This is a genomic window from Nocardia amamiensis (assembly GCF_015477605.1).
In the GTDB taxonomy this organism is placed as follows: Bacteria; Actinomycetota; Actinomycetes; order Mycobacteriales; family Mycobacteriaceae; genus Nocardia; species Nocardia amamiensis_A.
Genome location: NZ_JADLQX010000003.1, coordinates 1 through 56160, shown reverse-complemented (window position 1 = coordinate 56160; position 56160 = coordinate 1). Strand labels below are relative to the sequence as shown.

The 56160-nt window shown below is 69.2% G+C and carries 54 protein-coding genes; 34 read left to right on the top strand and 20 right to left on the bottom strand.

All coding sequences use genetic code 11. The annotated features are described in order from the left end of the window. Positions 1–127: 127 nt before the first annotated feature. From serB to IU459_RS04835, 8 genes are all read left to right on the top strand, one after another. Positions 128–1345 (top strand): phosphoserine phosphatase SerB, encoded by a 1218-nt coding sequence (gene serB, locus IU459_RS04870; RefSeq protein WP_436838031.1) that lies wholly within the window; start codon positions 128–130, stop codon positions 1343–1345. 373 nt (positions 1346–1718) lie between these two features. Then, positions 1719–2144, top strand: coding sequence for a protease inhibitor I42 family protein (locus IU459_RS04865; protein ID WP_195128252.1), 426 nt, complete (start codon positions 1719–1721; stop codon positions 2142–2144). 59 nt (positions 2145–2203) lie between these two features. Continuing rightward, positions 2204–2947: an aminoacyl-tRNA hydrolase gene (locus IU459_RS04860; protein WP_228837438.1), complete on the top strand. Its 744-nt coding sequence runs from the start codon at positions 2204–2206 to the stop codon at positions 2945–2947. A 498-nt stretch (positions 2948–3445) separates the two neighbouring features. Then, complete coding sequence (locus IU459_RS04855; RefSeq protein WP_195128250.1) at positions 3446–4279, top strand: ABC transporter ATP-binding protein; 834 nt, start codon at positions 3446–3448, stop codon at positions 4277–4279. 181 nt (positions 4280–4460) lie between these two features. Next, the gene (locus IU459_RS04850) at positions 4461–5231 is read left to right on the top strand and encodes an NUDIX hydrolase (protein WP_195128544.1); all 771 of its coding nucleotides are present in this window, start codon (positions 4461–4463) and stop codon (positions 5229–5231) included. 34 nt (positions 5232–5265) lie between these two features. Next, positions 5266–6042: an enoyl-CoA hydratase-related protein gene (locus IU459_RS04845; protein WP_195128249.1), complete on the top strand. Its 777-nt coding sequence runs from the start codon at positions 5266–5268 to the stop codon at positions 6040–6042. A 37-nt stretch (positions 6043–6079) separates the two neighbouring features. Beyond that, complete coding sequence (locus IU459_RS04840; RefSeq protein ID WP_195128248.1) at positions 6080–7057, top strand: class I SAM-dependent methyltransferase; 978 nt, start codon at positions 6080–6082, stop codon at positions 7055–7057. A gap of 220 nt (positions 7058–7277) precedes the next feature. Further along, positions 7278–8477 carry a THUMP-like domain-containing protein gene (locus tag IU459_RS04835; protein WP_195128247.1) on the top strand — a complete coding sequence of 400 codons (1200 nt, stop codon included), beginning with the start codon at positions 7278–7280 and terminating at the stop codon, positions 8475–8477. Between the two features lie 43 nt (positions 8478–8520). Here the strand turns inward: IU459_RS04835 and IU459_RS04830 are convergent, their stop codons facing one another. Then, complete coding sequence (locus IU459_RS04830) at positions 8521–9819, bottom strand: outer membrane protein assembly factor BamB family protein (protein ID WP_195128246.1); 1299 nt, start codon at positions 9817–9819, stop codon at positions 8521–8523. Positions 9820–10106: 287 nt separating this feature from the next. On the opposite strand from IU459_RS04830, the gene IU459_RS04825 reads away from it, so the two are divergent. Together IU459_RS04825 and IU459_RS04820 are read left to right on the top strand one after the other, a co-directional pair. Beyond that, the gene (locus IU459_RS04825) at positions 10107–10856 is read left to right on the top strand and encodes an acyltransferase (RefSeq protein ID WP_195128245.1); all 750 of its coding nucleotides are present in this window, start codon (positions 10107–10109) and stop codon (positions 10854–10856) included. Positions 10857–11097: 241 nt separating this feature from the next. After that, on the top strand, positions 11098–11643 hold the full coding sequence (locus IU459_RS04820) for a DUF1697 domain-containing protein (RefSeq protein WP_195128244.1): 546 nt from the start codon (positions 11098–11100) through the stop codon (positions 11641–11643). Between the two features lie 5 nt (positions 11644–11648). Here the strand turns inward: IU459_RS04820 and IU459_RS04815 are convergent, their stop codons facing one another. From IU459_RS04815 to IU459_RS04805, 3 genes are read right to left on the bottom strand one after another with little or no spacing between them, the layout of a single operon-like run. After that, positions 11649–12902: a glycosyltransferase family 4 protein gene (locus tag IU459_RS04815; RefSeq protein WP_195128243.1), complete on the bottom strand. Its 1254-nt coding sequence runs from the start codon at positions 12900–12902 to the stop codon at positions 11649–11651. Next, positions 12899–14566: a 1,4-alpha-glucan branching protein domain-containing protein gene (locus IU459_RS04810; RefSeq protein ID WP_228837406.1), complete on the bottom strand. Its 1668-nt coding sequence runs from the start codon at positions 14564–14566 to the stop codon at positions 12899–12901. The genes IU459_RS04815 and IU459_RS04810 overlap by 4 nt, the downstream gene beginning before the upstream one ends. Then, a complete protein-coding gene (locus tag IU459_RS04805; RefSeq protein WP_228837405.1) occupies positions 14563–15381 on the bottom strand; it encodes a class I SAM-dependent methyltransferase in 819 nt (272 codons plus the stop codon). Before IU459_RS04805 ends, IU459_RS04810 begins: the two co-directional genes overlap by 4 nt. A 260-nt stretch (positions 15382–15641) precedes the next feature. Between IU459_RS04805 and IU459_RS04800 the strand changes: the two genes are divergently transcribed. Beyond that, positions 15642–16427, top strand: coding sequence for an electron transfer flavoprotein subunit beta/FixA family protein (locus IU459_RS04800; RefSeq protein ID WP_195128242.1), 786 nt, complete (start codon positions 15642–15644; stop codon positions 16425–16427). A 110-nt stretch (positions 16428–16537) separates the two neighbouring features. After that, a complete protein-coding gene (locus tag IU459_RS04795) occupies positions 16538–17494 on the top strand; it encodes an electron transfer flavoprotein subunit alpha/FixB family protein (RefSeq protein ID WP_195128241.1) in 957 nt (318 codons plus the stop codon). A gap of 147 nt (positions 17495–17641) precedes the next feature. On the opposite strand, the gene IU459_RS04790 is transcribed toward IU459_RS04795, so the two are convergent. After that, entirely contained in the window at positions 17642–18010 is a 369-nt protein-coding gene (locus tag IU459_RS04790; protein WP_195128240.1) for a hypothetical protein, read from the bottom strand. Between the two features lie 140 nt (positions 18011–18150). Here IU459_RS04790 and IU459_RS04785 point away from each other — a divergent pair, with 140 nt between their 5' ends. Together IU459_RS04785 and IU459_RS04780 are read left to right on the top strand one after the other, a co-directional pair. Continuing rightward, on the top strand, positions 18151–19206 hold the full coding sequence (locus IU459_RS04785) for a 5-methyltetrahydropteroyltriglutamate--homocysteine methyltransferase (protein WP_195128239.1): 1056 nt from the start codon (positions 18151–18153) through the stop codon (positions 19204–19206). A gap of 333 nt (positions 19207–19539) precedes the next feature. Next, a complete protein-coding gene (locus tag IU459_RS04780) occupies positions 19540–20469 on the top strand; it encodes an IPT/TIG domain-containing protein (protein WP_228837404.1) in 930 nt (309 codons plus the stop codon). 57 nt (positions 20470–20526) lie between these two features. Here IU459_RS04780 and IU459_RS04775 read toward each other — a convergent pair whose 3' ends face one another. Beyond that, positions 20527–20985 (bottom strand): MarR family winged helix-turn-helix transcriptional regulator, encoded by a 459-nt coding sequence (locus tag IU459_RS04775; RefSeq protein ID WP_195128237.1) that lies wholly within the window; start codon positions 20983–20985, stop codon positions 20527–20529. Between the two features lie 81 nt (positions 20986–21066). Here IU459_RS04775 and IU459_RS04770 point away from each other — a divergent pair, with 81 nt between their 5' ends. After that, on the top strand, positions 21067–21441 hold the full coding sequence (locus IU459_RS04770) for a cupin domain-containing protein (protein WP_195128236.1): 375 nt from the start codon (positions 21067–21069) through the stop codon (positions 21439–21441). A 154-nt stretch (positions 21442–21595) separates the two neighbouring features. Here the strand turns inward: IU459_RS04770 and IU459_RS04765 are convergent, their stop codons facing one another. Then, positions 21596–22453: a LysR family transcriptional regulator gene (locus IU459_RS04765; protein WP_195128235.1), complete on the bottom strand. Its 858-nt coding sequence runs from the start codon at positions 22451–22453 to the stop codon at positions 21596–21598. 111 nt (positions 22454–22564) lie between these two features. Here IU459_RS04765 and IU459_RS04760 point away from each other — a divergent pair, with 111 nt between their 5' ends. The 3 genes from IU459_RS04760 to IU459_RS04750 all read left to right on the top strand — a co-directional run bounded on the left by IU459_RS04760 (position 22565) and on the right by IU459_RS04750 (position 25996). Continuing rightward, complete coding sequence (locus IU459_RS04760) at positions 22565–23860, top strand: NAD(P)/FAD-dependent oxidoreductase (protein ID WP_195128234.1); 1296 nt, start codon at positions 22565–22567, stop codon at positions 23858–23860. Positions 23861–24136: 276 nt separating this feature from the next. Beyond that, complete coding sequence (locus IU459_RS04755; protein ID WP_195128233.1) at positions 24137–24964, top strand: GNAT family N-acetyltransferase; 828 nt, start codon at positions 24137–24139, stop codon at positions 24962–24964. Between the two features lie 51 nt (positions 24965–25015). After that, positions 25016–25996, top strand: coding sequence for a lysophospholipid acyltransferase family protein (locus IU459_RS04750; protein ID WP_195128542.1), 981 nt, complete (start codon positions 25016–25018; stop codon positions 25994–25996). Between the two features lie 61 nt (positions 25997–26057). Here IU459_RS04750 and IU459_RS04745 read toward each other — a convergent pair whose 3' ends face one another. Beyond that, on the bottom strand, positions 26058–26414 hold the full coding sequence (locus IU459_RS04745; RefSeq protein ID WP_195128232.1) for a hypothetical protein: 357 nt from the start codon (positions 26412–26414) through the stop codon (positions 26058–26060). Between the two features lie 312 nt (positions 26415–26726). On the opposite strand from IU459_RS04745, the gene IU459_RS04740 reads away from it, so the two are divergent. The 3 genes from IU459_RS04740 to IU459_RS04730 all read left to right on the top strand — a co-directional run bounded on the left by IU459_RS04740 (position 26727) and on the right by IU459_RS04730 (position 30289). After that, positions 26727–27953 (top strand): cysteine desulfurase family protein, encoded by a 1227-nt coding sequence (locus tag IU459_RS04740; RefSeq protein ID WP_195128231.1) that lies wholly within the window; start codon positions 26727–26729, stop codon positions 27951–27953. Continuing rightward, entirely contained in the window at positions 27953–29068 is a 1116-nt protein-coding gene (gene mnmA, locus IU459_RS04735) for a tRNA 2-thiouridine(34) synthase MnmA (RefSeq protein WP_195128230.1), read from the top strand. The genes IU459_RS04740 and mnmA overlap by 1 nt, the downstream gene beginning before the upstream one ends. Positions 29069–29170: 102 nt before the next feature. Further along, the gene (locus IU459_RS04730; protein WP_195128229.1) at positions 29171–30289 is read left to right on the top strand and encodes a methionine synthase; all 1119 of its coding nucleotides are present in this window, start codon (positions 29171–29173) and stop codon (positions 30287–30289) included. Positions 30290–30355: 66 nt separating this feature from the next. Here the strand turns inward: IU459_RS04730 and IU459_RS04725 are convergent, their stop codons facing one another. Beyond that, entirely contained in the window at positions 30356–30736 is a 381-nt protein-coding gene (locus IU459_RS04725; RefSeq protein WP_195128228.1) for an inorganic diphosphatase, read from the bottom strand. A gap of 218 nt (positions 30737–30954) precedes the next feature. Between IU459_RS04725 and ligA the strand changes: the two genes are divergently transcribed. The 3 genes from ligA (at position 30955) to IU459_RS04710 (ending at position 34875) form a co-directional block, all read left to right on the top strand. Then, positions 30955–33069, top strand: coding sequence for an NAD-dependent DNA ligase LigA (gene ligA / locus IU459_RS04720; protein ID WP_195128227.1), 2115 nt, complete (start codon positions 30955–30957; stop codon positions 33067–33069). Positions 33070–33139: 70 nt separating this feature from the next. Beyond that, positions 33140–33835, top strand: coding sequence for an SDR family NAD(P)-dependent oxidoreductase (locus IU459_RS04715; RefSeq protein ID WP_195128226.1), 696 nt, complete (start codon positions 33140–33142; stop codon positions 33833–33835). After that, positions 33832–34875 carry an S-adenosylmethionine:tRNA ribosyltransferase-isomerase gene (locus tag IU459_RS04710; protein ID WP_195128225.1) on the top strand — a complete coding sequence of 348 codons (1044 nt, stop codon included), beginning with the start codon at positions 33832–33834 and terminating at the stop codon, positions 34873–34875. The genes IU459_RS04715 and IU459_RS04710 overlap by 4 nt, the downstream gene beginning before the upstream one ends. Here the strand turns inward: IU459_RS04710 and IU459_RS04705 are convergent. Beyond that, complete coding sequence (locus IU459_RS04705) at positions 34868–35221, bottom strand: hypothetical protein (protein WP_195128224.1); 354 nt, start codon at positions 35219–35221, stop codon at positions 34868–34870. The two genes, IU459_RS04710 and IU459_RS04705, sit on opposite strands and share 8 nt — an antisense overlap. Positions 35222–35327: 106 nt before the next feature. After that, the gene (locus IU459_RS04700; RefSeq protein ID WP_195128223.1) at positions 35328–35876 is read right to left on the bottom strand and encodes a Uma2 family endonuclease; all 549 of its coding nucleotides are present in this window, start codon (positions 35874–35876) and stop codon (positions 35328–35330) included. A 227-nt stretch (positions 35877–36103) separates the two neighbouring features. Between IU459_RS04700 and IU459_RS04695 the strand changes: the two genes are divergently transcribed. The 3 genes from IU459_RS04695 to IU459_RS04685 all read left to right on the top strand — a co-directional run bounded on the left by IU459_RS04695 (position 36104) and on the right by IU459_RS04685 (position 38332). Next, entirely contained in the window at positions 36104–37348 is a 1245-nt protein-coding gene (locus tag IU459_RS04695; protein ID WP_195128222.1) for an AAA family ATPase, read from the top strand. 20 nt (positions 37349–37368) lie between these two features. Further along, positions 37369–37692: a hypothetical protein gene (locus IU459_RS04690; RefSeq protein ID WP_195128221.1), complete on the top strand. Its 324-nt coding sequence runs from the start codon at positions 37369–37371 to the stop codon at positions 37690–37692. 118 nt (positions 37693–37810) lie between these two features. Then, positions 37811–38332, top strand: a complete 522-nt coding sequence (locus IU459_RS04685; RefSeq protein ID WP_195128541.1) for a GNAT family N-acetyltransferase — start codon at positions 37811–37813, stop codon at positions 38330–38332. Between the two features lie 80 nt (positions 38333–38412). Here IU459_RS04685 and IU459_RS04680 read toward each other — a convergent pair whose 3' ends face one another. Beyond that, positions 38413–39063: an amino acid-binding protein gene (locus IU459_RS04680; protein ID WP_195128220.1), complete on the bottom strand. Its 651-nt coding sequence runs from the start codon at positions 39061–39063 to the stop codon at positions 38413–38415. Between the two features lie 432 nt (positions 39064–39495). Here IU459_RS04680 and gatC point away from each other — a divergent pair, with 432 nt between their 5' ends. Then, complete coding sequence (gene gatC, locus IU459_RS04675; RefSeq protein WP_195128219.1) at positions 39496–39795, top strand: Asp-tRNA(Asn)/Glu-tRNA(Gln) amidotransferase subunit GatC; 300 nt, start codon at positions 39496–39498, stop codon at positions 39793–39795. Further along, a complete protein-coding gene (gene gatA / locus IU459_RS04670) occupies positions 39792–41264 on the top strand; it encodes an Asp-tRNA(Asn)/Glu-tRNA(Gln) amidotransferase subunit GatA (RefSeq protein ID WP_195128218.1) in 1473 nt (490 codons plus the stop codon). Before gatC ends, gatA begins: the two co-directional genes overlap by 4 nt. Before the next feature lie 96 nt (positions 41265–41360). On the opposite strand, the gene IU459_RS04665 is transcribed toward gatA, so the two are convergent. Further along, entirely contained in the window at positions 41361–42302 is a 942-nt protein-coding gene (locus IU459_RS04665) for an SDR family NAD(P)-dependent oxidoreductase (protein ID WP_195128217.1), read from the bottom strand. Positions 42303–42406: 104 nt separating this feature from the next. Here IU459_RS04665 and IU459_RS04660 point away from each other — a divergent pair, with 104 nt between their 5' ends. Then, entirely contained in the window at positions 42407–42985 is a 579-nt protein-coding gene (locus tag IU459_RS04660) for a TetR/AcrR family transcriptional regulator (RefSeq protein WP_195128216.1), read from the top strand. Positions 42986–43040: 55 nt separating this feature from the next. Here the strand turns inward: IU459_RS04660 and IU459_RS04655 are convergent, their stop codons facing one another. The 3 genes from IU459_RS04655 to IU459_RS04645 are packed head-to-tail and all read right to left on the bottom strand — an operon-like array spanning position 43041 to position 45558. Then, complete coding sequence (locus tag IU459_RS04655; RefSeq protein WP_195128215.1) at positions 43041–43487, bottom strand: SRPBCC domain-containing protein; 447 nt, start codon at positions 43485–43487, stop codon at positions 43041–43043. Between the two features lie 53 nt (positions 43488–43540). Next, complete coding sequence (locus tag IU459_RS04650) at positions 43541–44905, bottom strand: alpha/beta-hydrolase family protein (RefSeq protein WP_195128214.1); 1365 nt, start codon at positions 44903–44905, stop codon at positions 43541–43543. Further along, complete coding sequence (locus tag IU459_RS04645) at positions 44902–45558, bottom strand: hypothetical protein (protein WP_228837432.1); 657 nt, start codon at positions 45556–45558, stop codon at positions 44902–44904. The genes IU459_RS04650 and IU459_RS04645 overlap by 4 nt, the downstream gene beginning before the upstream one ends. Before the next feature lie 306 nt (positions 45559–45864). Here IU459_RS04645 and IU459_RS04640 point away from each other — a divergent pair, with 306 nt between their 5' ends. Together IU459_RS04640 and IU459_RS04635 are read left to right on the top strand one after the other, a co-directional pair. Beyond that, a complete protein-coding gene (locus IU459_RS04640; protein WP_195128213.1) occupies positions 45865–47082 on the top strand; it encodes a sensor histidine kinase in 1218 nt (405 codons plus the stop codon). Positions 47083–47176: 94 nt separating this feature from the next. Next, entirely contained in the window at positions 47177–47842 is a 666-nt protein-coding gene (locus IU459_RS04635; RefSeq protein ID WP_195128212.1) for a response regulator, read from the top strand. A 7-nt stretch (positions 47843–47849) separates the two neighbouring features. Here IU459_RS04635 and IU459_RS04630 read toward each other — a convergent pair whose 3' ends face one another. Then, complete coding sequence (locus tag IU459_RS04630) at positions 47850–48740, bottom strand: hypothetical protein (RefSeq protein WP_324198741.1); 891 nt, start codon at positions 48738–48740, stop codon at positions 47850–47852. 268 nt (positions 48741–49008) lie between these two features. Here IU459_RS04630 and IU459_RS04625 point away from each other — a divergent pair, with 268 nt between their 5' ends. After that, on the top strand, positions 49009–50889 hold the full coding sequence (locus IU459_RS04625; protein ID WP_440446460.1) for a protein kinase domain-containing protein: 1881 nt from the start codon (positions 49009–49011) through the stop codon (positions 50887–50889). 5 nt (positions 50890–50894) lie between these two features. On the opposite strand, the gene IU459_RS04620 is transcribed toward IU459_RS04625, so the two are convergent. Genes IU459_RS04620 through IU459_RS04610 form a run of 3 tightly spaced genes read right to left on the bottom strand, consistent with a single transcriptional unit; the run spans position 50895 to position 54452 of the window. Continuing rightward, entirely contained in the window at positions 50895–53387 is a 2493-nt protein-coding gene (locus IU459_RS04620) for an FtsX-like permease family protein (protein WP_195128209.1), read from the bottom strand. Beyond that, the gene (locus IU459_RS04615) at positions 53384–54091 is read right to left on the bottom strand and encodes an ABC transporter ATP-binding protein (RefSeq protein WP_195128208.1); all 708 of its coding nucleotides are present in this window, start codon (positions 54089–54091) and stop codon (positions 53384–53386) included. The genes IU459_RS04620 and IU459_RS04615 overlap by 4 nt, the downstream gene beginning before the upstream one ends. A gap of 52 nt (positions 54092–54143) precedes the next feature. Then, the gene (locus IU459_RS04610; protein ID WP_195128207.1) at positions 54144–54452 is read right to left on the bottom strand and encodes a hypothetical protein; all 309 of its coding nucleotides are present in this window, start codon (positions 54450–54452) and stop codon (positions 54144–54146) included. Positions 54453–54611: 159 nt separating this feature from the next. On the opposite strand from IU459_RS04610, the gene IU459_RS04605 reads away from it, so the two are divergent. Beyond that, positions 54612–55925, top strand: a complete 1314-nt coding sequence (locus tag IU459_RS04605) for a sensor histidine kinase (protein WP_195128206.1) — start codon at positions 54612–54614, stop codon at positions 55923–55925. The last annotated feature ends 235 nt before the right edge of the window (positions 55926–56160 follow it).

Here is a 56160-nt window from a genome sequence, read left to right as displayed (position 1 = left end):
CGACGGGGTGTGCACCTGCTGGTGACCAGCGGGTGCACACTCGTTTGTGCAGACCGATACGCCCCGTGGCGTTGCGACAACGATGTCCAGCACAGCGACGGCAAACACCGAACTTGGAGCTCATCAGTTGGCCGACACCACCGTCCTCGTCACCGTCACCGGGCCCGACCGCCCCGGTGTGACGTCCGTGCTGCTCGCGGCGATGTCGCGGCACCAGGTGAGCCTGCTGGACGTGGAGCAGGTCGTGATCCGGGGCAGGCTGACCCTGGGCGTCCTGGTCACCTGTCCGAACGATCCGGAGGCGTTGCAGGACGAACTCGAAGAGGCCATGAACACCGTCGGCATGCACGTCGACGTCGAGGTGGACGCGGAGATCGGCAGGCAGCCGATGTCCACGCACGCGGTGGTGATCCTCGGCAGCCCGGTCACGGCACGCGCGTTCAGCGCGGTCTCGCGGCAACTGGCCGCTCTGGGCGCCAACATCGACACCATCCGCGGCATCGCCGATTACCCCGTGACGGGTATGGAACTGATGGTCACCGCGATCGACTCCGGCCCCGACACGGATTCCCGGCTGCGCACGGCGCTCGCCGAGGTGGCGGTCACCGAAGAGGTGGACGTCGCGGTGGAGCGCGCCGGGCTGGCGCGCCGCGGCAAGCGCTTGATCGTGTTCGACGTCGACTCGACGCTGATCCAGGGCGAGGTCATCGAGATGCTCGCGGCGCACGCGGGCGTCGAGGACGAGGTCCGCAGGGTTACCGAGGCCGCCATGCGCGGGGAGATCGACTTCGCCGAATCGCTGCGGCAGCGGGTCGCGACGCTGGCCGGTCTCGACGAGTCGGTGATCGAGGCGGTGGCCGAGAAGATCGCGCTGACCCCTGGTGCGCGCACCACCATCCGCACGCTGCGTCGCATCGGCTTCCGCTGCGGCGTGGTCTCCGGCGGCTTCCGGCAGGTGATCGAACCGCTGGCGCACGAGCTGGAATTGGACTTCGTGCAGGCGAACACGCTCGAGGTCGTGGACGGCAAGCTGACCGGCCGGGTCGTCGGGGAGATCGTCGACCGGGCGGCCAAGGCCACCGCTCTGCGCAAATTCGCGGCCGAGGCCGGGGTGCCGATGGAACAGACCGTCGCGGTCGGCGACGGCGCCAACGACATCGACATGCTCAACGCCGCCGGGCTCGGCATCGCGTTCAACGCCAAGCCCGCGTTGCGCGAGGTCGCCGACGCCGCGCTCTCGCACCCCTACCTGGACGCGGTGCTGTTCATCCTCGGGGTCACCCGGCACGAGGTGGAGGCCGCGGACGCCAGAGACGGGCTGCTGCGCCGCGTACCACTGGGCTGAGCAGTTCGGGCCTGGTCCGAGGGGTAGCCGGACGGTGGGCATGGCGCACGGCTGTGTCGACCTCGCCGACGAAAGTCAACGGCCGGAAGCTGTGCTGTGTGTCGCGGGCGGCCGGCGCGCGGAACAGGCTTCGTCACTCGGATGTCCCTGAGGTCGCTGCGTGCGCGGACGAGAGGCCCGCGGGCCCGGGATGCTGTGCCGCGGGCGACCGGCGCGGCGCCGAGCGGGCTTCGCAGACTTGGCTCGCCCCTGAGGTCGCGGCGTGTACGTCCGCTGCCACCGAAGCGTCCCGGGTAGCCCACCGCTTGCCGACGCCGGAGAACGCCGCTCGGTAGGCTCGCTGCGAGTTGACCATCAGACGATCGGAGGATGGGTGCGGAAGTCCCCGCTGGTGCTGCTTCTCGGATTGGCGGTGGCGGGGTGCGGTGGCAACGACGTGTCCGATGCGACCCACTCCGACTTTGCGAATCCTGTTGTGCGCGTTGTCGAGACCGACAACGGGCAGGAGCGGCGATTGCGTGTCGGACAGCGCCTCGTGGTCGCCCTGCCGTCCAACCCGTCGACCGGATATTCCTGGAGCATCGCGGACTTGGACGCGTCCGTCGCAAAGCAGGACGGCGCGGCGGATTTCGAGCCCGATCCGGCCGTGCCCGTCGCACCGGGTGCTGGTGGCACTTCGGTGTGGAGCTTCGTGGGCGCGGCGGCGGGCGTGACGTCGCTGCGGATGGAGTACATGCGTCCGTGGGAGCACGGCTCGGCACCGGCCGCAACGTTTACGCTGACGCTCGAGGTGGAGTGATGACGGGTATCCCGAATTGCGGGTCCGAGGTCCGCGGTGGCGATACCGGCACGGCGCCAATGGCATCGGACATCGCGGGATTCCGCATGCGGCATGCCGAGCTGGCCGGTGGGTACGGCGGCACAGGCGATCCGGACGACCCGGCCATGGTGCAGGCGATGCAGATCGTTCTGCACCTGCCCAAGACCGATTCGCCGCCGCGCAGCACTCTGCTCGCCGCGGCGGCCGCCGCCGCGGTGGCACTGTGCCTGGACGCGCGGGTCGGTCCGGGCGGCGAGTGGGAAACGCGCTATCTGGCGTGGAAGCGGTCGCGCATCCGCAAGCTGGCTCGGCGCGCTCGCGGTGCCCAATGGCGCGCGACCTGCGCGGTGGACGGCGTCACCGTCGAGATCGACGGCGCGCAAGCGCGGGCACTGGTACCCGGACCGGTGGGCGAGGTCGATCCGGTGATCAAGCGCTTGCAGATCGGCGGGACCGATCTCGACCACGACGACCCCGGCCCGCCCGCCCCGGAGCTGCCAGTGCTGTGGGTGAACGCCGCGCTCGGAATGACGCTCGGCAAAGCGGCCGCCCAGGTCGGCCACGCGAGCATGCTGCTGGCCGGTGCGCTACCGGTCGAGCACGCGCTGCGCTGGGCGGAACTCGGCTTCCGCTGCGCGGTACGCGAAGCCGATCCGCACCGCTGGGCGTCCCTGTCCACCCAGGTGGCCGAGGGCACCGCGGTCGCGGTGCGGGACGCGGGATTCACGGAGGTGGCGCCGGGTTCGATGACGGTGATTGCGGTGCCCGCCCAATCTTGGTGAGCCGCGGGAACCCGTTGGCGCGGTATCGACCACGCGGCTCCGCGCAACACGGTTGAGGTGGACCGGGATCACCGCGGTGACACCGGGCTATACGACTGTGATCCCGATGCTCGCTCGACGCGATGCCCGCCAGACCACTCCACGTCCAACACCCGAGCGATCGCCACCATCATCGCCACGTTGTGCCCGGCAGCGCGGCGTTCTCCATTGGCTCCGCCCGGGGGTCACGGGCCGCGGGACAACCGACGCCGTAGGCAGGATGTCGATCAGGGTGACTCCTGGCCCCGCGCGGTGGCACTGTGCGGGGGTTCCCGGAATTGATGCCGGCTCGACAAGGCCGGTCGCGGTGCCCGCCCAATCGCGGTGACCGGCCGGGCGACACCGTCGCAATTGCGGCGGGCGGCGGCATCGGCCTCGTGACCACGGCGGGGGCGTCGACCAGACCGACTGGACCGTTTTCCTCCCCGCGTTGGCAAGTGCCCCCGACGGTGGGCCAAGATGGAGCGCGTGCCGCAACCGGATCCCGATCTGCTCATCGATTTCACCGACGTGACCGTCCGTCGTTCGGGCCATACCCTCGTCGGCCCGGTCTCCTGGCAGGTCGAGCTCGACGAACGCTGGGTGGTCCTCGGCCCCAACGGCGCGGGGAAGACCTCGCTGCTGCGGATGGCCGCCGCCGAGATGCATCCCACCGCGGGCATCGCCCATCTACTCGGGGAACGGATCGGCAAGGTCGACGTCAGCGAGTTGCGTCCGCGCATCGGCCTCTCCTCGGCCGCGGTGGCCAGCCGGGTCCCGCTCGACGAGAAGGTCAGCGACCTGGTCGTGTCCGCCGGATACGCGGTGCTCGGCCGCTGGCGGGAGCGCTACGACGACCTGGACACCGACCGCGCCATCGACATGCTGGAAAGCCTGGGCGCCGAACATCTCTCCGACCGCACCTACGGGACGCTGTCGGAGGGCGAGCGCAAGCGGGTGCTCATCGCTCGCGCGCTGATGACCGATCCCGAACTGCTGCTGCTCGACGAGCCCGCCGCGGGCCTGGACCTGGGCGGCCGGGAGGAGCTGGTGGAGCGGCTCGGCGACCTCGCCGCCGACCCGGACGCGCCCGCGATCGTGCTGGTCACCCACCATGTGGAGGAGATCCCGCCCGGATTCACCCACGGCTTGCTGCTCAACGAGGGCGCGGTGGTCGCGCAGGGGCTGCTGTCGGACGTGCTCACCGCGGAGAACCTCAGCGACGCCTTCCGGCAATCGATCGCGCTGGACCGGGTGGACGGCCGCTACTTCGCACGTCGCGCACGCCGCGCAGGCAAGCACCGCACCCGCTGACGCGGACGTCGTGACGGCGCTCACCAAGGGCGTGCTATGCGTACCCTCGCCTTCGCTCCGGCCGTGCGCGGCTGACGACGGACTACGTCCGACTGCGCCCATTAAGGTGCAGGGTGTGAGTGAGACAGAAGTGCAGGCCGACTCTCAAAGTCCCCCGTCGCCCAAGGACGCGTCGACGGTGATGCTGGTGCGTGACGGCGTCGACGGACCTGAGATCTTCCTGCAGCGGCGGGTCGGCGCCATGGCGTTCGCCGCGGGCATGACCGTGTTCCCCGGCGGCGGTGTCGATCCGTCCGACGGCACCGCGGACATCGCCTGGGCCGGTCCCGAGCCCGCCTGGTGGGCCGAGCAATTCGCGACCACGACGGCCAGGGCGAAGGCGCTGGTCTGCGCGGCCGTGCGCGAGACGTTCGAGGAATGCGGCGTGCTGCTGGCCGGTCCCACGGGCGACAGCGTGGTCTCCGACACCACCGGATACCGGGACGCCCGCGGCATGCTGGAGCGCAGAGAGCTGTCGCTGGCGACGTTCCTCGCCGAAGAGAAGCTCGTGCTGCGCGCGGATCTGCTGCGACCGTGGGCGAATTGGATCACCCCCGTGATCGAGCCGCGCCGCTACGACACCCGGTTCTTCGTCGCGGTGCTGCCGGAAGGACAGCTGGCCGACGGCGCCACGTCCGAGGCGGCGGAGGTGCAGTGGAGCACTCCGGCCGAGGCGCTGGACCGCTGGCGGTCGGGCGCCGACGTGCTGCTGCCGCCGACCTGGGCGCAGCTGGTCGCGCTCGGCGAATTCGGTTCCACCGCCGACATCCTGGCCGCGCGGCGCGCGATCGATCCGATCATGCCCGTGCCGGCCGACGTGAACGGCAAGCAAATGCTGTCCTTTCCGGACAATCAGCGCTACTTCGCCGATCTCCCGGATGCCGGACGTCTCAAGGGCTCCGTGCGGCCGTGAGGATTGCCGGGGCCACCCGGTAGCGTGGCCTCCCATGGCCGAATTCGTCACCCTGGATCTGCCCGAGAGCGCCGCCGAGCGGCGCGTGGCCGTCCTCCGGATCGCCCGCCCGCCGATGAACCTGCTGAATATACAGCTGGCGCGGGAGCTGGCCGAGGCGGCGGACGCCGTGGCCGCGGATCCGGGGGTGGCCGCGGTGGTCGTGTACGGCGACGAGCGGGTGTTCTCGGCGGGCGACGACGTGGCCGAGCTGTCCGGGCTCGGGGTGGATCAGGCCGGCGCCATGGCGGCCGATCTGCAGCGGGCCCTCGGCTGCCTGGCCAGGATCCCGCAGCCCACGGTGGCGGCGATCAGCGGCTACTGCCTCGGCGGCGGGCTGGAACTGGCCCTCGGCGCCGACCGCCGCGTCATCGGTGACAACGTCAAGCTGGGGCTGCCGCAGATCAAGGCGGGCCTCATCCCGCTCGCGGGCATCCGGCGGCTGTCCCTGCTGATCGGACCGGGCCCGGCCAAGGACCTGGTCTACACCGGTCGTTTCATCGAACCTGACGAGGCGAAGGCGCTCGGCTTGGTCGACGAGGTCGTCGCGCCGGACGACGTCTACACCGCCGCGATGCGCTGGGCGCGGCAGTTCGAGGACGGTCCGGCGCGGGCGCTGGCCGCCGCGAAAGCGGTGTTCGAAGCGGGTCCGCACGGCCTCGATCGGGCACGGACCGAGTGGTCGGCGCTGTTCACGACGGAAGATCGCCTGATCGGAACAGGTTCTTATCTGGCCAACGGTCCAGGGTCGGCCGAATTCGTGGGCCGATAGCAGGCGTCAACTGGGGATTTGGGTAGGCTTGCCGACCATGACGGTACGTCCCGACGACCCCGCGCCGAACCCGCACGCCACCGAGGCGGAGGTCGAAGCAGCGCTCAAGGATACGAAGCTGGCCCAGGTGCTCTACCACGACTGGGAAGCCGAGACCTATGACGACAAATGGTCCATCTCGTATGACGAGCGCTGTATCGAATACGCCCGCGGGCGCTTCGACGCCGCGGTGGGTCCCGCCCCGCTGCCCTACGAGAAGGCGCTCGAACTGGGCTGCGGCACGGGCTTCTTCCTGCTGAACCTGATGCAGGCGGGCGTCGCGAAGTCGGGTTCGGTCACCGATCTTTCGCCGGGCATGGTGAAGGTCGCGCTGCGCAACGCGCAGAACCTCGGCCTGGACGTGGACGGCCGGGTCGCCGACGCGGAGACCATCCCCTACGAGGACGACACCTTCGATCTGGTGGTCGGCCATGCGGTGCTGCACCACATCCCCGACGTCGAGCTGGCGCTGAAGGAGTGCCTGCGCGTGCTCAAGCCGGGCGGCCGCTTCGTGTTCGCCGGCGAGCCGACCACGGTCGGCAACTTCTACGCGCGCTGGCTGGGCCGGATCACCTGGAAAGCCACCACCACGGTCACCAAGCTGCCGATGCTGAGCGACTGGCGGCGTCCGCAGGAGGAGCTGGACGAGTCCTCGCGCGCCGCGGCCCTGGAAGCGGTGGTCGACCTGCACACCTTCGACCCGAGCAGGTTGGAGGCGATGGCGCGCTCGGCGGGCGCGGTCGAGGTGTCCGCGAAGACCGAGGAATTCGCCGCCGCCCTGTGGGGCTGGCCGGTGCGCACCTTCGAGGCGGCCGTGCCCGCCGAGAAGCTCACCTGGCGCTACCGGATGGCGATGTACCGTGCGTGGCTGGGGCTGAGCTGGGTGGACGAGAACGTCATGCGCCGCGTGGTTCCGCGCCAGTTCTTCTACAACGCCATGATCACCGGCGTGAAGCCGAGCGCCGCCGGAAAGTAGTGGTCCGCGATCCCTGTCGCGATCGCATCGCCCATCTCGGCGGCACGGCCGGTGCTGCCGAAGTGGGTAGGTGCGAACCCATGTCGCCCTTTCCGAATTCAGAGACGGGACACGGCGGAAACGGTGAGCGGGCGATGGCTTGCGGGATCGGCACCGGCACCATCGCGATTGCCGGAATCGAGATGGCCGACTCGATGCACGGGCATGTGGGGAACCAGTAGTGGGCTATCGCTTTACCCGCGATGACGTCGGGTACCTGGGCAGCGCGACCGGCCGGGCCGCGCTGGCCGAGGTGGACCGGCTGGCACTGACCGCGGCATCGCTGCTGAAGGATCTCGAGCAGGTGCGCCGCGTCCACGGTGACCTGGCCGCCGCTCTGGTCGAGACGGTCCGGCTGCGCCGCCGCGCCACGGCCAAGCTCGCCGACGCGGGGGAGTGGTTGTTCACCGACGACGCCCTGCAGCAGGCGACCCCCACCGCCGTCGCGCGACACCGGGCCGCGCGCCTGGCCGGGCGGGCGGTGCACGACCTCACCTGCTCGATAGGCGCCGAACTCGTCGAGCTGGCCCGGGTGTGCCCGGCTGTGGTCGGCAGTGATCTGGACGACGTGCGGCTCGCCATCGCCGCGCACAATCTGGGGCAGCGCTGGTTACCGGTAGGCGAATCGGATGCGTCACCGGCGCGGAATGTGCTGCTGGCCAAGGCGGACGCGCTGCGCCCGAGCAGCCGTGACACCGTGGTCATCGCCGACCCGGCGCGACGTGCGGACGGTCGGCGTACCCACGACCCGGCGAAGTTGCAGCCGCCGCTTCCGGACTTGCTCGCGGCCTACCGGGGCCGCGATCTGGCCGTGAAATGCGCTCCCGGCCTGGATTTCGACCGCCTGGACTGGCCCGGTGAGATCGAGATCGTTTCCCTGGACGGCGCGGTGCGCGAGGCCTGCCTGTGGTCACAAGGACTTACCGAACCAAGTGTCACCCGTCGCGCCACGGTGCTCTCATCGACGGGCGCCGGGTGGAGCATCACCGATACCGAACCCGACGATATCGATGAGCGCGCGCCAGGGGAATGGATCATCGACCCGGACGGCGCCGTCGTGCGCGCCGGTCTTGTCCGTCATTACGCCGCGAAACACGGCCTGTGGCAACTGGATCCCCGCATCGCCTACCTCACCGGCGACGCCGTGCCCGAGGGCGTGCGGGGCTTCCGCATCCTCGACCGCCTGGACTACCGCGAGAAACCCTTGCGCGCCGAACTCCATCGCCGCGACTGCGGCCCCCTCGAAATCCTCACCCGTGGCGTCGACATCGACCCGGATGCCCTGCGTTCGCGCCTCAAACTCCGCGGCTCTCAACCGCACACATTGGTGATTACTCGCATCGGCCGCACCCCAACGGTCTTCCTCTGCGCCACCCCATGACCCGCTGGACCTCGAGGGCTGGCGAGTCAGCGCCTGCGGTCGGCTACTCCGGCTTGAAGGCGAAGATCTCGCCGATGCGTGTGGCGACCACGACCTCGCCCTTGGCGCCGACCGATGTGCCCGCGGTGGCGCCCTGTGCGCCGGGGAGGACATCGGAATCGACAGTGGCGCCCGTCCGGGTGTCGAAGGTGACCAGGTTCAGGCCCTCGCCGATCGCCGCGGTGGTGTAGCCGGTATCGCCCGCCGTCTGCACCGCGGTTCCGTGCAACGCGAGATCCTTGCGTTCCCAGACCGTTTCGACGGAGTCGCCCTTGTCGCGCAGCGCGAGCAGGTAACTGTCGTCGCCGGACGGGATGATCAAGCCATCGCTGGAGACCGAGATGCCGCCGCGCGGCGTCCAGTCCAGCCGCTGGACCCACTTGGTCCGCCCGTCGGCGGTGTCGAGCGCGATCAGGCGGGCGCTGTTGTCGCCGACGTAGACGGTGGAGCCGTCCGCGGACAGGGCCGGGCTGGTCGCGCTACCGCGTTCCAGCAGCTCGGCGCTCCATTCCCGCTCGATCTCGCCATCGGTGTAGCGCAGCGCGACCAGCGCCGCGACGGGCTTGCCCGGCTGCCACAACGTCACGTAGAAGCGGCCGCTCGAGGTGTCGATGGGCGAGATGTTCGCGACCGGGCACTGCGGCCCCCCGGTCGCGCAGTCGTCCAGGCCCTGGCCGGCCGCGGGCCAGGTGAGCCCGGCGTTCGCGAGGAAATCCGGCTCGCCGAGCAGCTGTACCGTCGGCACGAGGCGCTCGCCGGTCTGCCGCGACAACACGTCGATCTGACCGGACTGGGTGACCGTCAGCAGCTTGCCGTCACCGGTGAACTGCACCGAGACCGGCGTCCCGGCGACCGGTGTGCTCCACCGCGGCTGGCCCAGGTAGTTGAACGCGTTCACCTTGCTGTCGTCGCCGACGTAGACGTTGGTCATGCCGTCGACGGCCGAGGGCGCGGAGATCGCGCTCGGACCGAGCGCGTTGCAGAACCGCTTGCGTCCGGTGGCCATCTGGAAGGAGAAGATCGAGCAGTTCGGCAGGCGCGTGGTGACGAACATCTGGCTGTCGGGACCGAGCGTGACGGGCTGCCCGATCGGCCCGCCGATCGGGCGCGACCAGCTCAGCGCCAGCTTCCGCGAGCCGGTGACCGGACTGGTGCCGCTGTTGCGGCCGTCGTGGTAGGCGGCGGTCCAGCCTTTGCCGGAACCGACGGTGATGTCGTCGACGTCGGTGCCGCAGCCGGTCAAGGCCAGCGCGGCGACCGCGGCCAGCACGGCCGCGGCACGTTTCCGGGACGGTCGCCACATGGAAGTAGCCAATACCCCGCCACTGCGCACCTGCCGCACTCCTGTCACCGTTTGCTCGCACGAGACCGAAAAGTGTCGAACCGCGGCCGGGGGAACAGGCTTCGCACCGGCGGGTTCGCCGTCGCCGTCGCCGGCGCACGAGTCACTGTACGGGAGGCCCGTGCGGGGGTGAACGGGTCCCGCCGTTGTCGTCGCGGGTGCCCGTCCCGGTGCTCGCCGCGAGCGATAGGCTCTATCCGTCGCCGAGGTGGGCGGCAGCCGGTAGGACCACGACAGGAGAACCGTTCGTGACGAGCATGTGGGGCGCACCGTTGCGCTCGCGCTGGCGGGGTTCGCGCCGCCGGGATCCGCGGCAAGCGCGATTTCTGACGCTGGCGTCGCTGCGCTGGGTGCTCGCGAACCGGGCGTACACGCCCTGGTATCTGGTGCGCTACTACCGGCTGTTCAAATTCCGCCTGGCCAACCCGCACATCGTGCTGCGCGGCATGGTTTTCCTCGGCCGCCGGGTGGAGATCCACGCGACGCCGGAGCTGAGCCGGATGGAGATCGGGCGCTGGGTGCACATCGGCGACGGCAACGCGATCCGCTGCCATGAGGGTTCGCTGCGCATCGGCGACAAGGTGGTGTTCGGCAAGGACAACGTCGTCAACACCTACCTCGACATCGAGATCGGCGAATCGACGCTGGTCGCCGACTGGTGCTACATCTGCGACTTCGACCACAAGATGGACGACATCACCGTGCCGATCAAGGACCAGGGCATCGTGAAGAGCCCGGTCCGCATCGGACCCGACACCTGGATCGCCGCCAAGGTGACCGTGCTGCGCGAGACCCGCGTCGGCCGCGGCTGCGTGCTCGGCGCGCACGCCGTGGTCAAGGGCGACATCCCGGACTACAGCATCGCCGTCGGCGCGCCGGCCAAGGTGGTCAAGAATCGCAAGGCGGCCTGGGAGGCGGGCGCCGAAGAACGCGCCAAATACTTTGCGGCGCTGGAGGACATCGCCCGCAAGAAGAACGGCGCCACCCAGACGGCGTAACGGGCGTCGCGGCGGAACCCTGTCCGCAGCCGCACTCGAGCCGAGGCGGGGCCGCAGTGTCGGGTGCCGCCGGACGTAGTGCGTCTCGGTCTCGTGCTGTGCCGGACTGGCCGAAGCGTGGCAGCCCACGACAAGTGCTGCCCAGCGAAACCCGTCGGCAGCCCGCGCCGGCGTGCTGGGCGCAAGCACCGGGCCGATGAGATCGGCCGGCTTGTCGGAGCAGCCGAGTAGGTTCGGCGGTATGAACGCCTACGCCGCACTGTTGCGCGGGATCATGCCGAGCAATCCGAACATGAGCAACGCGAAGTTGCGCGCGGTGTTCGAATCACTCGGGTTCGATCGCGTGGGATCGGTGCTGGCCAGCGGCAATATCGTGTTCCGCAGCGCCGAGACCGACGTACCCGCGCTGGAGGAGCGCATCCAGCAGGCGCTGAGCGCGGAACTCGGGATCGGCGGCGGCACGATCATCCGCGGCCATGCGGAGCTCCGCGCGTTACTGGACAGCGACCCGTTCGAGGGATCGATCCACGGCCGCGGAAACTACCTGATCGTGACGTTCCTCAAGGACGCGGCCGCCGCCACGGTTACGTTGCCCGAACAACCCGACCCGCTCACCCGGATCGTCGGCTACGACAAGGCCGCACGCGCTTTCCTCGCAGTGATCGACAACAGCGATCCGGGCAAGACGCCGAACTTCATGGCCTGGCTGGACAAGACGTACGGCAAGGACATCACCACCCGCACCTGGCTCACCATCGAGCGCATCGTCAAGAAGCTCGAAGCCTGATTGGCCTACGCCGGATCGCGTTCCGGCAGCGGGCGTTCGACGATGGTCGGGCGGCCCAGCGGATTGCGCACTCGCCGCTTGGCCGAGTGGTACACCTGGGCGGTCTCCGCGGCCACCACGTCCCAGGCGAAATCGGCCGTGAGCCGTTCCCTGGCGGCGTAGGCCCGCTGCTGGGTGGCGGCCGGGTCGTCGAGGGTGGCGCGGACTGCCTCGACCAGGCCGTCGACGTCCGCGGGAGCGAAGGAGGCGCCGGTGACGCCGTCGATCACGGCCTCGCCCAGCCCACCGGCCGTCGAAGTGACCAGCGGGGTGCCCGCGGCGGCCGCCTCCAAGGCGACGATGCCGAACGGTTCGTACCGGCTCGGCAGCACGATCGCGTCCGCGCCGTGCAGCCAGCCGAGCAGTTCCTCATGGTCGAGTTGCCCGGCGAAGTTCACCGCGCGGGCGACCCGGTGCACTCGGGCGCGCTCGCGCAGCCACTCGAACTGGGTGCCCACACCGGCGATGGTCAGCGTGGTGCCGGGATGGGCGCGGCGGATGCGCGGCAGCGCCGCGATCGCGTCCTGCACACCCTTCTCGTACTCCAGCCTGCCCACGTACAGCAGCCGCGGCGGACCGCTGCGCGGCGAACGCGGACGGAAGGTCCAGGCGCCCACGTCGATTCCGTTGCGGATCACCGTCATCGGGATCCGTTCCGGACCATAGAGCCGCTCGACCTCGTCCTGCATGGACCCCGAGCAGGTGATCAGCGCGTCGGATTCGTTGGCCAGCCACCATTCGACCGAATGCACCTGCTTGTTGACCTTGCCCGCGACCCAGCCGCTGTGCCGTCCGGCCTCGGTGGCGTGAATGGTCGACACCAGCGGCACGTCGTAGTACTCGGCCAGCGCGATGCCGGGGTGGGCGACCAGCCAGTCGTGCGCGTGCACCACGTCCGGCGTCCAGCCGTCGCCGATGCCCGGCTTGCCGAGGGCGACGCCCGCGCGCACCATCGCGTGGCCCATGGCCAGCGTCCAGGCGAGCATGTCCTCGCCGAAGTCGAATACCGGCGGGTCTTCCGCGACGGCGACCACCAGCACGCCTTCGGCGATGAACGAGTGCGTGGGATGGGTCGAGGAGTCGGTGCCGGAGGGGCGCCGGGACAGGACGACCACCTCGTGGCCCGCGCGGGCCAGTTCGACAGCGAGGTGATGCACGTGTCTGCCGAGCCCGCCGACCACAACCGGCGGGTACTCCCACGACACCATCAAAATCTTCATGCACGTCCTTCTGCGGCGGAGCCCGGGTGCGCTGGGTCGTGGCTCTGGACCGCGGTGGCGGGGCCCGATTCCGGCGCGGCGGCGGATGCTGCCCCGGTGGTGCCGGGTACGGACCCCGCAGAGGTCAGTCGTCGCGCGTCCACGGCGGGGAAGAGTCCGTCGGCCGCCCCCCATCCTGCCGCCAACTGCCGTGCTTTGGCGACTTGGCCCGCCCCGACGGCCGCGGCGATTTCCCGCACCGCGTGAGCGTGCTGGTGCGCGCGGTCGCGCGCGTAGCCTGCCGCGGAATCCTTGCTGACCATGAACGCCCAGTCGCTCGACACGGTCAGGATCGCCTCGCGCAGCAGTTGATCGGCAACCTGATCGCGCAACCCCGGCGCGCCGCCCTGGGCCGCGCGCATCTTGTCGACGGTGTCCAGCGCGAGCCGCACGATGTCGTCGTTGAGCTCGACCAGGTCGCGCACCTGCTCGCCCGCCCACACCCGCCAATCCTTGCCCGAACCCCAGGACGAGTCGGCCAGCGGCACCGGTTCGCCCAGGTAGCCGCGCTCGCGCGCGTCGGCGAGCGTGCCGACGGTGACTCCGGCCTCCGGCAGCGCGCGCAGTACCCGGGCCAGCCATTGCGGGCCCTCGTGCCACCAGTGGCCGAACAGTTCGGTGTCGAATGCGGCGACGACCAGCGCGGGCCGCCCGATCCGCGCGGACTCGGCGACCAACCGCTCACGCACCGTCCGCACGAAATCGTCCACGTCGCGGGCCACCGCCACGGCCGCCAGCTCCGGATCGTAGGGCGCCTTGTCCGGCCCGGCGACGGTTTTGCCCGTGACCCGGGCGGGCTTGAGACCCGTCGCGTGGTCATAGTGATGAAAGTCACGGTAGGCGCCGTTGCCGGGATAGCCCGATTTCGGTGACCAGACCCGGTAACTCACCTGCAGATCGCGACCGAAGGCGATCACGTCGGAATCGTGCACCGGTCGGCCGAGCGTCGTGTCGCCGCGCAGCGCCGGTCCGTCGACCATGAAATGCGTCACACCAGCGTCGGCGTAGCCGATCTCCATGCCGGGTGTGTAGCCGCACTCCGGCGCCCAGATCCCCTTGGGCGTATGGCCCCAGCGCCGCCGCGCGTCGGCGAGGCCCTCGGTGAGCTGGAATTGCCGCAGCCGCGGATCCAGCAGCGGCTGGAACGGGTGCGCCAGCGGCCCGCCGAGCAACTCGATGGTCTGGGCGTCGACGAGTTCGCGCCAGACCGGCGCCGCGCCGTGCCGCCAGTGCTGCTCGAATTCCGCCAGCGCCGCGGCGGCCAGACGGTGCTCGTTCCTGCCGAGTGCGACGTTGCCGGCCATGGCGGCCTCGTCGGCGCGCAGCTGCCAGTTGCCCAGCCAGTGATGCATGCCCGCCAGGCAGTGCGGGTCGTCCAGCTGGGCCGCGAGCACCGGCGTGATGCCCAGGCTCAGCAGATGCGAACGGCCTTCGGCCGCAAGAGTTCTCAGCACCTCGACCACCGGCAGATAGGACGCGGCCCAGGACTGGTAGAGCCATTCCTCGCCGACCGGCCAGCGACCGTGGTTGGCCAGCCAGGGCAGGTGTGAGTGCAGGACCAAGGTGAACTGGCCCGGCACCGGACTTGCGGAGTGCCCGCCGGGCACGGCGCTGCGATCGGTCAAGGCTTCACCGCGATGGCGACCAGGTCCAGGCTCGCGTCGATATCCTCGGCGGCCAGCACGAAGTCGTCGACCGTGACGCTCGCGACGTCCGCGGTCAGCTCGGCAGGCCAGGGCTCGCCGGCCAGCGCCCGTTCGATCTGCGCGTCGATGAACGACCCGCCGTGCTTGGCGTCCAGCGCCCGCAGGCCGGGCCCGTGGTGCACACCGATCATCCGTGCCACCTCGAAACCCGCGTCGACCAGCAACTCGGTCAGCTCGGCGGCGTTCAGTTCCCTGGTGTGGAACGGGTTGAGCGGGGTGTCGCGGCCGGGCGAGAAGGTGATCCGGTTGGGCGTGCTGATCAGCAGCTCACCGCCGGGCCGCAACACCCGCAGGCACTCCCGCAGGAACTGGGACTGGTCCCAAAGATGCTCGATCACTTGGAAATTCACCACGACGTCGACCGAGGCGTCCTCCAGCGGCAGCGCGGCGAGATTGCCCTGGATCATCTCCACGCGCGGATAGCGCGCGCGCACGTGCTCGACGGCGGTGGAGTCGTAGTCCACTCCGATCACCTTGGTGGCCACGCCGGCGATCATGTCGGCGCCATAGCCTTCCCCGGAGCCGGCCTCCAGCACGGTCTTTCCGGCGCAGCGGTCGAGCAGGCGGGCGTAGGCGATCTCGTGCCTGCGGAACCAGTAGTTCTCCTCGGCGATGCCGGGCACGGTGCGCTCGCCGGTCAGCGGCAGCGGTTCGACGGCGCCGGCGCTCGTCTCGGGGTCCGCGGCAACGCCGGTGGGGTCGCCCACTGCCGCAGGGATCACAGCCTCGCTCATCACTCCGACGTTACTGGCACGGTGTCGGCGCGGGACACCCGCACCCGGTCGGATTCGTCGCGCGGCTTCGCGGTTACGGCGACGTCTGATCCGGCGCACTGTATCGCCCGATGCGCGGTTGTGAGAGAGAAGCCACTAAGTTACCCACGGGTAACTTAACGTAGGGTAATGTCACGGCCTGAGCCACTCACACGGACGTACGGCACAGCTCGTGCGACCACCACAAACGTGTAACCAGAACAGGAGGTCGACGAAGACCGATGCCGAACATCGTCGTACTCATCAAGCAGGTTCCCGACACCTGGTCCGAGCGCAAGCTGACCGACGGTGACTTCACCCTCGACCGCGAGGCCGCCGACGCCGTTCTCGACGAGATCAACGAGCGCGCCGTCGAAGAGGCGCTGCTGATCAAGGAGGCCCAGGGCGGCGAGGTCACCGTGCTGGCCGCCGGTCCGGACCGCGCCACCGAGGCCATCCGCAAGGCGCTGTCCATGGGCGCCGACAAGGCGATCCACATCAACGACCCGGCCATCCACGGCTCCGATGCCGTGCAGACCGCGTGGGTGCTGGCGAGTGCGCTGGGTCAGGTCGAGGGTGTCGAGCTGGTCATCGCGGGCAACGAGTCGACCGACGGCCGCGCCGGCGCCATCCCCGCGATCATCGCCGAGTACCTGGGCCTGCCGCAGCTGACGCACCTGCGCAAGCTGGCCGTGGACGGTGACAAGATCACCGGCGAGCGCGAGACCGACGACGGCGTGTTCAAGCTGGAGGCCACGCTTCCGGCCATCGTGAGCGTCACCGAGAAGATCAACGAGCCGCGCTTCCCGTCCTTCAAGGGCATCATGGCCGCGAAGAAGAAGGAAGTGCAGACCTTCACGCTGGCCGATCTCGGCGTCGACCCGTCGACCGTCGGTGTCGCGAACGCGGGCACCGCCGTCACCGCGGCCACCCCGAAGCCTCCGCGCACCGCGGGCGAGAAGATCGCGGACGAGGGCGACGGCGGCACCAAGATCGCCCAGTACCTGATCGGCCAGAAGATCATCTGATCGCGGTCGTGCTCATGCGGGACACCCGCACCCGTCGGGCGGAACGAGCCGCTTCGCGAGCCTCGCTCGTCCCGCCCTCGAGGACTGAGACTTCTTAGGAGAGAACACAAATGGCAGAAGTACTTGTGCTCGTCGAGCACGCCGACGGTGCGATCAAGAAGGTCAGCACCGAACTGCTCACCGCGGCGCGCGCCCTCGGCGAGCCCGCGGCCGTCGTGCTCGGCACGGCGGGCACCGGCGAGAAGCTGGCCGACGCGCTGGCCGCCGCCGGCGCGGAGAAGATCTACATCGCCGAGTCCGACGATGTGGAGAACTACCTGGTGACCCCGAAGGTGGACGTGCTGGCCGGCCTGACCGAGTCGGCCTCTCCGGCCGCGGTCATCGTCGCTGCGACCGCCGAGGGCAAGGAGGTGTCGGGTCGCCTGGCCGCCCGCATCGGCTCCGGCCTGCTGGTCGACGTCATCGATGTGAAGGCGGACGGCAGCGCCGTGCACTCCATCTTCGGTGGCGCGTTCACCGTCGACGCCAAGGCCACCGGCGACGTGCCGGTGATCTCGATCCGCCCGGGCGCCGTCGAGGCGTCGGCGCAGGCTGGTGCCGGCGAGAAGGTCACCGTCGAGGTGCCCGCGCAGGAAGAGGGCGTGGTCAAGGTGACCTCGCGCGAGCCGGTCGTGGCCGGTGACCGTCCGGAGCTCACCGAGGCGAGCATCGTGGTCTCCGGTGGCCGCGGTGTCGGTTCCGCCGACAACTTCTCGGTGGTCGAGGCGCTGGCCGACTCGCTCGGCGCGGCCGTCGGCGCTTCCCGCGCCGCCGTCGACTCGGGCTACTACCCCGGCCAGTTCCAGGTCGGCCAGACCGGTAAGACCGTCTCGCCGCAGCTGTACATCGCCCTCGGCATCTCCGGCGCGATCCAGCACCGCGCCGGCATGCAGACCTCGAAGACCATCGTCGCGGTCAACAAGGACGAAGAGGCGCCGATCTTCGAGATCGCCGACTACGGCATCGTGGGCGACCTGTTCAACGTCGCCCCGCAGCTGACCGAAGCGGTCAAGACGCACAAGGGCTGACGCTTCTCGCGACTAGGCATAGAAGGTGGCCCTGACCGGAAACGGTCAGGGCCACCTTTTCGTCAGCGGGTATCGCCTGGTGTGGCATCAACGAGCATCGTGCTGTCCACGCACGTAGACGGGCGTCCACGAAAAGTGCACATTCCGCTAGCTGGTAACGACTACGAGTGGGCGATCCGCGCACACCAGAGCAAACAGCCGATCGTCATATCCGGAGACCTGATATTCGAACGCGGCGCTTGGCGACTGACTGGGACGATTACTGTGGACCCGAGGTTCCTGGATCGCCGCCACTGACATCGGCTCGCGATGTGTTGAAGCAGCAACACGGGAAGCTGGTTCGGCTCGTTCGATGGCAATGACTGTGCTGGTCGCCGCTGCGATCATCCTCGTCGCAGCGGCCACCGGCTGCAGCGCGGCACTAGCAACGATGAGGTGGATCTGGTGAGCAACCGACCAGATCCCGCACTGCGGACCCTGCGCTGCCGAGCGGTGGCCGAAGTGATCGGCGACCATCTGACCGGCCTTAGAGCAGCCGTCCGGAATTTGGGGTGGTGCTCTGAGCCGGACAGCGGGAATCCGTGACCTGTGCCAAAAGATCTCGGCTGCAGGCAGATTCGAGTCGTTAGCCAGGCGGCCGACGTACACTCGCCAGTGTGAGCCTCCCCACAGAACCGATCGGTAGCATTCCTCGCACTCACGACATCCTGGCCGCCATGGCCGATGATTCCGGCGACGCCACCGCGTTCGCCGAACTCCAGCAGCGTGCGGTCGCCGAGACCATCCGCGCCCTGGAGGAACTCGGCTCTCCCGTCGTCACCGACGGTGAGCAGAGCAAGCCGAGCTTCGCCACCTATCCGATCGCCGGGCTGGACAATCTGGCCCCGGACGGCGCGATCATCCAGTTCGCCGATGGACACCAGCGGCAGCTGCCCCGGCTGACCTCGGGGCCGTTCCGGTACGCCGCGCACGCGGTGGACTACTTGCGCGCCGCGAAGCAGCACACCACCGTGCCGGTGAAGCAGGCGGTCATCGCGCCGTCGGCGCTGAGCCTGCTCTACCCGGCGGACGGTATCGAGGACTATCCGCGCGAGCGGTTCCTCGCCGATCTGGCCGACGCGGCGGAGGCCGATATCCGCCGCTGCCTGGACGAAGGCGCGCACCTGGTGCAGCTCGACTTCACCGAGGGGCGGCTCTCGCTCCAGCTGGACCCGAGCGGCGGCGTGCTCGACCAGTTCATCGAGCTCAACAACCTTGTGCTGGACCGTTTCTCGGACGAAGAGCGCGCCAGGATCGGCGTGCACAGCTGCCCCGGCGGCGACCAGGACTCCACGCACAGCTTGGACGTGGACTACAGCGCGCTGCTGCCCAAGCTGATGCAGTTGCGGGTCGGCGCGTTCTACCTCCAGTTCGCCAGCGAACCGGAGCCGGAGAAGGTGCTCGCCGTGGTCGCCGAACACTTGCCCGCGCAGGCTCGCGTGTTCATCGGCGTCACCGACCCGATCGACCCGGTTGTCGAGACTCCCGAGCAGGTGCGCGACCGGGTGCTGCTCGCCGCCCGCTACCTGCCCGTCGAGCGCTTGGGTACCTGCGACGACTGCGGTTTCGCGCCGTTCGCCGACGACACCTCCACCTCACGCGAAACCGCGTTCGCCAAGATCCGGGCGCGCATCGAGGGAACAGCGCTGGCCGCAACGGAATTGGGTGTCTGACCCCTATCCGGCACGATTCTCCCGAACGGAACCCGGACATACTCGGGTTCCAGGGCGCCGCAACAGCGCTGCTAGTTGATGGTGGACAAGAGCATAACGAAACGCTCGGCTGAGGTCCCAGCCGAGCGTTTTGCATGCGCGGCCCGTCGACTCCGTAACAGACTCGACCGATACGTCGGGATCTGGGTTCATCTGAAAACAGACGAAAACGGATCGAAGGACCCATTGCCCGGGTATCGGTATAGGGGCCTTACTGAATGGAGCCGGGACCAAGCGAATTCGCTGACCTGGTGCAGCGGACCCCACTCCCACCGCGGTGAAGGAGGCGGCATTATGCCTACCATTACTTCCCTGCCTACGGCTCCGACTCTGGTCTCGGCGAGCCCAGGTTCGGGGCCGCTCATCGGTGGAACAACGGTCACCCTGACGGGGACGAATCTGACCGGAGCTACGGCGGTCGGATTCGGCACCACTCCAGCGACCTCGTTCACAATCGACTCCGCAACGCAGATCACGGCTATCTCTCCTGCCGCAACGGGAGTGGTGCTGGTCAGAGTCACCACGCCGAGCGGGTTCAGCAACGGAGTCCCGTTCACTTATGTGGGCACGCCTCCGTCATCCGGCGTGAACTTCGGTCCGGGAACGTCGATCATGTCCGATGGCGGACTTCCCTGCGGAAGCTGGGGCACTGTCGGGGCTGTCGGATATGACCAACTCGGCAATCTGGTGGCTCTCACGGCCGGGCACATGATGACTCGGGACACCGGAACTCAGGAGGTATTCCTGACGGGCAATCCCGGACTGGGCCCGATCGGGTACTACGCCACGTGGAGCACGAATTGGCCCGGGTTTCCGTCGAGGCAGTATCCGGTTGACTCGTCCAAGGATTACGCGGTCATCAAGCTGGACGAAACGAAGATCAATCCGGTCAACAAGACGCCGAACGGGATCGTGATCAGGAAGATCGGCGCGGATCCCGTCCCGCTGAGGGACATCATCTGCAAGTACGGTCAGGTGTCCAGGAAGACATGCGGTCTCGTGATCGAGTACAAGAACAACGTCATCAGTTCATGGGCCGCGATCATTCCGGGCGATAGCGGTGGCCCGGTGACCACGCGGAGCGGTTTGGTCGGAATCACCTCCGCAATCAATCCGCTCAATCCGTGGGCACCGTTCCAGTTCTCCGGTATCCATGGAATTCTCGACGACATCGCAGCGCAAGGACCGAGCACGATCGGAATCGGATTCACTCCGCTTCCGTGATTGCCCCAGACGACGCGCCGGCGTGGCGCAGGTAGCGTGGTTCAAGACGCCGAAGAACTACCATGCCGAGGGCCGCACGCGGCCCGGAGTGACCACGCGGGCCAGCATATTTCGCAGATCGGCGATGTCGGCACGGCCCAATGTCGCGGCCCAGTGTTGCGTGAACTCCGCCGCCGCGGCGTCCGCGGCGCGGGTGCAGGCCCAGCCGCGTTCGGTCAGCGTGATGAGCTTGGCTCGTGCGTCGTGCGGATGCGGGTTGCGCCGCGCATATCCTTTGCGCACCAACTCGTCCACCAGCTGACTCGCAGCCTGCTTGCTGACGCTGAGATGCTCGGCGATCTCGACCACCGTCGCGCCGTCGGGCGCCATCCGCGCGAAGGCGAATCCGTGCGACGGACGCACATCGGTGAATCCCGCCGTCACCACGCCGGTGTGGATGGCGTCGGTGACTTGCGCGGCCGCCGCGAGCAAGAGCAGTGGCAGATCCTGGGCGGGCGGCGGGACGGAAGCGGGCATGGATGCATCCTGACACTTGACAGGGTAGTCAATGTGCTTGACTATATTAGTCAAGAAGATTGACTATCCGAGGAGATGGAAATGCCGGTCGTACGCGCTGCGGAGACCACCGTCCACGAGATGCACAACGCCCGCTTCACCCCACTCATCCGCACCGGCACCGGCAGCAAGGAGGTATGCGTATGGCAGCTGGAGATCGCCGCCGGAACCATCGGTGTCGAACACCGCATCCTCCGCGAGGAGGCATTCGTACTCCTCGGTGGCGCAGCGATATTCACTGTCGAGGGTGAGTCATCACCCCTGGAACCAGGGGACGCCGCCGTCGCCCCCGCCGAATCCACCATTCGCCTGGACAATCCGGGAGAGGCTCCCGCCACACTGATGGTGATCGCACCGGTCGGCTTCGCAGGCGAACTCGCGGACGGAACGCGCATCACGCCGCCGTGGGTGAGCTGAACCGGGCGTCTTCCCGGAAACGCCTCGTCTACCCGGCATGGTGGCCCTGGTTGGAGCGGCCAGTTCGTGGCTGACCGCGTGATCGGCCGGCTCGGGTGTCACAGGCGCAGGTAGAGCTGCGCAGCCCAGCGACGAACCGCCGCGAGTGACCACCTCAGCAACGGTGCAGCGCGGACAGCAGGGTGGTCAGGATCGGTGAACGCTTGGCTTCGGCGCGCAGCACCGCCGAAACCGGGATGCGCAGCTTGTGTTCGGCGAGCGAGAGCACCACCAGTCCCTCGGTGGTGCTCTCGGCGTAGAGCACGGTCCACGCGTCCGGCCGGTTGATCAGCTCCATCGTCGCGGTGTGGTCCGGCGGGATGGGCGGCCCGAAAGTCGGGCCCGTGGGCAGTTCGGCGAACGCGTTGCGGATCACGGTGTGCAGCAGCACCTGTTCCTGTTCCGGCGGCAGCAGCAGCGGATACGAACTCAGATCGGACAAGGTCACCACGTCCCTGGTCGCCAGGGGATGCGCGCTGGAGGTGGCGATCACCAGGTCTTCGACCCAGAGCTGCTCCACCGCGAGCCCCGGCTGCTCGACGCTGCCGCGGATCAGGGCGAGATCGCAGTCCCCGTCCGTGACAGCGGCGATGCGCTGGCGGAACGGTTTGATCACGAACTCGATTTCGGCTTCCGGGTGCGCGGCGCGCGCGCCCGCGATGGCCGACAGCGAGCGGGTGGCGAAGGACATGTTCGCCGCCAACCGGATCCGCGGCCCCACCGTGCGCACCGCCGCGCGAATCGCCGACTCCAAGCTCAGCATTTGTTTCGCCAGCGGAAGTAGCCGAGCGGTGGCGTCGGTGGGCACGACCGAGCGGGTCGAGCGCTCGAACAGTTGCACGCCGAGATCGCGCTCGAGCCGGGAGATCTGATGACTGATCGCCGACTGTGAGATGAAGCACCGCGCGGCGGCGCCGCTGAAGCTCAGCTCCTCGCACACGGCGACGAAGTAGGTGAGCTGCCGAAGTTCCACAGCGCCTCCAATTAATTACGGATCAAGATAAGAGTCATCTAAATTATGCGCCCTGACACCTGAAATATCCGCCCTCCGGATCACGGTTCGTAATGAGAGAAGGAGGCTGTCATGCAGTACGTGGATGCGGGAATCGAAACCGCGGGTGTCGTCATTGTCGGATCGGGGTTCGGCGGGCTCGCCGCCGCCAAGCAGCTGGCCAAGTCGGGGGTGGACTTCGTGCTGATCTCCAGCACGCCCGAGCACTTGTTCCAACCGCTGTTGTACCAGGTAGCGACCGGTGTGCTCACATCGGACGAGATCGCGCCGCCGATCGCTGCCGTCCTGCGCCGCCACCGCGAGGCCGATGTGCGCCTCGGCACGGTGGTCGCCATCGACCCCGACCAGGCCATCGTCACCTACCAGACCAATGAGGGCATGCCGCATCGGATCCGCTACGGCTCGCTGATCGCGGCCACCGGCGCGAGCCAGTCCTACTTCGGCCGGGACGATTTCGCCCAGAAGACCTTCTCGCTCAAGACCATCGACGACGCGCGGCGGCTGCGCGCGCAGATCGAGCGGGTCTTCACCGAAGCCGCGAAAGCCGACGAGCAGGACAGGCGCAGGCTGCTGAGCTTCGTCGTGGTCGGCGCGGGAGCGACCGGCGTCGAAGTGGCCGGTCAGCTGAAGGAGCTGGCGAAACGGCACTACCACCAGGAGATTTCGGTCACACTCGTCGAGGGCGCGGGCGAGGTGCTTCCACCGTTCGGCGGCGGTCTGTCGGAATACGCGAAGAAGTCGTTGACCCGCAGCGGCGTCGACGTGCTGCTCGGCACGTTCGTCACCGATATCGAGCACGGCAAGGTCACCGTCAAAGGCAAGGACGGGGTGGAACACAGCATCGCGGCGGAGACCGTGGTCTGGTCGGCTGGTGTGCAGGCGGGCGGATTCGCGAAGATCCTGGCCGAGGCCACCGGTGTCGAGACCGACCGGGCGGGCCGCCTGCTGATCAATCCGGATCTCACCGTCGGCGGTTACGCGGACATCTACGCCATCGGCGACATGACCTCGCTGAACGGCTACCCCGGACAGTCGCCGGTGGCCATGCAGGAGGGCAGGCACGCCGCCGACATCATCCGCCGCAAGAAGCAGCCCGGCACCCCGTTCAAGTACTGGGACAAGGGCAGCATGGCGGTGATCAGCCGGTTCAGCGCGGTGGTGAAACTCAACGAGCACATCACCTTCCGCGGCGTGATCGCCTGGTTGATGTGGCTGGCGGTGCACCTGTTGTACCTGGTCGGCTTCCGCAACCGCTTCGCCGCGGTCGCCTCGTGGTTGGTCGCGTTCGTCGGCACCGGACGTCCCGGCTTCGCCGAGGAGGAGGCGCCGTTGACGACGGTAGGCGCTCCGGAACGCTACGTGGCCTGATCCTTCCCGCGGCTGAGGAATCGCGCTGGCTCCCCTCGGAGACAGCGCGATTCGCATGTCCGGGTCGGCTCGATCCGTACCGCTCCGCGCCGGTAGCCGAAAACAGCGACGTGCGCGATAAACCGCATGTCGGATGCGGTTGTGATGCGGATGGACGAACGCGGCGGAACCGTTTCGTGAACGGTTGGTGTGACTGCCGTCTCGTTCACCCAACCGGCATCGACGCGACACTTCGAGGTTGCTGGGGCGCATTGTCGGGCTGGCTTCATCATGGATATGACTATTTCGTCCGTGTTGACCGCCCCGGCTGGACCGTCGGGCTCCGGGGAGGAACGGTCGCGCTACTCGCTGGTGGTCTCCTCCGACCTCGAGCACCGGGTCGCCGCGCAGCGGCTGCGTTACGGCGTGTTCGCCAACGAGCCAGGCTTCCAGATTCCGGACAATGGAACGGGACTCGACGCCGACCGTTTCGACGAGCACTGCGACCACATGTTGGTGCGGGACGACGCCAGCGGTGAGTTCGTCGGCTGCTACCGAATGCTGCCGCCGGACAGAGTCGCCGCGGCGGGCGGGTACTACACAGCGACGGAATTCGATCTCGCCCAACTGGATCCGGAGGGCATGCGGATCGTGGAGATGGGCCGCGCCTGCGTGGTGCCCGACCACCGCAACGGATCGGTGCTCACCCTCATGTGGGCGGGCATCCTGCACTACATCCAGCTCACCGGCTACGACTGGGTGATGGGCTGCGTGTCGGTGCCGATGCGGGACACCCCGGCCGACCCGCCCGGTGTGAATGTGCGCGGCGTGCGCGACATGCTGCTCGGCCGCCACGCCTCCGACCCGGAGCGCCGGGTGCATCCGTACAACCCGGTGATGGTCGACGGGAAGACGCTCGATGAGCTCGCCCCGCCGTCGCGCCCGAAACTTCCGCCGCTGGTGCGCGGCTACCTACGGCTCGGCGCGGAGATCTGCGGCGAGCCCGCCCACGACCCCGATTTCGCGGTCGCCGATTTCGTGGTTCTGCTCGGTCTGGACACCATCAACACCCGCTACCTCAACCGGTTACGGGATGCCGCGGCCACCTTCGACGGGGGACGGTGAGGACCCGTGGTCTTCGACGCGCCGCCCGCCGCGTCCACCGCGCACGCGTGGATGCCCTCGAGCCCCTGCGGTCCCGGTTGCCTGGATTCGATCGACACGGTCGGCACGCGGCGGGTGGCCGCCCGGCTGGCCGGTGTCGCGGGTGTATTGCTCACCTATCCGGTCGCGCACGTGATGACGCCGCGCGGCAAGCGTGAACTGATGCAGCGCGGGTACGCGCGCCTGCTGCTCGGATGTCTCGGCATGCGATTGCGCATCGTCGACAACCGGGCGGCCGCGGACGAGCGCGGCGTCGCCGATGAGGGCGGCGCCGCGCTCGCGCCGGTTCGATACGGCGTGCCCGACCGCGGCGTGCTGGTCGTCACCGGGCACATCGGCTGGACCGACATCGTGGCGCTGGCCTCGGTGCAGCCGCTCGGCTTCGTCGCCCGCGCGGACATGCTGGACTGGCCGCTGCTCGGCAAGCTCGCGAAGCTGATGCGGGTCATCCCGATCGAGCGGGAAAGCCTGCGGGAATTGCCCGGTGTGGTGAGCGCGGTCGGCGCGCGGCTGGCCGCGGGCGAGCGGATCGGCGTCTTCCCGGAGGGCACCACCTGGTGTGGCCGCGCCTACGGCACCATGCGGCCCGCGCTGTTCCAAGCGGCGGTGAACACCGGCGCCGCGGTGCAGCCGGTGCGGTTGCGTTATCTGGACCGGCACGGCGTTCCGTGTACGGTGCCCGCGTTCGTCGGCGTGGACACATTCGCGTCGTCCGCGCGACGGGTACTGCGGTCGCGGGGGATGATCGCCGAGGTGGTGCTCGAACCGGTGCAACAGCCCGGCTCGGACCGGCGTGAGCTGGCCCGGCGCTGCGAGACGGCCGTGCGCGGCGTCGAACGATCACGCCACGGTGCGCTGGACGACCCGATGTGGATCGAGGCGGGGCACACTCGGGTGCAGGACCCATCCGTCGCGGCGGACGCGCCGGAGGTGCGCAGGCCGCGACGCCTCCCCTCGCTGCGCGGTCGCCGCAGCACCGCCGCGGCGCGGTAGTCGGCCCGGAGACCGGAGCGAGCCGCGAGCATGCGACCCGCTCCGGAACGACGGGACAGGTTCAGAAACCGCTTCCCGTGGGCGGCCGGAAGCCGTGCCATCCGTCCCAGTCGTCGTGGCGGTGGCGGCCGCGGTCCCAGTCGCCGTGGCGGCCGCGGTCCCAGTCGTTGTGGCGACCCCGGAACCAGTCGTCGTGGCGGTGGCGACCACGGTCCCAGCTGTCGTGGCCGTGCCTGCCATGGCCGTGGCCCGGGCGGCCGTGCACCGCGTCGAGGTCGTCGGCGGGCTCCAGCACGATCGGGTCGGCCAGGGCGGGCACGGCGACGGCGGTGATCGGCATCAGGGCCAGCATCGACGCCGCGGCGCCGCGCGCCAGCACACGTCGGGTCCGTCCGGGATGGCGGGTGCGTGGGTACATCGGAATTTCCTCTGTCGTTCGACGGATGACCGCTTGCTTCTCCCGGCTCGATAGCCGTTTCCCGCATCGACCCGGGCAACGATCAATACGTCGAACAACGTACCGCTATATAACGGTTCATTCAATAGGTGCGGATGGTCAACCTCTGGACAGAGGCCGGGCTCGGTCGGCCGCGCGGCCACCGGCGGCTCCGCGGCTAGGGCCCCGGGAATACGGGGAGGTGGTCAGCGGGTTGCGAATCGTGGGTAAATCGAAGTGGGCCGGAGGACGGCCCAAGGTGCGCAGGTCAGGGTGGGATAGGCTTTATCGGTCATGAAGTCGGCTTTTTCGGGTCCGGTCAACGGTGCGGCGCCCCAGACGGTCTACCTCGATCACGCGGCCACCACACCGATGCTGCCCGCAGCCATCGAGGCGATGACGGCCGCCCTGCGCACGACGGGTAACGCGTCGTCGCTGCACGGCTCGGGCCGCGCCGCCCGCAGAGTGCTGGAGGAGGCGCGCGAGTCGATCGCCGCCGATCTGGGCGCCCGGCCTTCGGAGGTCATCTTCACCTCCGGCGGCACCGAGAGCGACAACCTGGCGGTCAAGGGCATCTTCTGGGCGCGCCGCGCCGAGTCGGGACGCAACCGGATCATCGCCAGCGCGATCGAGCACCACGCGGTGATCGACGCCGTGGAGTGGTTGCGGCAGCACGAGGGCGCTGAGGTCACCTGGCTTCCCGTGGACGCCGAAGGCGTGGTCGCGCCCGCTGTGCTGCGCGCCGCGCTCGCCGCGAACCCGGACGACGTCGCGCTGGTCACCATCATGTGGGCGAACAACGAGGTCGGCGCCATCCAGCCGATCGGCGAACTCGCCGCCGTCGCCCAGGAATTCGGGGTGCCCATGCACAGCGACGCGGTGCAGGCGGCCGCTCAGCTGCCGATCGATTTCGGCGCCAGCGGCTTGTCCGCGGCGAGCTTCGCCGGGCACAAGGTCGGCGGCCCGCATGGCGTGGGCGTGCTGCTGCTGGGCCGGAATGTGCCGTGCGTCCCACTGCTGCACGGCGGCGGGCACGAGCGCGACCTGCGCTCCGGGACCTCGGATACTGCGGCGGCTGTCGGACTGGCCGCCGCGCTGCATCAGACGGTGGTCGAATTGCCTGCGCGCACGGCCGAATTGACCACGCTGCGGGAGGTGCTGATCGAGGGTATCCGCACCGCGGCCCCGGACATGGTGCTCAACGGCCCCGCCGGCGAACGGCGCCTGCCCGGCAACGTGCACGTGACTTTCCCGGGCTGCGAAGGAGATTCGCTGCTGATGCTGCTGGACGCGGCCGGGATCGAGTGCTCGACCGGCTCGGCGTGCAACGCGGGCGTCGCCGAGCCGAGCCACGTGCTGATCGCCATGGGCGTCGAACCGTGGCAGGCGCGCGGGTCGCTGCGCTTCTCGCTGGGGCACACCTCGACCCGCGCCGACGTCGACGCGTTACTGGAAGTACTGCCGCAGGTGGTGGAACGGGCCAAGGCCGCGGGTCTGGCCGGTGCGAAAGGAGGTGTCTGATGCGGGTACTCGCCGCGATGAGCGGTGGTGTGGATTCGGCGGTCGCGGCGGCGCGTGCCGTCGACGCCGGTCACGAGGTGGTCGGCGTGCATCTGGCGCTGTCGGCGACACCGGGCACGCTGCGCACGGGGTCGCGCGGCTGCTGCTCGAAGGAGGACGCCGGTGACGCCAGGCGCGCCGCCGACGTGCTCGGCATCCCGTTCTATGTCTGGGATTTCGCCGACCGCTTCAAGGAAGACGTGATCGACGATTTCGTGGCCGCCTACGCGGCGGGCGAGACGCCGAACCCGTGCCTGCGCTGCAACGAGAAGATCAAGTTCTCCGCGCTGGCCGACCGCGCGGTGGCGCTCGGCTTCGACGCGGTGGTCACCGGGCATTACGCGCGTCTGGACAATGGCGTGCTGCGCCGCGCCGTCGACGCCGACAAGGACCAGTCCTACGTGTTGGCGGTGCTGACCGCGCAGCAGCTCTCCCGCGCGATGTTCCCGGTGGGTGACACCCCCAAGCCGCGGATCCGCGCCGAGGCCGCCGAGCGCGGTCTCGCCGTCGCGAACAAGCCCGACAGCCACGACATCTGCTTCATCCCGTCCGGTGACACCCGCGCCTTCCTGGGCGCGAAGATCGGCATCCGGCCCGGTGCGGTCGTCGACGCCGACGGTCAGGTGCTCGGGCAGCACGAGGGCGTGCACGGCTTCACCATCGGCCAGCGCAAGGGTCTCGGTTTGCCGGGGCCCGCGGCCGACGGCAAGCCGCGGTACGTGACCGGCATCGATCCCGACTCCGGCACGGTCCGCGTCGGTTCGGCCGAGGACCTGCGCGTCTGGACGGTCGAGGCGGAGCGCGCCATCTGGACTTCGGGCTCGGCGCCCGCGGGCCCGATCGACTGCGTGGCGCAGGTGCGCGCGCACGGTGGCACCGCGCCCGCGGTGGCCGAGGCGGTGGGCGACGGGATGGTCGTGCGCCTGCACGAGCCCCTGACCGGTGTCGCGCGAGGCCAAGCGGTGGTGCTCTACCGTCCGGATCCGGCGGGCGACGAGGTAATCGGCAGCGGGACCATCTCCGCGACGGCGCGCGAGCGAGTCACCAGCGAAGCGGGGTCCGAGGCGGCGCGGTGATCCGCACCTGGCCGCTGTGCGGTCGGCGGCGCCGTCGTCCGCCGCTGCGGTGACGGAGAACGCGGAGGCCGGTGGCGCCGCCGCGGTCGGCGGAGTCCGGTAATGGCGGAATCGAACGGACGGAGTACGGCAGCGGTGCACGAGACCGGTACGGATGGCGTGGCGCAAGACGGTGAGACGGACGCGGCGACCGAATCCCTGCGCATACGGGGTGGAATCGCCACCGGAGTCGGCTCTTGGCCGGGTATCGATCCGCGCGAAGCCGCCGCCACCATCGTCGGCGAACTGGGAGAGCTGCCGCATCTGGTCGAGCTGCCGGATCGTGGCGCGGGCGCGGACGTCATCGGACGCGTCTCCGCGCTGCTGGTCGATCTTCGTTTCGACACCACGCCTCGGGGCTACCGGCTCGCGCCGCGCCCGGGAGCGGTCTCGCGGCGAGCCCACGACCTGCTGCGCACCGACCTGGACGCGCTGGAGGAAGCATGGGAGAACGCCGGTTTGTCCGGCCGCGACCGGGTGGTCAAGGTACAGGCGGCGGGCCCGCTGACCCTGGCCGCCCAGGTGGAGCTGCCCGGCGGACATCGTGTGCTCACCGATTCCGGCGCGGTGCGAGACCTCTCCGAGTCGTTGGCCGAGGGGCTCGCCCAGCATGTCGCGGACGTCCGCAAGCGGCTCGGCGCGCAGGTCGTCCTGCAACTGGACGAACCATCCGCGACCGCGGTGCTCGACGGCTCGCTATCGGGCGTGAGCGTGCTGAACACCGTGCGCGCCCTGCCCGAACCGGAAGCGCTCGCCCTCCTGGACACCGTGATCACCGGCCAGTCCGCCCCGGTGCTCGTGCACACCTGCGCCGAGCCGCCCGCGCTGGGCCTGCTGCGCCGCAGCGCCGCCGCCGCGATCGGCTTCGACCTGAACACCATCGGCACCCGCGAACTCGACGAAATCGGGGAAACCCTCGAAGCAGGCAAGCAATTGGTGCTCGGCGCCGTTCCGACTCGCGTACCGGCCACCCGCGTGACCTGGCGCGATTACGCCGAGCCGGGTGTCCGCCTGATCGACCGGCTCGGCTTCGCCCGTCGCACGCTGGCGCAGCGGGTCGCGGTCAGTCCCGCCTGCGGTTTGGCGGGCGGCTCGCTGGAGTGGGGTCGCCGCGCCCTCCGTCTCACCAGTGCGGTCGCGCGGGCGTATGCCGAAGAGCCGGAAGAGCTCTCGTTCTCCTGAGGTCCGCATACCAGCCAGGGTGTGGGGTTTTTCGCCGTTGAAGATGACAGCAACTGGGATTTCGGATTACTGCCTGACGATGCTGTAGTGCCCCGGCGTCTCCTGGAATTCGACCGCGGCGGCAATCGTGGCGTCATCGAGGGCAGGGCTGCCCTCGGGGATGACCACCAGTTTGTCGTCATCGTCGTACCACCGGTGGACGATCGCGATGCAGACCCCTTGCGCTGAGCTCAACGGCTCTGCGGGACCGAGATAGTAGGCATCCAGTTCCTTGCCGTCCGGCGCGAGCGTGCCCGGCACGTACCCGTAGTTGACCAGGTAGCGGAATCCGCACGTCGGGTGGTGGCTGCCATAAGGCCGGTCGAAGGTCAGGTCTACTGTCCGGTTCAGGAACTGGCGTGCCAGCGCGAGCGATACGGATTCCTCGATTGCCCCCGGGCCGGTCATCGTCCGAGACTAGCGGGTCCTGGGCGACAGCAGGGTGTGTTGTGGTGGTGTGTACACACCGCGCGGACATGGCGGGCGGCACCGCGGGGGCGCTCGGGCGGCGGGTGCTCAGCCGCGGTCCCGGTGCAAACGAACCGTTCGGATTTCCTGCTGTCCAGGGCGGCGACGTGCGGGAACACGGCGGTGTCCTGTCGGTGGGCTCGGCTAATGTGCGTTGGGTGAGTGACAGCGACAGTGCGGCGGCCCCGGCGACGCCGGAGCAGCGGGTGGAGTGGCAGCGGCTCGCGGACGAGGTGCGCGAGCATCAGTTCCGCTACTACGTGCGGGATGCGCCGATCATCTCCGACGGCGAGTTCGACGCGCTGCTGCGGCGGCTGGAGGCCATGGAGGAAGACCATCCCGACCTGCGGACGCCTGATTCGCCGACCCAGATGGTGGGTGGCGGGTTCGCCACCGATTTCGCCGCGGTCGACCACCTCGAGCGGATGCTGTCGCTGGACAACGTGTTCGATCTGGACGCGCTGCGCGCCTGGGCCGCCCGGGTGGAGGCGGAGACCGGGCCGGACCTGCACTACCTCTGCGAGGTCAAGATCGACGGCGTCGCGTTGAACCTCGTCTACCAGAACGGGCGCCTGGTCCGCGGCGCCACCCGCGGCGACGGGCGCACCGGCGAGGACGTGACGCTGAACGCCCGCACCATCGACGACATCCCCGGCGAGCTGACGCCCAGCGACGAGTTCCCCATCCCGAAGTTGCTCGAGGTCCGCGGCGAGGTGTACTTCCGGCTGGAGGATTTCGAGACGCTCAACGCCGCCATCGTCGCCGAGGGCAAGCCGCCGTACGCCAACCCGCGCAACACCGCCGCCGGTTCGCTGCGGCAGAAGGATCCGTCGGTCACCGCGCGGCGCAGGCTGCGGATGGTCTGCCACGGCTTCGGCCGCATGGAGGGCTACACGCCGACCTCGCAATACGACGCCTACCGCGCGCTCGCCGCGTGGGGCCTGCCGGTGTCCGAGCACACCAGGCTGGTGCAGGGCATCGACGCGGTGATCGAGCGGGTCGCCTACTGGGGCGAGCACCGGCACGACATCGAGCACGAGATCGACGGCCAGGTGATCAAGATCGACGAGACCGCGTTGCAGCGCCGCCTCGGCTCCACCTCGCGGGCTCCGCGCTGGGCGATCGCCTACAAGTACCCGCCCGAAGAGGCGACGACCAAGCTGCTGGACATCAAAGTGAACGTCGGCCGCACCGGCCGGGTGACGCCGTTCGCGGTGATGGAGCCGGTGTCCGTCGCGGGATCCACGGTCGCGATGGCTACCCTGCACAATGCCGCCGAGGTCAAGCGCAAGGGCGTGTTGATCGGTGACACGGTCACCATCCGCAAGGCGGGCGATGTGATCCCCGAGGTGCTGGGCCCGGTGGTGGACGCGCGCCCCGCGGACGCACGCGAGTTCGTCATGCCGACGCACTGTCCCGAATGCGGCACCGAACTGCGGCCCGAGAAGGAGGGCGACGCCGATATCCGCTGCCCGAACCAGCAGTACTGTCCGGCGCAGCTGCGTGAACGCGTCTACCACGTGGCAGGCCGCGGCGCCTTCGACATCGAGGCGCTCGGTTACGAGGGCGCGATCGATCTGCTGAAGTCCGGCGCGATCACCGACGAGGGCGACCTGTTCGATCTCGACGAGGCGACGTTGCTCACCACGTCGCTCTACGCCAACAAGAACGGCAGCCTGTCCGCCAACGGCGGACGTCTGCTGGAGAATCTGGCCGCCGCCAAGGACCGGCCGCTGTGGCGAGTTCTGGTCGGCCTGTCCATCCGGCATGTCGGTCCCACCGCGGCGCGTGCCCTGGCCGCCGAGTTCGGCAGCCTGGATCGCATCGAGCAGGCCTCGGTCGAGGAGTTGGCCGCAGCCGACGGCGTCGGCCCGACCATCGCCGCTGCCCTGTCGGAATGGTTCACCGTCGATTGGCATCGCGCGGTGGTGGGGAAATGGCGGGCGGCGGGCGTGCGGATGGAAGACGAGCGCGACGAATCCATCGAACGCACACTCGAAGGCCTGTCCATCGTGGTGACCGGCTCGCTGCAGGGCTTCACCCGCGACGGCGCGAAGGAGGCGATCCTGCTGCGCGGCGGCAAGGCGGCGGGCTCGGTCTCGAAGAAGACCGCGTTCGTGGTGGTAGGCGACGCGCCGGGATCGAAGGCCGCCAAGGCGGAGGAACTCGGGGTGCCGATCCTGGACGAGGACGGGTTCCGCCGGCTGCTGGAGGGCGGCCCCGTGGCGGTGGCTCCGGAGACGGCCGCCGAAGACGCCGCAGCCGAGGAGTGACCGGCGCTTGACCTGAAGATACGTTGAGGTATGAGGATCGATCGGTAGGACGAACTACCAGGAGGTCATCATGTCTCGTCCGACCGCTCTGATCACCGGCGCATCGGCCGGATTCGGCTCCGCGCTCGCGCGGGCGCTGATCGGCCGGGGATGGCAGGTGCTCGGCACCGCGCGTCGCGCCGACCGGTTGGCGACCGTGGCCGCCGAGCTCGGGCCGGCGTTCGTCGCGGTTCCCGGCGACGTCACCGACTCGGCCCATCGTGCGCGGCTGGCCGGCACGGTACGCGGCGCGGGCGGCCTCGCTCTGGTTGTGAACAACGCCAGCAGGCTCGGGCCGAGTCCGCTGCCGCGCCTCGCGGATTACCCGCTCGACGAGCTCGAGCGCGTGTTCCGCACGAATGTCGTTGCGCCGCTGGCGATCCTGCAGCTCGCGCTGCCGCTGCTGAGTCCCGGCGGCGTCGTGGTGAACATCAGCTCCGACGCGGCTGTGGAGCCGTATCCCGAGTGGGGCGGATACGGTTCGTCGAAGGCCGCGCTCGATCAGCTCACGGCGATCCTGGCGGCGGAGCATCCGGAGCTGTCGATCTACGCGTTCGATCCCGGCGATATGCGCACCGAGATGCATCAGGCGGCGTTCCCCGGCGTCGACATCTCGGATCGGCCGGAACCGGACACGGTGGTCCCCGCTCTGCTGCGGCTGCTGGCGGAGAAACCGAAGAGCGGGCGTTACGCGGCAGCGGATTTCGCGGTCGGGCGGTTGTCATGACGGTGCAGGCCGAGCGGCCGTCCTTCGTCCTGCCCCGGGAGCGGGACGCCGCCGCCCCGCCCGAGGCGCGAGGCCTGGCGCGGGACGAGGTCCGTCTGCTCGTCGCCGATTCCGAGCTGACCCACGCCCGGTTCCTGGAACTACCGGCCCACTTGCGCCCGGGCGACTTGGTGGTGGTGAACAATTCGCGCACCATGTCCTCGGCGGTCGACGCGACGCTGGCCGGCGAGCCGGTCGTGCTGCACTTCTGCACCTGGCTGGACGACGGCCGCTGGGTAGTGGAGGTGCGCACCACACAGCGCACCCCCTATCCGGCGGAGGGACTCGTGCCAGGGGTCGTACTGCGACTTCCGGGTGCCACGGCAACCCTGTGCGCACCGTGGTTGCCCGGTGCGCGACGGCTCTGGATCGCGGAGATCACCACCGACGTGCCTCTGTTGATGGCCGCGCACGGGCGTCCGATCACATATTCGTATGTGCCGCAGCGGTGGTCGGCGTCCTATTACTCGACGGTGTTCGGCAGGATCCCGGGCAGCGCGGAAATGCCCAGTGCGGCACGTCCGTTCACCGAGCGTCTGGTGCTGGATATGATCGCCGCGGGTGTCGCGCTCACGCCGGTCACCCTGCACACGGGTGTTTCCTCACCGGAGTCAGAGGAGCCGCCCAGCCCGGAACGGTTCGCCGTCCCCGCCTCCACGGCGAGACTGGTGAACGCCACCACAGCGGCCGGTGGACGCATTATCGCGGTGGGCACGACGGTGACGCGCGCGCTGGAGACCGCCGCCGACTCCTCCGGTTCGGTGCACGCGACCGATGGTTGGACCGATCTCGTGCTCGGGGCAGACCGGCAGGCTCGGGTGGTCGACGGTCTGATCACCGGATGGCACGCTCCCGGCGCGTCGCACCTGGATCTGCTGGTCGCCGTGGCGGGCGAGACAACCGTCGCCGCCGCCTATGACGTGGCGGTGGACACCGGCTATCTGTGGCACGAGTTCGGCGACAGCGCTTTGCTGTTCGGCGCGGGCAGGCAGCTCAGCTGACGGTCACGGTGGCGCTCAGCTGACCTGCGATGTCGAACCGTCCGCAGCGGCCGCTGCTCAGGTCGAGCTTTTGGGTGATCAGTTTCCCGCGGCGATTCTTGAACGTGGCCTCGGCGGTCACGTCGGCGGTCGCCGTCGAGCACACCTTCGACACCGCGCCGGGCGGGTCGTAGCTGACCGTCCCTCCGCCCTGGCAGGTATTCGTGCTGTTGGCCAGGAACACGCGCGCGGTGCCGTCCGGGCACGGCGCGTCGGCCACCGCGTCCGGTGCCACGACCAGCGAGCCCAGCGCGAGCGCGGCCACAGCGGAGCTTCCCACCACAAGACGACGAACGGTCGATCCCATCGATACCCTCATCCCATCGAACAACTTCGGCAGTACGCGGCAAAAGACGCAGCGTGCAGGCATGCTAACCCGCTATCACCGCAGTTGTCCTGGCGATAGGTGTGCGCTACTGGGAGGACAGCAGCTCCTCGACGGCGAGCTCGGTGCCCGCGTAGTGCACCGGGATGCGGTCGCCGGGCCGGTACTCCTTGCGTGTCCGATATCCGGTGGTTGTCGGTTCGGTGTGCTCGTAGATCACCGTCTTGGTGACCACCCAGTAGGCCGAGTAACCAGCGCGGCCATATAGTTTCGCCTTGACGCTGAGGTCTTGCATCACCGTCTCGTCGGATATTTCGATGACCAGGAGTACGTCGGACGGATCCCACACGGCGATCTTCGAACCGATCGAATCGACTTGATCCGCGTCGGAGCGCAGGACCCAGCAATCAGGGTCCGGCAGGGACTGGGCGGTGGGTAGCGTCTCACTGGTCACCTCGACACCGTCGGTCGGAAGCTTCCGCGCGATGCGGAACACTGCTCGGCCGTGCCAAGACCCGATTACCACCGGCCATACCTCCCCCTCGACGAGTTCGACACGATGGTCGAACGCGCCCGCCTCCCACGCGCGCAGGAACTCGCTGCGCGTCCAGCGGTAGGCGATCGAAGCCCCGGTCATGCGCTTCAGGGTACCGTGCCACTGAGCGCCGAGCCATCGATCGCGGACTTGTTCTGCCAGGTCGCGGTCATGATCAGGTCTCGGCATCCAGGAGGGGTTAGCGCGTTGGCGAGTCGGTGTGCGTGGCCCTAGCGCGTGTCCGGCGGCGCGAGCGGCGATCGCCGACGGATCGCGGGTACGACCAGCCTGGTGTCGCCGGGCGGGAGTGCAGACGGAAGTATGGCGGCATGCTGCGCAGTTTTCAGGTGACCAATCACAGATCGCTGGCCGACAAGCAGGAATTGCGGCTCACCAGGGGGAGCGGGCCGGTGGCCGTGCCGGTGACCGCCATTCATGGTGGCGCCGCGGCGGGGAAGACGAACCTGATCGATGGGCTGGCGCAGATGCGGGACGCGGTCTTGCACTCGGTCACCGGGTGGGACCCGTACGCGGGGCCGGTGCGGGCGCCGCATCTCGGATTCCCGGATCGGCCTTCGGAATTCGTGGCCGCGTTCGTCGCCGAGGGCGTGCCCTACACCTACGGGTTCCGGCTGGACAACGCCGACGTGAGCGCGGAATGGCTGCACACCCATCCGCGCTCGCGCAAGCGAATCGTCTTCGAGCGCAGCGGGGACCAGATCAAGATCGGCCCGATGTTCGAGGCGGCTCGTTACGGCATCGCCGCGCTGGTGCCGCTGGTCCGCCCGAACGCCTTGCTGCTCAGCCTGGCAGGGCAGATGTACTCCGACGCGCTCGTGCCCGCCTATCGCTGGTTCGAATCCATGCTCGAGGTCCAGCACGGCCCCGTCGACCCGGACGCCATCGCCCACCGGCTGGGCAGTCACCTGTCCCGATCGCCGGAGAACGCGGCCCGGCTGCTGATGCTGCTGCGCACCGCCGAGCTGGGCATCACCGATCTGCTCATCGCCGAGCACGACCCGCTGTACGCCGACTACCTGCGCGAACTGGACGCGGACATCGCGGAGCTGGCCAAACAGATCGAGCTGTGCGCCACCTCGCCCGGTTACGCCGACCAGTTGCTGCGCGACAACGGCCTCACCGGCGTGCTGCTGGACCGTGAGCTGACCAACCTGAAGGCCGCGCGCGACGCCCTGTACGCGCGGATGGTGGCCCGGCGCGGCGTCGGCCTCGGCTTGATCCACGACGGCATCCCCAACCCGTTCGAGATCCGCGACGAATCCACGGCGACACTGTCGCTGCTGCGGGTGCTACCGGCCATGCTCGACGCACTGGACGAGGGCCGCGTCCTCGCCATCGACGACATCGGCGCGTGCCTGCCCGCCGAGGAGACCAACCGGCTGATCCAGTTGTTCCAGAATCCGGAGACCAATTCCCGTGGCGCGCAGTTGATCTTCACCACGAACAACCGCACGCTGATCGATCGGGGCAACGGGCGCTCGCAACGTACCCGCACCTCGGTCTGGCAGGTTCGTCGCACCGGCGAAGGCACCAGTGAGCTCGCCCCGGTGTAGCGCCCACCTAGCATGGGAGCATGCTGGAGTTCGCCTCGCTGGTGATCCTGACCGCCGTGCTGGCGTCGATGATCGTGTTCGCCCTTCGCGGCCGCATGGGCGTCAAGCCGGCGAACCCGGAGCAGGGGACGCTGTACATCACGGGGGTGAGCCCGCGCCCCGATCTCCCCGGCGAGCAGTACGTCACCATCACGGGCAACCTCACCGGCCCGTCGGTGCCGGGCACAGTCGTCTACGGCCGCTTCACCTGGGACACCGGCTCGTGGCCGGAAATCGGCGATCTACTCACCGTCGTCTATCCCGCGGGCAAACCCGAGCGGTGGCAGATCTCTCGAGCCGGCTGAGTGAAGGCCGGGCACTTGGCGGGGCACCGGGTCGGCGCGGAGCATAGCCGTGCGGAGTCGAGTCGGGTCGAGGGATGCGGCCGGACGTGACATAGCCCCCACTATGGCCGGTGGCATCATGCCGGGTATGGATCTGCGAGAGACCGGCGTCGTCGTACGGACGGCGACGCCGGAGGAGTACGACGCCGTCGGCGAGCTGACGGTGGAGGTCTACGTCGGCGAGGGTTATGTCCGCGCGAGCAGTCCCTATGTGGAGGAGCTGGCCGATCCATCCCGCCGCGCGGCTTCCACCCGGATCCTCGTAGCCACCCACTCCGGCCGGATCGTCGGGTCCCTCACCGTCGCACGTCCCGGCACTCCCTATGCCGAGACCGCGTTGCCCGGCGAGTTGGAGTTCCGCATGCTCGCGGTCGCCAAGTCGGCGCGCGGCCTCGGCGCCGCAACGTCGTTGGTGCGCACCGTAATCCACCTGGCCCGAGCGGAAGGATTCGCCGCCGTGGCGTTGACGACCATGCCCGCCATGGTCGAGGCCCGCCGGATCTATGACCGCCTGGGCTTCGTCCCCGTCCCCAGCCGAGACTGGCGCACCACTCTCGGCGACACACTCCACGTCCTGCGGCTACCCCTCAGCGCGGCGTGACGACGAGTGGCACACCACGGAGGGACCGTCTCGCGCTTTGCCGCAGCGATGTGCCACTCGTCGCAACAGTTGGTGCGGAGTTACCCGAGGGCGGTCGCGACGATCCCCGCGAGATAACCGAGCCGGGCCACCTCGGACGGGCGGAAGTCGGGGCCGCCCGGCCGGCCGAGCAGCAGCACCTTGCCGGTGTTGCCGAGCGGGGCGGCGGCAAGTCTGGTGTCCATATCGCGCCAGATCTGCGGCACCCAGTCGGCCTCGGGATCGAGCACGGTGGGCTTCTCCAGCGGCATCCACGGCGCCGAACCCGCCTGTGTCTGCGGCGCACTCGGGCTTCCGACCACCCGGTAGGCGCCGTGCGGGCCGACGTCGATGATCGTGCTCCAGCCGACCCGCAGCACCCGCGGCACCCCGTCGACCAGCACCTGCAACCGGTCGTCGCGGGCGCTGGCGACATGATCGATGAGTTCGAGTTCGCGGTGGGTGTCGAGCACGCCGGAATAGGGACGGATCGAATCCACGTGCACGTCGCCGATCGATTCGGCGGCGGTGATCAGGGTGTCGGGCAGCGCGCCCGCGGGCACCTCGACGACCAGATCGTCGACGGCGTAGCCGGCGCCGCGCTCCACCACATCCAGCGACAGGATATCGGCGCCGACGGAGCCGAGCGCGAGCGCGAGTGCGCCGAGGCTTCCCGGTCGATCCGGAAGTTGCACGCGGAGTAGATACGACACGTGCGGTCCTTTCCTTGGGCGGCCGAGGTTCTGAACGGATACCCGGGTAACGCAATAATTACACCCCTACGGGCCGGTTATCGAGTCGAAGCGCCTCCAGTGACACACGCCACGGAGAAGATTCGAGCGCGGGCGGCGTGTCGGGCTATTTGGGGCATTCGTGTCGTGATGCCGGTGTGGTTGCCAGGTGCCTGCTCGGCACGGATGGCCCGTCCGGACCGACGAAGCGCCGGGGCGGTCGTCGCCGGTGATCAGGCGGATGCCTCCCCTTGGCTCGGCCCGTCCGGGCTGCGGCGGACCGCGTTCGGCCGCGCCATTAAGCTATGGGTTTGTCATGCACACCAAGCTATAGCTCGTCATGGACGCTAACGCCGTCCGCTGCGAGCGGAGCCGGTGTGACCTGTTGAAACCGAAGCCGAAAGGGGTCCCGCGGTGCCCGCCATCTCCCGTGACGAGGTCGCACACCTCGCCCGGCTGTCCCGGCTCGCCCTGTCCGACGCCGAGCTGGATCAGTTCGCCGGACAGCTGGATTCGATCCTGAGCCACGTGCGGACCATCTCCGAGGTCGCCGCCGCCGACGTCCCGGCCACCGCGTCGCCGAATCCGGCGACCAACGTGACCCGCCCCGACGAAGTGGTGCCCGGCCTGACCCCGCACGAGGCGCTGTCCGGCGCGCCCGCGGTCGACGAGCAGCGGTTCATGGTGCCGCAGATCCTGGGAGAGGGCGAATGAGTGACTTGACCGCGCTGTCGGCGGCCGAGCTGGCCGGCAAGATCCACGGCGGCGAACTGTCCTCGGTGGAGGTCACCCGGGCGCATCTGGATCGGATCGCCGCGGTCGACGGTGAATACCACGCCTTCCTGCACGTCGCGCCGGAGCAGGCGCTGGCGGCCGCGGCGGAGGTGGACGCCGCGATCGCGTCGGGCGCCGCGCCCGCCTCGCCGCTGGCCGGAGTCCCCTTGGCGCTCAAGGACGTATTCACCACGACGGACATGCCGACCACGTGCGCGTCGAAGATCCTCGAGGGCTGGGTATCGCCGTACGACGCCACGGTCACCACGAAGCTGCGCGCCGCGGGTATCCCGATCCTCGGCAAGACCAACATGGACGAGTTCGCGATGGGCTCCTCCACCGAGAACTCGGCCTACGGACCGACCCGCAACCCGTGGGACACCACCCGCATCCCGGGCGGCTCCGGCGGCGGTTCCGCGGCCGCGCTGGCCTCGAACCAGGCGCCACTGGCCATCGGCACCGACACCGGCGGGTCGATCCGCCAGCCCGCCGCCGTCACCGCGACCGTCGGCACCAAGCCGACCTACGGCACGGTGTCCCGCTTCGGCCTGGTCGCCTGCGCGTCGTCGCTGGACCAGGGCGGTCCGTGCGGCCGGACGGTGCTGGACACCGCGCTGCTGCACGAGGTGATCGCCGGATACGACCCGCGCGATTCCACGTCCCGCGATGTGCCGGTGCCGCCGGTGGTGGCCGCCGCCCGCGCGGGGGCGCAGGGCGATCTGCGCGGGGTGAAGATCGGTGTGGTGAAGGAACTGCACTCCGACAGCTACCAGCCCGGCGTGCTCGCTTCGTTCGACGCCGCGGTGGCGGTGCTGAAAGATCTCGGCGCCGAGGTGGTCGAAGTGTCCTGTCCGCACTTCGAATACGGGCTGTCGTCCTACTACTTGGTGATGCCGTCGGAGGTGTCGTCGAACCTGGCGCGGTTCGACGCCATGCGCTACGGCCTGCGTGTGGCCGACGACGGGCAGCACAGCGCCGAGCAGGTCATGGCGGCCACGCGCGCGGCCGGTTTCGGCCCGGAAGTCAAGCGGCGCATCATGATCGGCACCTACGCGCTGTCGGCGGGATACTACGACGCCTACTACGGCCAGGCGCTCAAGGTGCGCACGCTCATCGCCCGCGACTTCGACAAGGCCTATGAGCAGGTCGACGTGCTGGTGTCGCCGACGAGCCCGTTCACCCCGTGGAAGCTGGGTGAGAAGGTCGACGACCCGCTGGCCATGTACCTGTCGGACCTGTGCACCCTGCCCACCAACCTGGCCGGGCACCCGGCCATGTCGGTCCCGTCCGGCCTGAGCCAGGACGACGGCATGCCCGTCGGCCTGCAGATCATGGCCCCCGCTCTCGCCGACGACCGCCTCTACCGGGTGGGCGCGGCCTACGAAGCCGCGCGCGGTCCCATCGCCTGACGCACTGGTCCTCGCAGAGCCGCTTGGTTCCTCGCGCAGTAGCGGGACGCGAAGAGCCGAGCAGCTTTGCGAGGCTGAGCGCGGCAGCAGCCGCACCTAGGCGGGCCAGGTGAATTCGGGGTCGGTCTCGTAGTCCTGGCGTCGTTGGTCCAATGCGAGTGACACCATCTGGTGCGCGCCAGGGCCGATGATCTTGCGAAGCGGAGGATTCGGCATGTTCACGAGCGCGATCAGGCCCGCGGCGCCAACTTCCGGGGGCGCCTCGGTCCACTCGGATTCGGTGTCGGGTGCGTCGGCATTCGTCGCGGATTCGTCTCGGGAAGCAGCGGATTCGCCCGGATCGTCGGCCGGGACGGGGTCGGTGTGCCCGGACGCGGTCGGCGGGCCGTCGGCGGCGGGTGCGCCCGTCGGATAGTCCGGCATGCCGAGGATCGTGCTGCGCAGGTCCGCGTAGGCCGGAATGCCGGTGGCGAACCGCATGCTCGACTTGGCCCAGTCGGTGTCGAAGCCGCCCAGCTGGGCCAGGGTGACCCGGATGCCGAACGGACGCAGTTCGTCGGCGAGTGCGGCGCTGAAACCTTCCAACGCCCATTTGCCTGCGTTGTAGAGGCCGAACAGCGGCAGGCTGCCCACGGCGCCGACCGTGGAGATCTGCACGATGTGCCCGGAGCCCTGGGCGCGCAGATGCGGTGCGGCTGCTTGCGAAACCCAGAGCGCACCATAGAAATTGGTGTTCATCTGATCGCGGATCTGGGCTTCGGTCAGCTCCTCGACAGCGCCGACCAAGCCGTAGCCCGCGTTGTTCACGATCACATCGATCGTGCCCATCAGTGTGAACGCCTTGTCCACCGTTGCGATCGCGCGCTCGCGATCGCGAACGTCCAAGGGCAGCACGGTGAGTCGGTCGTCGGCGAGCCCGGCCATGGACTCCGGGTTCCGCGCGGTCGCGACGACACGGTCGCCCTCGGCGAGCGCGGCCGTCGTGAACGCCCGGCCGAGTCCGCGGTTGGCGCCGGTGATGAACCAGGTTCTGGTCACGGAAGATCCTTTCGTGGCGAGACGCTCCGTCTCGTTTGCGACTATGCCGAGTAGAGGGAAGCCGTGTCAAGACGAGACGTTTCGTCTCGTTATATGGTGGCGGCATGCCCGACACACCCACTGCCACGCGGCGCAGCGAGCGGGCCCGCGCCGCGATTCTCACCGCTGCCGCCGAACTGATCCGCGAGCTGCCCTACGCGAAATTGACCATCGAAGCCATCGCGGCCCGTGCGGGTGTCGGCAAACAGACCATCTACCGCTGGTGGCCGTCGAAGGGAGCGGTCGTCTTCGACGCCATGCTCGAATCCGACTCCGGCCCCGCACTGCCGGACACCGGTGACATCGCCGCCGATCTGCGCGGATTGCTGCGCGGCTCGATCGTCGCGCTGACCGACCCGGGGTACGAATCCTTCCTTCGCGCCATGTACATCGAGATCCAGCAGGACCCGGAGCTGGCCGCCACCTACCGCGAACGCCTCTTGCTGCCGCAGCGTGCGGCCATCGCCGACCGGCTCGCCGCCGCCGTGGATGCGGGTGAACTCCGCGCGGGCCTGGATTTGGAACTCGCGATCGATCTGTTGCTCGGCCCGATTCAAACCCGGTGGTCGCTGGGTCTCGGTGGGCTCACCGAGTCATATGCCGACTCGGCCCTGGATGCGGCGCTGGCATATCTGCGCGCATGAACCCTTCGGGTCGTGCATCAACACCGGTGGCCTTGCGCGTCGAAGTGGAGTCCTGTCAGGGGGTTCGCAGCGACTCGGCTTGCTTCCGGATGCCTTCGGTCATGCCCTCGAAGCCGCGTCGCAGATTCTTGCCGAGCAGCGCGACGACCACGGGATGCAACCATCCTCCGAGTTCGAAGTGCGACTCGTAACGGGTGCGGTCGTCCGCGAGGGAAGTCACGGTGTGTGAGCGCAGACTGTGCAGCGCGCCCAGGGGAACCGGCTTCATCGCGTAGCCGAGTTCACGGCCGGGCGTGTGGGAGCGGATCCATTCGCGCTGTTTGCGCGGACTGGAACCGGAGACGTTGACGAGCATGTCGATCGGCTCGCCGGGAACCAGGGAGCTGCGGCACTCCGGGACGAACGGATTCCATTCGCCGTAGCGCGGGAAGTCGGTGATCACCTGCCAGACCAGTTCGGCAGGAGCATTGATGTCCACGGCAAGGTCGATGACAAAGGCCATGGAGAAATTAGAACACGTTCTATGATGACTGTGGGTGTGCCGGGCCGGATAGGTCAGCAGCCGCCCATGGCGGTGCCCTGATCGGACCCGTAGCGGTGGCCGTGCCCGGGCGGGGCGTCGAGCGCGGCGAGCAGGTCGGCCGTGGTCTGCGCGAAGCTGATCAGCGGAAGCCACTGGGGGACCGGAGCGTCGACCCGGGCGCCGGTGAGGTCCGGCGCGCGCCACAGCTGGGTGAGCGACCAGTGGATCACCGGGTCGGAGGTGTTGGCCAGCACGGTCGCGCCGCCGTGGTGGACGTGGTTGGCCGGGGGTCCGGCCCACAGCGCCGCGCAGGTTCGGTTGTCCTGGTCGGCGTCGTCGGCGAAGACGGCGTTGCCGCCCAGCGCGCCCAGGCTCTGGCCGTACACATACAGCTTCGGCTTCTGTGTCAGGCCCTCGAGGTGGTTCTCCACGGCGGTGAACAGGCTGCGCGCGGCGGTCACCGCGGCGTCGCGGCCGAACACGAACGTGGCCCAGCTCGGCAGGTAGGAGTACTGCAGACCGACCAGCGCCACGTCGCCGTCGAAGTGCTGGTCGAATCCCGCGACGGCGTTCGTGTCGATCCACCCCGACCCGGTCGGCACGGTGACGACCAGATGCGAGCGTGTGAAGCCGCCCGAACGCTCCAGCTCCCGAATTGCCAGGGTGACACGGCTGTCCAGGTCCGGCGCGGAGGTCACCCCGACGTAGACCCGCACGGCCCGCACCGGCGCATCGCTCACGAACTTGCGCCCCTCGGCGCCCAGCGACGACCAGCTCACCGCCGAACCGGTATGCGAAACCGGTTGCACCAGAGCAGGATCCAGCTCGGCATTGGCACTGGCGTACACCGAGTCACGCCATCCGACGGCAGCGGGCACGCCGGCCAGATACAACAGAATCGCCATGACCGCGGCCAGCGAAACTCTCCGTGCCCAGCCGAGTCTGCGCAGTGCCCAGGCGATCGAGCGGGTGGCGCCGACGAACAGTCCGATGATCAGCGCCGCGCCGAGTGCGCACCGCAACCAGTAATCCGTTCCGATCCGCGGTGTTCCCATCGCCGCGCGCAGCCGGTTCTGCCAGTGGCCCGCGTTCGCCGCCGCACCCACGACCAGCACCGACGTCGCGATCAGCAGGGGCAGTCGCATCCAGCCGTGACGCTGGTTGATGTCGAAATCGACGCGTCGCCCGACGATGCGCACGATCCCCGCGACGCCGAGTGTGATCGCCGCGAGGAGCGCGGTCAGCACGGCTTGGGTGCCGGGCGTCCGGGGGAGCAGCCCGGGCGCCAATGATGCCAAGACGCCGATCCCTACCCCGAGTGTGGTGCCGATCCGTGGCGGCAGGATGACGCGCACGGCACCGCCCAGTGTGGTGGCGGAGCTGAAGAGAGCGGTCATCTCCGAACCCCGGAGACGCCACTCGTATTCGGCGAGCCGGCAGCGAACGCGACCCCGCGCCGCCGGTTGCGCACGGTGAGAACGGCGCCGAGCCCGGCGATTCCGGCGCCGAGCACTCCGAGCAGCTTCCAGCTCGCCGTCGAATCGGGATCCGCGGCATCCGCCAGGCGCTCGACCACCGGTGCGCCGTAGTCCTGGCGACGGGAGTTCAAATCGACCGCGGTGTTCGCGATCGACGCCATCGCGTCGCAGCGGGCGCGGGAGAACGAGTCCACCCGGGTCGCGCAAGCCTCGTGCATCTGCCGGTCCAGCGTCGCGTCCAGGGCTTGACGCGCCCACGGCCCCAGCGGCTCGCCGCGCAGGTCGGCGTAGCGCAGCAGGTCGTAGCCCAGATCATGAGCCTTGCACGCGGTATCGAATTCGGCGGGCAGCGTGACCGGCGAGGAGCAGTCGCCCCCTGGATTGACCACGAGACCGTCCACGGAGCTCGGGCGGTAGCCGAACGACGCGACGAAGTCCGGCGGGATGACGCTGAGCGCGCCCGGACCGCCCGCGGTCAGTTCCGCGACGGCGGCGCTCGCCTGCGCGCTCTCGACCGGCGCGGTCGCGGCGGCGGCCTGCGGCGCGGGTGCCAGGAACGCCGTCGCCGCCATTGTGGTCAACGCCGTCGCCGTCAGCGCCGCGCAGCGTCGCGTCGGTCCGGCAACGGAAGTGTTTGTGGCGGAAGGGTTTCGGGCTCCTGCGGCCGATGCGGACCGGGGCACGGGTCCTGCGCTGGTCGGTGTGCTCATGGTGACGACGTTAGGGACCCCGTCCGCGCGGGCGCCTCACGCCCGGGAAGGTTTCCCGCGCCGTGCCGCCGGGGGAGCCGCCGTACCGGCGTCGCACCGGGGTACCGGGTCGGAAATCACCCCGAGGTATGAGGCCGCGGTCAGCTGGAGGTTTCTAGTGTCGTAGGCATGAACCGACAAAGTCGTGCCTGGGCGCGGCGGCTGGACGTACGCACCTGGTTCGACCTGGGCACGGTGCTGGTCGCGCTGATCTGGTACTCGGTGGCCTGGCCGACCTTGCATGTGACCCACGCGGTGCCCGCCGCAGCGCAGCCGTTCATCGCGGCGCTGGCCGCGTTCCCGGTGCTGCTCGTGCGGATCAATCCGGCGTTGGGGTGGGCGATCTCGGCGGGCTCGGCGCTGCTGATCTCGCTGGCCATACCCCATCAGCCGAACAATGAGCTGCCGTTCCAGGTCGTGCACGCGCTGTGCCTGCTGGTGCTGCTGTTCGCGGTGGCGCTGCGGGCGCCGGGGCAGATCGTCGCGGTCGCCTGGGCGGCCACGGCGCTGTTGTTCGCGACGACCATGCCAGGGGAAGGGGACGCGTTCGCGAACGCCGCGTGGGGCTGGCCGATCGCACTCGCGGCGCTGGTGCTGTTCGGCCTGCTCATCCGCTGGCTGGTGCTGTCGCGGCGGCAGTTGGTGCGTCAGGAGGAAGAGAACGAACTCGAACGGGCTCGCCGGGCGATCCTGGAGGAGAAGGCCCGCATCGCCCGCGATCTGCACGACGTGGTCGCCCACCACATGTCCCTGGTCGTCGTGCAGGCACAGACCGCGCCCTACCGGGTGGATGGCGTCACCCCGGCCGCTCGCGCCGAGTTCGAGTCGATCGGCGCCACGGCGCGCGAGGCACTCAACGAGATCCGCGGCATGCTCGGCGTCCTGCGCAGCGACGGCCAGCTGCCCGAGCACGCGCCGCAGCCGAAGGCCGCCGACGTGGTCGCCCTGTTCGAGGGCGCGCGACGTGCCGGTGTCGACGTCACCTGGACGGTCGAGGGTGCGTTGGACACGATCCCCGAGACCATCGGTCTCGCGCTCTATCGCATTGCTCAGGAATCCCTGTCCAACGCCTCCCGGCACGCTCCAGGCGCCGCCGTTCAGGTTCGCATTGTGCGCGGCGCGGACCTGCTGCTCACGGTCGGCAACGGTCCGGGAGCCACGGCCACCCGCCCGGTAGGCAACGGCGGCCACGGCATCGCGGGGATGCAAGCGCGTGCCGTCGCCGTCGGCGGGGAGGTCTCGGCCGGTGCCCGCAGCGACGGCGGCTTCGAAGTCAATGCCCGCCTCCCACTCGCGCTGTCGAACATCGGCGCCACCCCACTGGCGCCCGCGGCGTCGGAACACTGAGCGTTCGAACGGGATCCGCTTGTCGGCGAAAAGCGGAGCCGGGCCGCATACGGGCCCAGCGGACGTGTGCATGAGGGGCAATTAGGGTGAGCTGGTGGCAATTACCGTGTTGATCGCCGATGACCAGGCCATGGTGCGGCAGGGGTTCGGGGCGCTGCTCGCGGCTCAGCCGGACATCAGCGTCGTCGGCGACGCGGCGGACGGAAAGGTCGCGGTGGCCGAGGCCAAGCGGCTGCGCCCGGACGTCGTGCTGATGGATGTGCGTATGCCGGAGATGAACGGACTGGACGCGGCCCGCGCCATCCTGGCCGCCGGATTCGATCCTCCGGTGCGCGTGCTGATGCTGACCACCTTCGACATCGATGACTACGTCTACGAGGCGCTGAGCCTCGGCGCCAGCGGATTCCTGCTGAAGGACGCGCCCGCCGAGGAATTGGTCCGCGCGGTGCGGGTGGTCGCCGACGGTCAGGCACTGCTCGCGCCGACCGTCACCCGCAGGCTCATCGCCGATGTCACCCGCCGCCGCAGCTCCGCGCGGGCGAAACCGGCACCGCAGCTGACGGCGCTCACTCCGCGTGAGCGGGAGGTGCTGGAGCTGATCGCCAAGGGCATGTCGAACGCGGAGATCGCAGAGGCGCTCTTCGTCGCCGAGCAGACCGTGAAAACCCATGTGTCGAAGGTTTTCTCGAAGCTGAACCTGCGCGACCGCGCCCAGGCCGTCGTCTTGGCCTACGAGACCGGCCTCGTCACTCCCGGCTGACCCGTGCTCACAGCGGCGGGCAGGACCCGCCGCGCACCTCGTCGAGATGACGTCCGATCAGCTCCGCCATCCGGCTCAGGATGGCGGTGGCGTCGTCGAACGTGCCGGAATCGGCCTGCGCCGCGAGGGCGACCGCGATCATGCCGGACCGTACCGGTACCAGGCCGAACTGCCGGACGGTGTAGACGCCGGTCACGTCGTCCGGCCCCCAGCCACCCTTGAACGCCGTGCCCTCGAGCACGCCGAGACCCCACGACTGCTCGGGTGTGATCTCCGTCATCAGCTCGGTGACGTGGAACGTCTCGGGCAGGCACGGCAGCCGGGACGCGAAGCGCGCCTGGTTGGCCAGCGTCCACTCGGTCCCGCCGAAGGAGGTGTAGTCCAGCGTGGTGCGCGGGCCCGCGACACCGGTCGCGGCGTCACCCGCTTCATCGATCACGTTCTGCACAGCCTTGGCGGCTTCCAGCCCGTCGCCGAGCGACTGCCATAGCGCATCGGCGGCGTCGTTGTCCGACCAAGTGATCGCGGCCTCCACCTCATGCAAGATGCCTTCCTGCCGGTCGTGCCGCAGCGCCGCGATCGCGAGCGGGACCTTGATGGTCGACCACGCGATGCCGCTGACCCAGTCGCCGAAGATGGTCATCCGGCCGCCGCCGACGGGCATGATCGCCATGCCGACCTGTCCGGCCAGCTGCGGCTGCAGCTGAGTGAAATCGGCGGCCAGCGAGTCCGGCATGGAGACCGCGAGGTTCGGCCGCCACGTCCCGACGGTGTCGACGACGACGGGGGGCGGTTCGGCGGCCGGCCGCTCGCCCGGAAACAGGGCGCACGAGGTCAGGGTGAGCAGTACCACCATCGAAGCGGCGCGCAGCACCGAACCAGATCCGGTCGACCTCACCACCGAGTCCTCCCCACCACCACGTGCGCGTGCTCGCTTTTCATCGGCGGTGCAAAATAGCTGATCGGGCCCGTCCGGCGGGTGACCGGGCGGGAGACATCGTCGCGCGACACGCGACAGCGTCGCGAGAACGATATCTCGGGAGATAGTTTCGCCGATTTTCGCTGGGAATTCGAAACGCCGTGGCCAGGGCGCCACCCGGTAGGCTCCAGGATCTGTACGGAGCGCCCGGACCTGCACGTCCGGCCGTGGGTCACCTGAAGGGGGCGTGTTGCTCAACAGCGGTGCGGTGTTCGCCGGGTTCACCATCGAGAAGCTGCTCGGCCAGGGCGGTATGGGATCGGTGTATCTGGCCCGGCACCCGAGACTGCCGAGGCAGACGGCGCTCAAGCTGCTCAACCGCGAGCTGTTCGCCGACGCCGAGGTCAGGGCGCGGTTCGAGCGGGAGGCGGACCTGGCCGCGCAGCTGGATCATCCGAACATCGTCGCGGTGTACGACCGCGGCACCGAAGACGAGCAGCTATGGATCTCCATGCAGTACGTCGACGGCGTGGACGCGGCGACGGTGCATCCGCCGACCCTGCCGCCGGAGCGGGCCGTGCAGATCGTCGAAGGCGTCGCCGCCGCATTGGATTACGCACACGGGATGGGCGTGCTGCACCGGGATGTGAAGCCCGCGAACATCATGCTGGCCCGCTCGGTGGGCGGGCACGGCGAACGCGTCTTCCTCACCGACTTCGGCATCGCCCGGCTGCGCGAGGATTCCACCCACCTGACCCAGACCGGCATGTTCACCGCGACGCTCGCCTACGCCTCGCCGGAACAGATGACCGGCGCGCACCTGGACCACCGCTCCGATCAGTACTCGCTGGCATGCGCGCTGTACTGGTTGCTGACCGGCGTCGCTCCCTTCGACGCCGCCGCCCCGGCCGAGATCATCCGCGGCCATCTCCAGCTGCCGCCGCCCTCGGCGGCGGCCGTGCGCCCCGGACTCTCGGCCGCGCTCGACGCGGTGATCGCGAAGGCGATGGCCAAGCGGCCCGACGACCGGTACACGTCCTGCGTCGAGTTCGCCACGGCCGCACGCCGAGCGCTGACCGCGCCCGCACCGACGATCGTGGCGTCGCAGTACCAGCCGCAGCCGGCGCCCACCGTTATCGCGCAGCCGTCGAGTCCGGCGTATCCAGGGCCGGAGGCGAGTTCGCCGACGTATGCCGCCGCCGGATCCGGCCCGGCCTACACCGCGCCGCCGCAGTACGTCCCGAATCCGACTGCGGAACAGAATTTCCCGAAGCCCGAAGCACCCGCGGTGGCGCCGCCGAGTTACGCAGCGGTGCCGCAGCAGCCCAGTCATTTGTCGATGCCGCCGAATTATCCTGCGGCGCAGGCGGTTTCGCCGAGTTATCCGGCGGCGCAGGCGATGCCGCCGAATACGCCGCCGCCGATGGGCTACGCACCCCATCAGCCGCCCGGCTATCCGCCCGAACGCCGCTCCCATACCGGCCTGATCGTAATGGTCGTGCTGATCGTGGTGGCGTTGCTCGGTGGCGTCGGCATCGTCGCCGCGAAGGTCGGATTCTCCAATTCCGACTCCGCGTCTCCGCTCGATCTCGGCACCAAGACGCCCACGGGACCGGCCGATCCCGGGATGCTCGCCAAGGCGTTCCCGAACCTGCTGCCGCAAGGCGTGGACACGAAGTACAACGTCGGCTCCGGCCCGGGGTATCGGGACAAAACATGCTTTCTCAACACGGCCGAGCCGGGTGACAAAGTATCCGCCGCCGACGGTGTGCCCGACTTCCCCAACTGGGCAACGGCCTGGAATTGCTGGGGCACGCCGATCAACGAGCCCGATTACGTCCTCGTCGCCTTCAAATCACCGCAGGACGCACAGGCGGCGGTGCGCGACCTGCCGTCCAACACCGCGGCGACCGAACGCAACAACGGCAAGTCCTATTCCACCTACCGGTGGCAGACGTCCGGCGGTGGCTTGCCGGACGGGTTCCTGGTCGTCGAGTTCGAAGACGATCCCGCCCGATCCAGCTACCTGCTGTTCGCCACGGTGACGCTCACCGACCGCATCCCGACCTCGGGGTTCGGCATGCCCGCCGCCGAATTCGAGGACTGGTTCGCCGACCTGCCGCTGTGACGAGCTCAGTCGACCGCGAGCGCCTCCACGATGGGCAGCCGGGCGGCCCGAAGTGCGGGCGGAATCGACCCGAGCAGCGCAAGCGCCAGCGCGACCACGCCGTAGACCAGCACCATCGGGCTCGGCTGATAGGCGACGTCGATGGTCAAGGCATTTCCCATCGCGATCGCACCCAGGTACTGCACCAAGGCGCCGAGAAGCAAACCCAGTGCCGCGCCGACGATTCCGATGCCCGCCGCCTCGGCGAGCACCGAACGCATCAGGAACTTGCGGCCGGTGCCCATGGCGCGCAACACCCCGAGTTCCCTGCGGCGGTCCAGCACCGAGAGCATCAATGTGTTCAGCAGCGCCACCGTGGCCACCAGCACCACGATCCAGAGGATGGCATTGCTCATCACCATTCCTTGCCGGATACTCGACGAGGCCGCGATCACGGTATTGGCGCCGGTGTCGACGTGCAGTTCCGGTGGCACCACCTGGCGGATAGCCGCGAGCACTGCCGCGCGATCGGCGCCGGGTTCGATGTCGACCGCGATGACCGTCTCGCCGGGCCGCTCGTACCAGGCGCGCATCAGGTTCAGGTCCATCATCACCACGCCCGCGATCGCCGAGAAGTACGGGATCACCTGCAGCACGCGCACGGTGCGCGGGCCGGTCGGCGTCGGCAGGGTCAGCTCCGCGCCCGCGCCCACGCCCAGCGAGCGCGCCACGTCACGGGAGATCGCCACACCCTCCCCGGCGGACAGCCGGGCGACGTTCTCGTCGGTGAGCATCCGCATGCGCGTTTCCCTGGCATCGGGCGGAAATCCTTGCAGCATCACGCGACTGCTGCCGAGCGTGGCGAACGCCATCTGCGCCGGGCTGAGATGCGCGACGCCGGGCACGGCGGCGAGCTTGCCCGGCAGGTCGGCGGGCAGCAGCGGCCCGGTCGGGAATTGCGCCATCGAAGCCGGGCTGACGTAGACGTCGTTCTTGGCCAGATCCTTGAATGTCACGGTGGCCGAATCGATCATGTTGCTGGATGCGCCACCCATGCCGACGGTCGCGGCGACGCCGATCATCACCGTCATGGCCGTAGCCCAGACCCGGCGCGGTGCGCGTTCCAGTGTGGTCGCGCCGAGCGCGCCCGGGGCGCGGAACCAGCGTGCGATCCCGGCGGCGACCCGCACGATCGGACCCGTTGCGCCGAAACACAGCAGGATGGCGGCGATGAACGAGATCGAGATGGCGGTCAGCGAATAGCGGCCGAGATCGCTGCTTGCGACCAACACGGCGGCGCCGACCAGTCCGGCGCCCAGCGCCACGGCGAGCCAGCGCAGCAGCGGGCTCGCCGTATCCGTTCGGCCCACGCCCACCGGAGCCAGCGCCTCGATGGGCTGGACCTTGTACACCTGGCGCGCGGCGAGGGATGCCGCGAGCACGCTGGCGAACACGCACGCCGCGACCGCGAACGGAATCACGTACCAGGGCACCAGATACTCGGTGCGCGCCTCCACCGACTGCACGATCGCGGTGGGCAGGGCGCCGATCGCGATCCGGCCCATGAACACGCCCAGCACCGCACCGACCGCGCCGCCGAGCACGCCGAGCAGCGCCGCTTCGCCCAGCAGATCACGCACCATCGGACCACGTCTGCCGCCGATGGCGCGCAGCAGCGACAGCATCGGCCTGCGCTGGGCAATCGCCATGCTCATCGCGTTGTAGATGAGGAACGCGGAGACGATCAGCGCGGCGGCCGAGGCCATCGTGGTGGAGTACCGGACGATCTGCACCACGCCGCCCGCCTGCGCGGTGCGCAGGCTCGGTTCGGCCACTACCGCGCGACCGTCCACCGCGGCGGTCACCGCCGCGCGCAGCTGCCCGAGGTCGGCGCCGTCGGCGGGAATGATCTGCACCGAATCCAGTCGCCCGGGTCGGTCGGTGATCTTCTGCGCGAGCCCGAGCGGCGCCGCGATGAGGTGTCCGTCGTTGAGCTTCTTGGACGCCTGTTCGTCGAGGATGTCCGCGACCGTCACCGTCGTATTGCCCAGCGTGAACTGCTCGCCCTCGGAGCGACCGAGCGCCGCGCCGACCAGCACCCCGTTCGGCACCGACAGCAGCCTTCCCGCGGAAGCGCTCATGGGAGCGGTCAATTCGCTGCCCAGCGCGCCGATGGTCGAGTCGGCGCCGATCAGCAGCGCACGGTCCGCGCCGGTGCCGAGCTGCGCGCGCAACATCGGCACCGCCACCGCCACACCGGGAGTGGTCACGATCTGACGCAGCAATTGCTGGTCGAAACCCGCGTCGGTGATTCCGGTGACCTCCAGCTGCGCCTTGCCGCCGAGGCCGCGGGTCAGCTTGTCCACCGAACCGGTCACCGACCCGGAGATGCTCAGCACCGCGACCAGCAGCGACGCCGAGACACCCATCACGATCAGCGACATCAGGGTGCGGCCGCGATGGGCGAGCAACTCGCCGATATTGAACAGCCGCAGGCGATCCCACGCCGCGCGGATCACGCGTTGACCGTCCGCTCGACCCGGTCGTTGGAGCCGATCCGGCCGTCGCGCAGGGTGATCACGCGATCGCAGTAGGTCACCGCGCCCATGTCGTGGGTCACCATCACCACCGAATTGCCCGATTCGGTGATTTCCCCGAGCAGCTCGAGGATGGCGGCGCCGGTCTTGGAATCCAGGTTTCCGGTGGGCTCGTCGGCCAGGATCAGCGGCGGGTTCATGATCAGCGCCCGCGCCACCGCGACCCGCTGCATCTGGCCGCCGGACAACTCGGCGGGCCGGTGCTCGGCCCGCGCGGCGAGACCGACCAGGTCGAGCAGCTCCAGCGCGCGCGGCTTGGCCTTACGCAAACCGGTGCCGTCCAGCAGTTTCGGGATCGCCACGTTCTCCCATGCCGACAGCGTGGGCAGCAGGTTGAAGAACTGGAAGACGAAACCGACCTGATGGCGCCGGAACCGCGACTGCTGCTCCTCGTCGAGTGCGCCGATCTCCTCGCCCCGGAACCGGATCGAGCCCGAATCGGGACTGTCCAGCGCGCCCAGCAGGTGCAGCAGGGTGCTCTTGCCGGAACCGGACGGCCCGATGATCGAGGTGAATTCACCGCCCTCGATGCGCAATCCCACCTCATCGAGCGCCCGGACGGTCTGACCGCCGACCCGGTACTCCTTCGTCACGCCCGATAACTCCAGCATCGCCGGTTCAGACATCGTTGTCCCCCGTTTCCGTTCGGTCGATCAACAGTTCTTCGTTCTTCGCGCGTCAGCGCGCCATGGTCTCCGACGCGTGGTTGCGGCGACCATACTGTGCCTCGAGCACCGCGCGCAGCACCGGCTGCTCGGCGGCCAGCTCGAGGTACGCCTCGACCTCCGTGAGTCCCTGCTCGAGTTTCGCGTCGAAGTGGATGTTCCACCGATAGCGCAGCGTGAGCAGCAGTCCTTCCGCGTCACCGAACAGCCGCTCCAGACCGGGGATACCCGCGAACAAGTCGGGGCTGGCGGGATCGGTCGCCGCGCGGGTGAGCACGGTGTGCACGATGTCGGTTCGAGCGTGCTGATCTGTCCAGGACATGGCCTTCGCCTTTCCTCGGTGAACTACCGCTCACGGTACGGACGCGAAAGCCCTGTTGTCGTCGTGCCAGGGACCCGAATACGTCTCCGACCACAGTAGGAGTAGCGGCCCGCTCGCGGGACGATGTACCGCCGCGCGGGCGGCGGCTAGCCTTACAGAATGGGTGTGACCGGCGTCTCCGAAGCGCCGCCCGGCACGCCGCGAACCGGGCGGGTGCGCGCCGCGCTGCTGCGCACCAGGCAGCGGTGCGCCGAGTTCGGGCGCCATCCGGTGGCGGCGTTCCGGCGCAATGTCGAGCAGCTGCCGTTCGACTATCCGCCATCGGTCATCATCAGCATCGATCTCGCCGTCCTCGTCGTCGCGGTGGCGGCCGCGGTGCAGCGGCACGAGTACTTCCCGACCGTGCTTCCGATCATCGCGGTGCTGCTGACCTATGCCTTCGGGCCGCTGTACGCGTTTCTCGGCGTCATGCCCCGCCCTTTGCTGCTGGGTGTGCTGGCCATGGCCGCGGAGGCGCTGTTCCTCGCCCAGCCCGTCAGCGCCGACTTCGCGCCGTTCGTGCTGGTGGCCGCCGCTGGCGAGATCGCCGCGATCGCGCCGAAGCGGGTGAGCATTCCGGTCACGGTGGCGATGATGTTGCAGTTGGTCGCGTTCGACGCGATCGGCCACCTGTGGGAGGGACTGCCGACCTACCTGGTCGGCATCGCGTTCGGCTGGATGGCCGGGCTGATGATGCAGTATCAGCGCCGCTTCCTCTACCAGGAACGTGGCTACCAGGACATTCGCGCCGCGCAGGCCGCCGACGAGGAGCGCCACCGGATCGCACGCGAAGTGCACGACGTGATCGCGCACTCGCTGAGCGTGACCCTGCTGCATCTCACCGCCGCGCGGCACGCGCTGCAGACCGACCGCGACGTGGACGAGGCCGTGGAGGCGCTGACCGACGCCGAGCGACTCGGCAGGCAGGCCATGGCCGATATTCGCCGCACGGTCGGCCTGCTCGACGCGCGGCCGTGGAAGCAGGTCGCGGAACCGGGCGTGGAGGACGTCAAGGACTTGGTCGGCGATTTCGTACGCGCCGGGTTGGACGTGCACTACGAATGCGAGGGCGACCTCGGCGCGGTGTCGCCCGCCGTCGGGCTGGCGTTGTACCGGATCAGTCAGGAGTCGCTGGCGAATGTCGTCAAACACGCGCCCGGCGCGTCTGCCTCGGTACGGATCGCGGTGGACGCGACCATGGTGACGCTGACCGTGGACAACACCCTGCCTGCCGGGGTGCTGCCACAACGCGGCACGGGAATGGGCGTCTCCGGCATGCGGCAGCGCGCCGAATTGCTCGGCGGCCGGATGACGGTCGGCCCGAGCAACCACGGCTGGTCGGTGCGAGCAGGCATTCCGCTCGCGCCCGGTCGCGGCGGATTCTCGTGTTCGATACTGCCCGGCGCCACGACGACACCACGGGAGGGTGTGTGAGGGACCGGCATCGAGTGAACCGAGGGCACAGCGAGGCGGAGTTGTGAGGGAGCGTCAGCGAGTGAACCGAGGGCACAGTGCGCTGTGGCGCACGACGGAGCCGAGCGCCAGCGAGGCGGAGTTGTGAGGGAGCGTCAGCGAGTGAACCGAGGGCACAGTGCGCTGTGGCGCACGACGGAGCCGAGCGCCAGCGAGGCGGAGTTGTGAGGGAGCGTCAGCGAGTGAACCGAGGGCA

Excerpts from the sequence above, each read along its gene's own strand:
- IU459_RS04770 (WP_195128236.1), top strand. The coding sequence starts at position 21,067 with ATGCCGGTCGTACGCGCTGCGGAGACCACCGTCCACGAGATGCACAAC.
- IU459_RS04640 (WP_195128213.1), top strand. The coding sequence starts at position 45,865 with ATGAACCGACAAAGTCGTGCCTGGGCGCGGCGGCTGGACGTACGCACC.
- IU459_RS04845 (WP_195128249.1), top strand. The coding sequence starts at position 5,266 with ATGGCCGAATTCGTCACCCTGGATCTGCCCGAGAGCGCCGCCGAGCGG.
- IU459_RS04755 (WP_195128233.1), top strand. The coding sequence starts at position 24,137 with ATGACTATTTCGTCCGTGTTGACCGCCCCGGCTGGACCGTCGGGCTCC.
- IU459_RS04790 (WP_195128240.1), bottom strand. The coding sequence starts at position 18,010 with ATGGTCGCCGATCACTTCGGCCACCGCTCGGCAGCGCAGGGTCCGCAG.
- IU459_RS04730 (WP_195128229.1), top strand. The coding sequence starts at position 29,171 with ATGGCGGAATCGAACGGACGGAGTACGGCAGCGGTGCACGAGACCGGT.
- IU459_RS04610 (WP_195128207.1), bottom strand. The coding sequence starts at position 54,452 with ATGTCCTGGACAGATCAGCACGCTCGAACCGACATCGTGCACACCGTG.
- IU459_RS04655 (WP_195128215.1), bottom strand. The coding sequence starts at position 43,487 with ATGGCCTTTGTCATCGACCTTGCCGTGGACATCAATGCTCCTGCCGAA.
- IU459_RS04725 (WP_195128228.1), bottom strand. The coding sequence starts at position 30,736 with ATGACCGGCCCGGGGGCAATCGAGGAATCCGTATCGCTCGCGCTGGCA.
- IU459_RS04690 (WP_195128221.1), top strand. The coding sequence starts at position 37,369 with ATGCTGGAGTTCGCCTCGCTGGTGATCCTGACCGCCGTGCTGGCGTCG.
- IU459_RS04775 (WP_195128237.1), bottom strand. The coding sequence starts at position 20,985 with ATGCCCGCTTCCGTCCCGCCGCCCGCCCAGGATCTGCCACTGCTCTTG.
- IU459_RS04850 (WP_195128544.1), top strand. The coding sequence starts at position 4,461 with ATGCTGGTGCGTGACGGCGTCGACGGACCTGAGATCTTCCTGCAGCGG.
- IU459_RS04800 (WP_195128242.1), top strand. The coding sequence starts at position 15,642 with ATGCCGAACATCGTCGTACTCATCAAGCAGGTTCCCGACACCTGGTCC.
- IU459_RS04805 (WP_228837405.1), bottom strand. The coding sequence starts at position 15,381 with ATGAGCGAGGCTGTGATCCCTGCGGCAGTGGGCGACCCCACCGGCGTT.
- IU459_RS04740 (WP_195128231.1), top strand. The coding sequence starts at position 26,727 with ATGAAGTCGGCTTTTTCGGGTCCGGTCAACGGTGCGGCGCCCCAGACG.
- IU459_RS04615 (WP_195128208.1), bottom strand. The coding sequence starts at position 54,091 with ATGTCTGAACCGGCGATGCTGGAGTTATCGGGCGTGACGAAGGAGTAC.
- gatA (WP_195128218.1), top strand. The coding sequence starts at position 39,792 with ATGAGTGACTTGACCGCGCTGTCGGCGGCCGAGCTGGCCGGCAAGATC.
- IU459_RS04705 (WP_195128224.1), bottom strand. The coding sequence starts at position 35,221 with ATGGGATCGACCGTTCGTCGTCTTGTGGTGGGAAGCTCCGCTGTGGCC.
- IU459_RS04645 (WP_228837432.1), bottom strand. The coding sequence starts at position 45,558 with ATGGCGGCGACGGCGTTCCTGGCACCCGCGCCGCAGGCCGCCGCCGCG.
- IU459_RS04695 (WP_195128222.1), top strand. The coding sequence starts at position 36,104 with ATGCTGCGCAGTTTTCAGGTGACCAATCACAGATCGCTGGCCGACAAG.
- IU459_RS04760 (WP_195128234.1), top strand. The coding sequence starts at position 22,565 with ATGCAGTACGTGGATGCGGGAATCGAAACCGCGGGTGTCGTCATTGTC.
- IU459_RS04650 (WP_195128214.1), bottom strand. The coding sequence starts at position 44,905 with ATGACCGCTCTCTTCAGCTCCGCCACCACACTGGGCGGTGCCGTGCGC.
- IU459_RS04820 (WP_195128244.1), top strand. The coding sequence starts at position 11,098 with ATGAACGCCTACGCCGCACTGTTGCGCGGGATCATGCCGAGCAATCCG.
- IU459_RS04780 (WP_228837404.1), top strand. The coding sequence starts at position 19,540 with ATGCCTACCATTACTTCCCTGCCTACGGCTCCGACTCTGGTCTCGGCG.
- IU459_RS04745 (WP_195128232.1), bottom strand. The coding sequence starts at position 26,414 with ATGTACCCACGCACCCGCCATCCCGGACGGACCCGACGTGTGCTGGCG.
- IU459_RS04715 (WP_195128226.1), top strand. The coding sequence starts at position 33,140 with ATGTCTCGTCCGACCGCTCTGATCACCGGCGCATCGGCCGGATTCGGC.
- IU459_RS04685 (WP_195128541.1), top strand. The coding sequence starts at position 37,811 with ATGCCGGGTATGGATCTGCGAGAGACCGGCGTCGTCGTACGGACGGCG.
- IU459_RS04830 (WP_195128246.1), bottom strand. The coding sequence starts at position 9,819 with ATGTGGCGACCGTCCCGGAAACGTGCCGCGGCCGTGCTGGCCGCGGTC.
- IU459_RS04660 (WP_195128216.1), top strand. The coding sequence starts at position 42,407 with ATGCCCGACACACCCACTGCCACGCGGCGCAGCGAGCGGGCCCGCGCC.
- IU459_RS04700 (WP_195128223.1), bottom strand. The coding sequence starts at position 35,876 with ATGACCGGGGCTTCGATCGCCTACCGCTGGACGCGCAGCGAGTTCCTG.
- IU459_RS04855 (WP_195128250.1), top strand. The coding sequence starts at position 3,446 with ATGGAGCGCGTGCCGCAACCGGATCCCGATCTGCTCATCGATTTCACC.
- mnmA (WP_195128230.1), top strand. The coding sequence starts at position 27,953 with ATGCGGGTACTCGCCGCGATGAGCGGTGGTGTGGATTCGGCGGTCGCG.
- IU459_RS04860 (WP_228837438.1), top strand. The coding sequence starts at position 2,204 with ATGGCATCGGACATCGCGGGATTCCGCATGCGGCATGCCGAGCTGGCC.
- IU459_RS04710 (WP_195128225.1), top strand. The coding sequence starts at position 33,832 with ATGACGGTGCAGGCCGAGCGGCCGTCCTTCGTCCTGCCCCGGGAGCGG.
- IU459_RS04815 (WP_195128243.1), bottom strand. The coding sequence starts at position 12,902 with ATGAAGATTTTGATGGTGTCGTGGGAGTACCCGCCGGTTGTGGTCGGC.
- IU459_RS04795 (WP_195128241.1), top strand. The coding sequence starts at position 16,538 with ATGGCAGAAGTACTTGTGCTCGTCGAGCACGCCGACGGTGCGATCAAG.
- IU459_RS04750 (WP_195128542.1), top strand. The coding sequence starts at position 25,016 with ATGCCCTCGAGCCCCTGCGGTCCCGGTTGCCTGGATTCGATCGACACG.
- IU459_RS04605 (WP_195128206.1), top strand. The coding sequence starts at position 54,612 with ATGGGTGTGACCGGCGTCTCCGAAGCGCCGCCCGGCACGCCGCGAACC.
- IU459_RS04840 (WP_195128248.1), top strand. The coding sequence starts at position 6,080 with ATGACGGTACGTCCCGACGACCCCGCGCCGAACCCGCACGCCACCGAG.